Origin of the sequence: Xenorhabdus szentirmaii DSM 16338, from assembly GCF_002632585.1 — a bacterium.
In the GTDB taxonomy this organism is placed as follows: Bacteria; Pseudomonadota; Gammaproteobacteria; order Enterobacterales; family Enterobacteriaceae; genus Xenorhabdus; species Xenorhabdus szentirmaii.
In genome coordinates this window covers 56,130-113,800 of the sequence record NZ_NIBV01000001.1, presented here as the reverse complement: position 1 = coordinate 113,800, position 57,671 = coordinate 56,130, and the positions used below count along the sequence as shown (strand labels likewise).

The 57,671-nt window shown below is 42.8% G+C and carries 51 protein-coding genes and 1 other RNA gene (2 of these 52 cut by a window edge); 29 read left to right on the top strand and 23 right to left on the bottom strand.

All coding sequences use genetic code 11. The annotated features are described in order from the left end of the window. The 4 genes from cyoA to Xsze_RS00590 all read right to left on the bottom strand — a co-directional run. On the bottom strand, positions 1-541 hold the 5' portion of the coding sequence (cyoA, locus tag Xsze_RS00605; RefSeq protein ID WP_038238436.1) for a cytochrome o ubiquinol oxidase subunit II. It extends 425 nt beyond the left edge of the window; only the first 541 of its 966 coding nucleotides appear in the window; its start codon is at positions 539-541; its stop codon lies off the left edge, out of view. Between the two features lie 350 nt (positions 542-891). After that, complete coding sequence (locus Xsze_RS00600; protein WP_038238434.1) at positions 892-1,659, bottom strand: nucleoside-specific channel-forming Tsx family protein; 768 nt, start codon at positions 1,657-1,659, stop codon at positions 892-894. Positions 1,660-1,896: 237 nt separating this feature from the next. After that, positions 1,897-3,390, bottom strand: coding sequence for a muropeptide MFS transporter AmpG (ampG, locus tag Xsze_RS00595; RefSeq protein ID WP_038238432.1), 1,494 nt, complete (start codon positions 3,388-3,390; stop codon positions 1,897-1,899). A 62-nt stretch (positions 3,391-3,452) separates the two neighbouring features. Further along, positions 3,453-4,040, bottom strand: coding sequence for a lipoprotein (locus Xsze_RS00590; protein WP_038238430.1), 588 nt, complete (start codon positions 4,038-4,040; stop codon positions 3,453-3,455). A 241-nt stretch (positions 4,041-4,281) separates the two neighbouring features. Between Xsze_RS00590 and bolA the strand changes: the two genes are divergently transcribed. The 9 genes from bolA (at position 4,282) to Xsze_RS00545 (ending at position 14,899) form a co-directional block, all read left to right on the top strand. After that, positions 4,282-4,596, top strand: coding sequence for a transcriptional regulator BolA (gene bolA / locus Xsze_RS00585; protein WP_038238428.1), 315 nt, complete (start codon positions 4,282-4,284; stop codon positions 4,594-4,596). A 391-nt stretch (positions 4,597-4,987) separates the two neighbouring features. After that, positions 4,988-6,292 carry a trigger factor gene (tig, locus tag Xsze_RS00580; RefSeq protein ID WP_038238426.1) on the top strand — a complete coding sequence of 435 codons (1,305 nt, stop codon included), beginning with the start codon at positions 4,988-4,990 and terminating at the stop codon, positions 6,290-6,292. 261 nt (positions 6,293-6,553) lie between these two features. Beyond that, the gene (gene clpP, locus Xsze_RS00575; protein WP_038238424.1) at positions 6,554-7,177 is read left to right on the top strand and encodes an ATP-dependent Clp endopeptidase proteolytic subunit ClpP; all 624 of its coding nucleotides are present in this window, start codon (positions 6,554-6,556) and stop codon (positions 7,175-7,177) included. 142 nt (positions 7,178-7,319) lie between these two features. Beyond that, positions 7,320-8,591, top strand: coding sequence for an ATP-dependent protease ATP-binding subunit ClpX (clpX, locus tag Xsze_RS00570; protein WP_038238422.1), 1,272 nt, complete (start codon positions 7,320-7,322; stop codon positions 8,589-8,591). A 333-nt stretch (positions 8,592-8,924) separates the two neighbouring features. Beyond that, complete coding sequence (gene lon, locus Xsze_RS00565; RefSeq protein ID WP_038238420.1) at positions 8,925-11,279, top strand: endopeptidase La; 2,355 nt, start codon at positions 8,925-8,927, stop codon at positions 11,277-11,279. Between the two features lie 237 nt (positions 11,280-11,516). Beyond that, positions 11,517-11,792, top strand: a complete 276-nt coding sequence (gene hupB / locus Xsze_RS00560; protein WP_167331008.1) for a nucleoid-associated protein HU-beta — start codon at positions 11,517-11,519, stop codon at positions 11,790-11,792. Positions 11,793-11,966: 174 nt separating this feature from the next. Continuing rightward, positions 11,967-13,850, top strand: a complete 1,884-nt coding sequence (gene ppiD, locus Xsze_RS00555; protein WP_038238415.1) for a peptidylprolyl isomerase — start codon at positions 11,967-11,969, stop codon at positions 13,848-13,850. Between the two features lie 148 nt (positions 13,851-13,998). Further along, positions 13,999-14,358 (top strand): ComEA family DNA-binding protein, encoded by a 360-nt coding sequence (locus Xsze_RS00550; RefSeq protein WP_038238413.1) that lies wholly within the window; start codon positions 13,999-14,001, stop codon positions 14,356-14,358. Positions 14,359-14,503: 145 nt separating this feature from the next. After that, entirely contained in the window at positions 14,504-14,899 is a 396-nt protein-coding gene (locus Xsze_RS00545; protein ID WP_038238411.1) for an acyl-CoA thioesterase, read from the top strand. An 88-nt stretch (positions 14,900-14,987) separates the two neighbouring features. Here Xsze_RS00545 and queC read toward each other — a convergent pair whose 3' ends face one another. Next, positions 14,988-15,686, bottom strand: coding sequence for a 7-cyano-7-deazaguanine synthase QueC (gene queC, locus Xsze_RS00540; protein ID WP_038238409.1), 699 nt, complete (start codon positions 15,684-15,686; stop codon positions 14,988-14,990). Positions 15,687-15,718: 32 nt separating this feature from the next. Next, the gene (locus Xsze_RS00535; RefSeq protein ID WP_038238407.1) at positions 15,719-16,771 is read right to left on the bottom strand and encodes a PLP-dependent cysteine synthase family protein; all 1,053 of its coding nucleotides are present in this window, start codon (positions 16,769-16,771) and stop codon (positions 15,719-15,721) included. Positions 16,772-16,893: 122 nt separating this feature from the next. Here Xsze_RS00535 and Xsze_RS00530 point away from each other — a divergent pair, with 122 nt between their 5' ends. From Xsze_RS00530 to amtB, 5 genes are all read left to right on the top strand, one after another. Then, positions 16,894-17,364: an Lrp/AsnC family transcriptional regulator gene (locus tag Xsze_RS00530; protein ID WP_038238404.1), complete on the top strand. Its 471-nt coding sequence runs from the start codon at positions 16,894-16,896 to the stop codon at positions 17,362-17,364. Positions 17,365-17,428: 64 nt separating this feature from the next. Continuing rightward, complete coding sequence (locus tag Xsze_RS00525) at positions 17,429-19,177, top strand: SmdA family multidrug ABC transporter permease/ATP-binding protein (protein ID WP_038238401.1); 1,749 nt, start codon at positions 17,429-17,431, stop codon at positions 19,175-19,177. Next, on the top strand, positions 19,161-20,939 hold the full coding sequence (locus Xsze_RS00520; RefSeq protein ID WP_038238398.1) for a SmdB family multidrug efflux ABC transporter permease/ATP-binding protein: 1,779 nt from the start codon (positions 19,161-19,163) through the stop codon (positions 20,937-20,939). The genes Xsze_RS00525 and Xsze_RS00520 overlap by 17 nt, the downstream gene beginning before the upstream one ends. Before the next feature lie 154 nt (positions 20,940-21,093). Then, positions 21,094-21,432: a P-II family nitrogen regulator gene (gene glnK / locus Xsze_RS00515; protein ID WP_038238395.1), complete on the top strand. Its 339-nt coding sequence runs from the start codon at positions 21,094-21,096 to the stop codon at positions 21,430-21,432. 14 nt (positions 21,433-21,446) lie between these two features. After that, complete coding sequence (amtB, locus tag Xsze_RS00510; protein ID WP_038238392.1) at positions 21,447-22,727, top strand: ammonium transporter AmtB; 1,281 nt, start codon at positions 21,447-21,449, stop codon at positions 22,725-22,727. 143 nt (positions 22,728-22,870) lie between these two features. Here the strand turns inward: amtB and tesB are convergent, their stop codons facing one another. Continuing rightward, positions 22,871-23,725, bottom strand: coding sequence for an acyl-CoA thioesterase II (gene tesB / locus Xsze_RS00505; RefSeq protein ID WP_038238388.1), 855 nt, complete (start codon positions 23,723-23,725; stop codon positions 22,871-22,873). 573 nt (positions 23,726-24,298) lie between these two features. On the opposite strand from tesB, the gene ffs reads away from it, so the two are divergent. Further along, positions 24,299-24,395: signal recognition particle sRNA small type (gene ffs / locus Xsze_RS00500), an RNA gene on the top strand. 112 nt (positions 24,396-24,507) lie between these two features. Here ffs and Xsze_RS00495 read toward each other — a convergent pair. From Xsze_RS00495 to Xsze_RS00480, 4 genes are all read right to left on the bottom strand, one after another. Then, entirely contained in the window at positions 24,508-24,711 is a 204-nt protein-coding gene (locus Xsze_RS00495) for an HHA domain-containing protein (RefSeq protein ID WP_038238384.1), read from the bottom strand. A gap of 46 nt (positions 24,712-24,757) precedes the next feature. Then, entirely contained in the window at positions 24,758-25,126 is a 369-nt protein-coding gene (gene tomB, locus Xsze_RS00490; protein ID WP_038238380.1) for an Hha toxicity modulator TomB, read from the bottom strand. A 681-nt stretch (positions 25,127-25,807) separates the two neighbouring features. Beyond that, positions 25,808-28,957: an efflux RND transporter permease subunit gene (locus tag Xsze_RS00485; protein WP_038238377.1), complete on the bottom strand. Its 3,150-nt coding sequence runs from the start codon at positions 28,955-28,957 to the stop codon at positions 25,808-25,810. Positions 28,958-28,971: 14 nt separating this feature from the next. After that, positions 28,972-30,162: an efflux RND transporter periplasmic adaptor subunit gene (locus Xsze_RS00480; RefSeq protein ID WP_038238375.1), complete on the bottom strand. Its 1,191-nt coding sequence runs from the start codon at positions 30,160-30,162 to the stop codon at positions 28,972-28,974. Between the two features lie 140 nt (positions 30,163-30,302). Here Xsze_RS00480 and acrR point away from each other — a divergent pair, with 140 nt between their 5' ends. Further along, positions 30,303-30,944 carry a multidrug efflux transporter transcriptional repressor AcrR gene (gene acrR, locus Xsze_RS00475; protein ID WP_038238661.1) on the top strand — a complete coding sequence of 214 codons (642 nt, stop codon included), beginning with the start codon at positions 30,303-30,305 and terminating at the stop codon, positions 30,942-30,944. Between the two features lie 103 nt (positions 30,945-31,047). On the opposite strand, the gene rsmS is transcribed toward acrR, so the two are convergent. Together rsmS and priC are read right to left on the bottom strand one after the other, a co-directional pair. Further along, positions 31,048-31,215, bottom strand: coding sequence for a pleiotropic regulatory protein RsmS (rsmS, locus tag Xsze_RS00470; RefSeq protein WP_071991782.1), 168 nt, complete (start codon positions 31,213-31,215; stop codon positions 31,048-31,050). Between the two features lie 16 nt (positions 31,216-31,231). Continuing rightward, positions 31,232-31,774, bottom strand: a complete 543-nt coding sequence (gene priC, locus Xsze_RS00465; protein ID WP_038238373.1) for a primosomal replication protein PriC — start codon at positions 31,772-31,774, stop codon at positions 31,232-31,234. 204 nt (positions 31,775-31,978) lie between these two features. Here priC and apt point away from each other — a divergent pair, with 204 nt between their 5' ends. The 9 genes from apt to Xsze_RS00415 all read left to right on the top strand — a co-directional run bounded on the left by apt (position 31,979) and on the right by Xsze_RS00415 (position 42,384). Continuing rightward, a complete protein-coding gene (apt, locus tag Xsze_RS00460) occupies positions 31,979-32,530 on the top strand; it encodes an adenine phosphoribosyltransferase (RefSeq protein ID WP_038238371.1) in 552 nt (183 codons plus the stop codon). A 98-nt stretch (positions 32,531-32,628) separates the two neighbouring features. After that, positions 32,629-34,593: a DNA polymerase III subunit gamma/tau gene (gene dnaX / locus Xsze_RS00455; protein ID WP_038238369.1), complete on the top strand. Its 1,965-nt coding sequence runs from the start codon at positions 32,629-32,631 to the stop codon at positions 34,591-34,593. 49 nt (positions 34,594-34,642) lie between these two features. After that, complete coding sequence (locus Xsze_RS00450; RefSeq protein WP_038238367.1) at positions 34,643-34,972, top strand: YbaB/EbfC family nucleoid-associated protein; 330 nt, start codon at positions 34,643-34,645, stop codon at positions 34,970-34,972. Continuing rightward, positions 34,972-35,580 carry a recombination mediator RecR gene (gene recR, locus Xsze_RS00445; RefSeq protein WP_038238364.1) on the top strand — a complete coding sequence of 203 codons (609 nt, stop codon included), beginning with the start codon at positions 34,972-34,974 and terminating at the stop codon, positions 35,578-35,580. Before Xsze_RS00450 ends, recR begins: the two co-directional genes overlap by 1 nt. A gap of 232 nt (positions 35,581-35,812) precedes the next feature. Continuing rightward, complete coding sequence (gene htpG, locus Xsze_RS00440) at positions 35,813-37,702, top strand: molecular chaperone HtpG (RefSeq protein WP_038238361.1); 1,890 nt, start codon at positions 35,813-35,815, stop codon at positions 37,700-37,702. 169 nt (positions 37,703-37,871) lie between these two features. Then, on the top strand, positions 37,872-38,519 hold the full coding sequence (gene adk, locus Xsze_RS00430) for an adenylate kinase (RefSeq protein ID WP_038238359.1): 648 nt from the start codon (positions 37,872-37,874) through the stop codon (positions 38,517-38,519). Between the two features lie 190 nt (positions 38,520-38,709). After that, complete coding sequence (gene hemH, locus Xsze_RS00425; protein ID WP_038238357.1) at positions 38,710-39,675, top strand: ferrochelatase; 966 nt, start codon at positions 38,710-38,712, stop codon at positions 39,673-39,675. Between the two features lie 137 nt (positions 39,676-39,812). Next, positions 39,813-40,901 carry an LPS O-antigen length regulator Wzz(fepE) gene (wzz(fepE), locus tag Xsze_RS00420; protein WP_038238354.1) on the top strand — a complete coding sequence of 363 codons (1,089 nt, stop codon included), beginning with the start codon at positions 39,813-39,815 and terminating at the stop codon, positions 40,899-40,901. Positions 40,902-41,073: 172 nt separating this feature from the next. Continuing rightward, positions 41,074-42,384: an inosine/guanosine kinase gene (locus tag Xsze_RS00415; protein WP_038238352.1), complete on the top strand. Its 1,311-nt coding sequence runs from the start codon at positions 41,074-41,076 to the stop codon at positions 42,382-42,384. A gap of 52 nt (positions 42,385-42,436) precedes the next feature. Here the strand turns inward: Xsze_RS00415 and ybaL are convergent, their stop codons facing one another. Beyond that, the gene (ybaL, locus tag Xsze_RS00410) at positions 42,437-44,146 is read right to left on the bottom strand and encodes a YbaL family putative K(+) efflux transporter (RefSeq protein ID WP_038238350.1); all 1,710 of its coding nucleotides are present in this window, start codon (positions 44,144-44,146) and stop codon (positions 42,437-42,439) included. Between the two features lie 231 nt (positions 44,147-44,377). After that, positions 44,378-45,595 carry an MFS transporter gene (locus Xsze_RS00405; protein ID WP_038238348.1) on the bottom strand — a complete coding sequence of 406 codons (1,218 nt, stop codon included), beginning with the start codon at positions 45,593-45,595 and terminating at the stop codon, positions 44,378-44,380. Between the two features lie 250 nt (positions 45,596-45,845). Here Xsze_RS00405 and ushA point away from each other — a divergent pair, with 250 nt between their 5' ends. Beyond that, on the top strand, positions 45,846-47,504 hold the full coding sequence (gene ushA / locus Xsze_RS00400; RefSeq protein ID WP_038238346.1) for a bifunctional UDP-sugar hydrolase/5'-nucleotidase UshA: 1,659 nt from the start codon (positions 45,846-45,848) through the stop codon (positions 47,502-47,504). Between the two features lie 227 nt (positions 47,505-47,731). Here the strand turns inward: ushA and ybaK are convergent, their stop codons facing one another. Genes ybaK through copA form a run of 3 tightly spaced genes read right to left on the bottom strand, consistent with a single transcriptional unit; the run spans position 47,732 to position 51,914 of the window. Continuing rightward, positions 47,732-48,208 carry a Cys-tRNA(Pro)/Cys-tRNA(Cys) deacylase YbaK gene (ybaK, locus tag Xsze_RS00395; protein WP_038238344.1) on the bottom strand — a complete coding sequence of 159 codons (477 nt, stop codon included), beginning with the start codon at positions 48,206-48,208 and terminating at the stop codon, positions 47,732-47,734. A 36-nt stretch (positions 48,209-48,244) separates the two neighbouring features. Further along, positions 48,245-49,057: a TraB/GumN family protein gene (locus Xsze_RS00390; RefSeq protein ID WP_038238342.1), complete on the bottom strand. Its 813-nt coding sequence runs from the start codon at positions 49,055-49,057 to the stop codon at positions 48,245-48,247. 55 nt (positions 49,058-49,112) lie between these two features. Continuing rightward, entirely contained in the window at positions 49,113-51,914 is a 2,802-nt protein-coding gene (gene copA / locus Xsze_RS00385) for a copper-exporting P-type ATPase CopA (RefSeq protein ID WP_038238340.1), read from the bottom strand. A gap of 79 nt (positions 51,915-51,993) precedes the next feature. Between copA and cueR the strand changes: the two genes are divergently transcribed. Then, positions 51,994-52,401 carry a Cu(I)-responsive transcriptional regulator gene (gene cueR, locus Xsze_RS00380; protein ID WP_038238338.1) on the top strand — a complete coding sequence of 136 codons (408 nt, stop codon included), beginning with the start codon at positions 51,994-51,996 and terminating at the stop codon, positions 52,399-52,401. Here the strand turns inward: cueR and Xsze_RS00375 are convergent. The 5 genes from Xsze_RS00375 to tesA all read right to left on the bottom strand — a co-directional run bounded on the left by Xsze_RS00375 (position 52,395) and on the right by tesA (position 56,260). Beyond that, positions 52,395-52,850: an NfeD family protein gene (locus tag Xsze_RS00375; protein ID WP_038238336.1), complete on the bottom strand. Its 456-nt coding sequence runs from the start codon at positions 52,848-52,850 to the stop codon at positions 52,395-52,397. The two genes, cueR and Xsze_RS00375, sit on opposite strands and share 7 nt — an antisense overlap. A 2-nt stretch (positions 52,851-52,852) precedes the next feature. After that, positions 52,853-53,782, bottom strand: coding sequence for an SPFH domain-containing protein (locus Xsze_RS00370; protein ID WP_038238333.1), 930 nt, complete (start codon positions 53,780-53,782; stop codon positions 52,853-52,855). Positions 53,783-53,831: 49 nt separating this feature from the next. Beyond that, complete coding sequence (locus tag Xsze_RS00365; protein ID WP_038238331.1) at positions 53,832-54,710, bottom strand: co-chaperone YbbN; 879 nt, start codon at positions 54,708-54,710, stop codon at positions 53,832-53,834. Between the two features lie 75 nt (positions 54,711-54,785). Continuing rightward, positions 54,786-55,562 carry an SDR family oxidoreductase gene (locus Xsze_RS00360; protein ID WP_038238329.1) on the bottom strand — a complete coding sequence of 259 codons (777 nt, stop codon included), beginning with the start codon at positions 55,560-55,562 and terminating at the stop codon, positions 54,786-54,788. Positions 55,563-55,627: 65 nt separating this feature from the next. Continuing rightward, positions 55,628-56,260: a multifunctional acyl-CoA thioesterase I/protease I/lysophospholipase L1 gene (gene tesA, locus Xsze_RS00355; RefSeq protein WP_176553632.1), complete on the bottom strand. Its 633-nt coding sequence runs from the start codon at positions 56,258-56,260 to the stop codon at positions 55,628-55,630. Here tesA and ybbA point away from each other — a divergent pair. After that, positions 56,231-56,917: a putative ABC transporter ATP-binding protein YbbA gene (ybbA, locus tag Xsze_RS00350; RefSeq protein ID WP_038238325.1), complete on the top strand. Its 687-nt coding sequence runs from the start codon at positions 56,231-56,233 to the stop codon at positions 56,915-56,917. The genes tesA and ybbA overlap by 30 nt on opposite strands. Then, positions 56,914-57,671, top strand: the 5' end (the start) of a protein-coding gene (gene ybbP, locus Xsze_RS00345) for a putative ABC transporter permease subunit YbbP (protein ID WP_038238323.1). Its footprint extends 1,675 nt past the window's final position; 758 of the gene's 2,433 nt are visible here — the first part of the coding sequence; its start codon is at positions 56,914-56,916; its stop codon lies beyond the right edge, outside the window. Before ybbA ends, ybbP begins: the two co-directional genes overlap by 4 nt.

Sequence of the window (57,671 nt, the reverse complement as noted above, 5' to 3'; positions counted from 1 at the left end):
CACCTAACTGTGGGATGAAGAATGAGTTCATCACAGAGTCTGAAGTGATCTTGAAGTTAATTGGCACATCTTTAGGGAATACGACTTCATTGACGGTTGCAATACCCTGTTCCGGATAGATAAACAGCCATTTCCAATCAAGGGAAATCACTTCTATCGTGACCGGTTTTACATCACTGTCCAATGGCTTATATGGATCGAGTTCATGGGTCGTTTTCCATGTAATGCTCGCCAGGACGATGATAATCAGGATAGGCACAGTCCAGACCACAAGCTCAATTTTATTTGAGTGTGCCCAGTTCGGACGGTAAGTTGCAGATTTATTGGCTTCTCGGTAACGAACAGCAAAAATAATTGCCATTACGATAGCCGGAATAACAACGATCAGCATCAAGCCAAACGCAGTTAGTATCAGCGTTTTTTGCTCAGCGCCGATCGCCCCTTTGGGATTCATCAATACCATATCGCAACCACTTAGCATTAAAGTGGCTGCGAGTAGTGACGATAACCCAATAGTTTTTTTGTATTTCATAAGTCTCATTGAGCGACCCCAGATAACAAAAGCTTTATTGTCGTTTCATCAGTGCGGGCATTCTACGGTATGGTTACCGGAGTGTAAACAATTGTAATGGAAGCGGATAGCTTGTGGGCCTTTTATGCTAGAGGGATCACATGTGATATGAAATTTAACAAAACATTAATCTCATGCCATTATTTGTATAGAAAAAACAAAAAACGCAATTTTTTTAATATAACTGTTTATTTTTAAATGCTAAATCTTGATTAAAATCAAGGAAAATATTGCTGTGATAAGCTGTTTTTTAACAGGGAGAGTTATTCTTTATCAGTATTAATGGGCGGCCAGAGGCCACCCATTAACCAAATTAGTTATTAGAAGTTATATTTTATACTATAAACAATACCATCCTGTAGGAAATCTTCTCCCAATTTATTATTTGCGTAGCGGTATTGAATTCCTGTGGTAAAGGAAGGATGTATATTCCACCATAACGCAATTGCACCGTTGACGCCGTCACGCCCGCCGTTGCCATAACGTTTATTTCGGTTCAATTCGATTTCATTCCAGTTTGTTACGCTGAATTTTTGTTCCCAAAGGCTAAAGTCATATCCAGCGACCCAACCTACGACATAACCGTTATTTCCGGAGTAGAAAGTTTGGTCAACATAATGAAGGGCAACGAAAGGTTTGAACCACACATCAGCAATACTGGTGTTATAGCCCAATCCATAGAGTGTGTTGACTTCATGGAAGTTGCCACCATTAGCTTTACCTGGCAGTGAATAGGTTCCGTAAACATGACCATAAAGGTTGAAACCTGTCTCACCCAGATAGAAACGTCCTGTTGTTTTGAAGGTGTAACGTTGGTTATCACCAGGTTGTGCTGTTTTACTGTTAAATGGATTTTCTAAATCAGCGAAACCATATAGTTCCCCCCAACTGAACCCTGCACCACCTTCTAACTCCAGATAGGCAAAATCATCTTTATGGGACGTTTGTCCGGTTTTGTGGGTGGTGTGTTTGTTCCAGTCAAGGTAGTTCATGCTGACATTAGCAAAGCCCCACTGATATTCCGCACAAGCGGAAGCAGAAACTAAAGCAGTAGCAGCTGCTGTGAGTGTAAAAATATGTCTTTTCATAAATTCCCTTTATATGGCTTTAAGGTGATTAACGATATTTCGTATAGTTTGAAATAAAATGTGTTCGAATAATAATAGTTGTTAGTGTGAATATAAATAATCACACATTGGAAAAGATGTTTTTCAAGTCACATAATCCTGTTTTTTTATTTTTCTTGTGATATTTATCACTAAAAAACACACTAGAAGACTGAACTTTTCCAGTCCTCCGTGAATGTTTATTGTTTCGGACGCCGATTAATTTCGTTTTAATTCATGCAAAGCTAAATAATCAAGTAAGGCTCCCAGAAGAAAGCCAAGGATAGCAATGGCTATACTCAATAAAAAAATGGGGAATATAGCTTCCTGAAGATACTCAACTGGCATGAAATGACTTAATGGGATGAGTATCAGGCGACTCATTAAGTAAATTATGAAGGTGATAATGGCAATCAATAACATGCGTGAGACTAATGTGTAATGAGATTTAAAGCGTGTTTTGGGGGTAAAAGTCCCTTTTTTTTGCATGTCTTCGAGAGTATTGCGACAAATAAGTAGAAGTAAAAGGCCTGGTATACCTGCCGCTATGCTGATCAGATATAACTCTGGCCAGCCATATTTTTCGGCAATCCATCCGGCAGCCGGGCCGACATAAACCCGGCCAACTGATGACAGCGCAGTAAGGAGGGCAAATTGAGTGGCCGAAAAAGATTTATTACACAGGGCCATCAGTAGGGCAACAAACGCTGCCGTTCCCATGCCACCACAGATATTCTCCAGAAAAATAATCCCCCCCATCAGGTAAATATCTTTAGGGGTGACGGAAAGTAACCAATATCCAAAATTTGAAACGGTTTGCAGGATGCCAAATAACATTAATGCACGGAACAGGCTCCATTGACTCATCAGATAGCCACCGTATAAAGCCCCTACAATGGTCGCTGCCAGTCCCAATGTTTTATTGATCATACCGACTTCAGAGAGACTGAAGCCAACGCCGTTAAGCAGAAAAGTTGTACTCAGAGAAAGCGCAAAGGCATCTGATAGTTTATAAAATATAATTAACAGCAGAATAAGCCAGGCATTGTTACGACTGAAAAAATCAGAAAAAGGTTCAATGACAGCCTGACGCAGTGTTTTTGGTGGAGCACTGGCAATCTTGGGTTCTTTGGCAATGAGAGTGGCATGAACACAAAGCAACATGAACCCAGCCATAATCCAGTATACTTTTTGCCAGCCAATGTGATCCGCCATCCATAAGGCCAAACCGCCAGAAACAAGCATGGCCAAACGATAGCCCGTAACGGAAACCGCAGCGCCAGTTCCTCTTTCTTCCTGCCTCAGCAAATCCGTTTTATAGGCGTCAAAAATAATGTCCTGGGAGGCTGAAAAAAAGGTAACGGCAACAGCGAGCGCTGCAAGCCACCACAAATGCTGAGAAGGTTGAAGGAAACTCATTGCAAGGATACTCACAATAAGCAGAAGCTGGGTAATGAGGATCCAACCCCGGCGACGCCCTAAATATGGGGGCGCATAACTGTCCATGGTAGGGGCCCAAAAAAACTTAAAAACATAAGCCTGACCAACCAGTGTGAAAAACCCGATAGTTTTGATATCAATGTTTTCAGTATTCATCCATGCCTGTAACGTTCCCGCCGTCAGTGCCAGAGGCAGACCAGAAGAAAAGCCAAGTAATAGAAGAACATAATAACTGTGCAGTGAAGATAAATTAAAAAAACGAAAATTGGTCATGGGCCTCCCAAAAACTTTCTGCATGTTGTCATCATCAGGCAGAAAGTTTATTTACTATCCGGTTAGCGGACGTTTTGCTTGATAAAGGTATTGATTGATGCATCCTGAGCCATATCTGCGATGATATCGGATAAGACAGTATTTACTGCATCAGCTATTTTTGCATTTGTTGCACTCAGCGGTCCTTGGACATTGTAGCTTGTACGATAGTTTTTGGTTTGTTTGCTACCATCTTTCATATAAACAACAATTGATATTTCTGCTTTTGCAAAAATATCATGACGCAAGCTTCCTTCTTTCACATTAGCATGAAGCTGGTTCACAATGATTTGCAAATTGGCATCGGAAGGAGAACCAATCATATAGCCCCGGGCTACCATTTGCTTTTCCAGTACTTCTTGCAGTAAAAAACGTAAATCGCGGGAAGGAACTAAGGTGACTAAACGTGCATCACGATTAACCTGAGCCAAAGCTTGAGATTGGCGGTGGTCAACCCCACTAATGTTGATGGTGATTGCTTTCATTGTCGGATCGACGGGTGGCAAAGTCATTTTGGGCTGAATTGCCAATGTATTGCCTGAATCTGCACAACCGGATAAGACTGTTAGAAAGAAAAACGTCATCAATGGAATGAATATTTTTTTTAGCATGTTAAGTTTCTCAATTCAAGATTAGGGGTACCCGATATACTGATACCGGTATTATTAGCGGTTGTAATCATAACATCGCCATTGGTGGTGTCATATCCCTACTGATTGAAATATAGGGAAAAATACTTAAAGCAAATTCTGTTAAAGGGGTTTGATTCTCCTAGTGTTATAACTTACGAAAAATAAATACAGAATATATCATGCGGTCAATAAACAACCTTTGGTGGTTAAGGAGAATGAGATGGTTCGTCAGGAAATAGAAATAAAGTTACAGGCGGCATTTAAGCCTTCTCATCTGGAAGTGATCGATGAAAGTTATCGTCACAATGTGCCTGCGGGTTCTGAAAGCCATTTTAAAGTGATCATAATAAGTAATGACTTCGTTGAACAAAAAATGATTAGTCGCCACCGCTCAGTGTATGGTGTTTTGGCTAAGGAGTTGGAAGAAGGGGTGCATGCTTTGGCTCTCCATACTTATACAGAAAAGGAATGGGTAGGGCTGAAAGATAGTGTTTTAGCTTCACCGGCATGCCGCAACGGGAGTCATACAACGTAATTTTATGATGGTTTCAGACTGATTTACTAAGAGGGCTGTCCGGGGCTATTTTATGTATTGAGATCTAATAGTTGGATGTCAGCTTTTAGGCCGTATTTTTGTCGGTTCACCGGGTATCAGCAGCGCTGTGAAGTCGTCATCGAGTAACATTTATCACATAAGTTGACGAATTCCGCATGCTTTTGTCTGCAATTCTCGACTCATACTGTCTACGTCGCTATAATGCTGCGTCTAAATTTTTAGAATGGTTTCGGGACGCTTCTGATCACAGGGATTCTCGGTTTTTAAATGCGACCGCCCCGGTTCTTAAAGAGTACTGCAATCAGCTTATTTTAAGTATTGTGGTCATTCTGAAGTTGACCGAGCACTATGATTTTTTTGAGGTAACAAGATGCAAGTTTCTGTTGAAACCACTCAAGGCCTTGGGCGTCGTGTGTCAATCACCGTTCCTGCTGCCGATATCGAAAAAGCAGTTAGCAGTGAATTGGTTAATGTAGCAAAGAAAGTTCGTATTGACGGCTTCCGTAAAGGCAAAGTGCCAATGAAGATCGTTCAGCAGCGTTACGGCGCTTCTGTTCTTCAGGATGTTCTGGGTGATTTGATGCAACGCAATTTCATCAATGCGATCATTGAGCAGAAAATCAATCCGGCAGGCGCACCAAGCTATAAGCCAGAACAGTTTAAAGAAGGTGAAGACTTCACTTACGCAGTTGAGTTCGAAGTTTATCCGGAAATTGAACTGAAAGGTCTGGAAGAAATCGAAGTTGAAAAACCTGTTGTTGACGTGAAAGATTCAGACGTTGACACGATGCTGGATACACTGCGTAAACAGCAGGCAAACTGGAAAGAAACTGATGAAGCAGCAACAGCGGAAGATCGCGTAACTGTTGACTTCACTGGTTCTATTGATGGTGAAGAGTTCGAAGGCGGCAAATCAACTGATTTCGTTCTGGCAATGGGCCAGGGCCGCATGATCCCTGGTTTTGAAGAGGGTGTTGTTGGTCAAAAAGCCGGCGAAGAATTCACGATTGATGTGACTTTCCCAGAAGATTACCATGCAGAAAACCTGAAAGGTAAAGCGGCGAAGTTTGCTATCAACCTGAAGAAAGTTGAACAGCGTGAACTGCCAGAACTGACTGAAGAGTTCATCCAGCGTTTCGGCATTGCTGATGGTACTGTTGAAGGTCTGCGTGCCGAAGTTCGTAAGAACATGGAACGTGAGCTGAAAAATGCAGTTCGTAACCGTATCAAAACTCAGGTTCTTGATGGTCTGGTTAAAGCTAACGAAGTTGATGTTCCTGCGGCAGTTGTTGATGGTGAAATCGATGTACTTCGCCGTCAGGCAGCTCAGCGTTTTGGCGGCAATGAGAAACAAGCTCTGGAACTGCCACGTGAACTGTTCGAAGAGCAGGCTAAGCGTCGTGTTATCGTTGGCTTGCTGTTAGGTGAAGTTATCAGCAGCAATGAGCTGAAAGTTGACGAAGATCGCGTTAATGCGCTGATTGAAGAAATGGCTTCAGCTTACGAAGATCCAAAAGAAGTTGTTGAATACTATAGCAAAAACAAAGAGATGATGAACAACATTCGCAACATTGCTCTGGAAGAGCAGGCTGTTGAACTTGTTCTGAGCAAAGCAAAAGTTTCTGAAAAAGAGACTGGCTTCAATGATCTTATGAACCAAAATCAAATGGCATAAGTTTCATTTATTGATTGTTTGAGATGATGAAATCTCACTCTCAATAGAAGTGAACCCGCAGGCTATGCTTGCGGGTTTTTTGTTGTTCTTGAAAAAAACAGATTTAACCTCATATCCTTTCTTACTATTATGTAAGAGCTTACTACTTTTTAAAGGGGGAAAAGCCCCTTGTTAGTTAACTTTGGATCATGGTCATCATCGCTTATCTCAAGTAGAATCAGTTATGAATGGCACCAGCGTGAGTTCTATTAGGAGACGGAAATGTCATACAGTGGCAAGCAAGATCAATATGCACCTAACATGTCTTTGGTGCCGATGGTGGTTGAACAAACAGCGCGTGGAGAACGTGCATTTGATATTTACTCCCGCTTATTAAAAGATCGTATTATTTTTCTGACGGGCCAAGTTGAAGATCATATGGCGAACTTGATTGTCGCCCAAATGTTATTCTTGGAAGCAGAAAACCCAGAAAAAGATATTCATTTATATATCAACTCTCCGGGTGGGGTTATTACGGCTGGGATGTCTATTTATGACACAATGCAGTTTATCAAACCGGATGTGAGTACTATTTGTATGGGACAAGCCTGTTCAATGGGCTCATTCCTGCTGGCCGCTGGGGCAGAAGGCAAGCGTTTCTGCCTGCCAAACTCCAGGGTCATGATTCATCAGCCGTTAGGAGGTTTCCAGGGGCAGGCAACGGATATTCAAATCCATGCTCAGGAAATACTCAAGGTTAAAGCTCGTATGAACGAGTTGATGGCAAAACATACTGGGCAACCACTTGATAAGATTATTGAGGATACCGAGCGTGACCGCTTCTTATCAGCTGCGGAAGCCGTAGAATATGGGCTGGTTGATAGCATATTCACCCAGCGCAACTAATTATTGACAATTACTTTATTACTCCGATAAAACCCTGTTTAGGGCATTTATTGTGTTGATGTCTGATTGGGCGGAGTAATAACAGCGTTTTCCTGTTATGCCAGATATGCTGGGATAACAGCTCATAAAGTGAGGTTGACTGATGACAGATAAGCGCAAAGACGGTTCAGGAAAGCTGCTGTATTGCTCTTTCTGCGGGAAAAGCCAACATGAAGTGCGGAAATTAATAGCTGGCCCGTCAGTGTATATCTGCGATGAATGTGTCGATTTATGTAATGACATCATTCGCGAAGAAATTAAAGAGCTGCTACCACATCGTGAGCGCAGTACATTGCCTACTCCTCATGAAATTCGTCAACATCTGGATGATTATGTCATTGGTCAGGAAACGGCGAAAAAAGTGTTGGCGGTAGCAGTTTATAACCATTATAAAAGATTACGTAATGGTGATACCAACAACGGTGTGGAATTGGGCAAAAGCAATATTTTGCTAATTGGCCCGACAGGTAGCGGTAAAACTCTGCTTGCTGAAACACTGGCTCGTTATTTAGACGTACCATTTACTATGGCTGACGCCACAACATTGACTGAAGCCGGTTATGTTGGGGAAGACGTAGAAAATATTATCCAGAAACTGTTGCAGAAATGTGATTACGATGTGCAAAAAGCACAACGTGGTATTGTGTATATTGATGAAATAGATAAGATTTCTCGCAAATCTGACAATCCGTCAATTACTCGTGATGTTTCGGGTGAAGGTGTTCAACAGGCTCTGCTTAAACTGATTGAAGGCACCATTGCAGCCGTTCCTCCCCAAGGGGGCCGTAAACATCCACAGCAGGAATTTTTGCAAGTCGATACGTCTAAGATTCTGTTTATCTGTGGTGGTGCATTTGCTGGTCTGGACAAAGTTGTCAGTCAGCGTTTGAATGTCACTTCAGGCATTGGCTTTAGTGCTACGGTTAAGGGTGAATCGGAGAAGGCAACAGAAGGTGAATTACTGGCTCAAGTTGAACCAGAAGATTTGATCAAATTTGGTCTCATACCTGAATTCATTGGTCGTCTGCCTGTTGTAGCAACATTAACTGAGCTGAGTGAAGAAGCATTAATTCAGATTTTGCAAGAACCAAAGAATGCACTGACCAAACAGTATCAGGCCTTGTTTAATCTTGAAGGTGTTGAGCTGGAGTTCAGAAAAGAAGCTTTGACAGCTATCGCTAAAAAAGCAATGGCGCGTAAAACGGGTGCTCGTGGTCTTCGTTCGATTGTTGAAGGTGTCTTGCTGGATACGATGTATGACCTGCCATCAATGGAACACGTAGAGAAAGTTGTCGTTGATGAAACGGTTGTTGAAGAGAAATCCGCACCATTATTGATATATAGCAAACCGGATGCTCAAGTTTCTGGTGAGTGAAGAAAGTAGGGTAGGAAATACCGACTATCAATATGCGTCGAGAAAATAAATGAGGGATTCTCCCTCATTTTGTTTTTTGCCGTTATAGGCTATTGAATGTCTGATTCCTGTCCCCATATATTTTATATTCTGTGAAGTGAAACTCGTGAAAAAACGTGTTTCACGAGATTCCTAAAAACTGGCGAAAGCTGTACCCAATAGATTTCAAGCTGCATCAAAGTAACAAGTGAGTGAATCCCTAAAAGCATAACTAACTATGCCATTGGAAGGAATGAGCTCAGTCAACAAAGCTGCGATTTGAAAGTTGAAGGGTATAAACGAAGAGAGAGCTCTATGAATCCTGAGCGTTCTGAACGCATAGAAATCCCTGTATTGCCTTTGCGCGATGTAGTGGTTTACCCACATATGGTGATCCCTCTGTTTGTTGGGCGTGAGAAGTCGATTCATTGCCTGGAAGCAGCAATGGACCATGACAAAAAAGTCATGTTGGTAGCGCAAAAAGAAGCATCCACTGATGAACCGGGAGTCAATGATCTTTTCTCCGTAGGTACAGTAGCTTCTGTTTTACAGATGTTAAAATTGCCGGATGGCACAGTAAAAGTTTTAGTTGAAGGTATGCAGCGTGCTCGCATTACTACCTTGACAGATAACGGTGAGTATTTTTATGCGCAGGTTGAATGCCTTGAATCCCCTGATATTGATGAGCGTGAGCAAGAAGTTCTGGTAAGAACCGCCATCAATCAGTTTGAGGGTTATGTCAAACTGAACAAAAAGATCCCTCCGGAGGTATTGACGTCGTTGCACAGCATCGACGACGTAGCAAAACTGGCAGATACCATTGCCGCGCACATGCCTTTAAAAATCAACGATAAACAGACAGTGTTAGAAATGTCTGATGTTGTTGAACGCATTGAATATCTGATTGCAATGATGGAATCAGAAATTGATTTGCTACAGGTAGAAAAGCGTATTCGCAATCGCGTTAAAAAACAGATGGAAAAAAGCCAGCGTGAGTACTACCTGAATGAGCAAATGAAAGCGATTCAAAAAGAATTGGGTGAGATGGATGATGCGCCTGATGAATATGAAACGCTGAAACGCAAAATTGAAGACGCAAAAATGCCTAAAGAGGCACGCGAAAAAGCAGAAGCTGAATTGCAGAAATTAAAAATGATGTCTCCGATGTCAGCTGAAGCGACAGTCGTTCGTAGCTATATTGACTGGATGGTACAAGTTCCTTGGGTCGCGCGTAGCAAGGTAAAAAAAGATTTGGTCAAGGCTCAGGAAATACTGGATATAGACCATTATGGATTGGAGCGTGTCAAGGATCGTATTCTGGAATATCTTGCAGTACAAAGCCGTGTCAGCAAAATCAAGGGGCCGATACTTTGTCTGGTAGGGCCGCCGGGTGTGGGTAAAACCTCATTGGGCCGTTCGATTGCACGTGCAACTGGCCGAAAATATGTACGCATGGCGTTGGGCGGCGTACGCGATGAAGCTGAGATTCGTGGACATCGCCGTACTTATATCGGTTCAATGCCGGGCAAATTGATCCAGAAAATGTCCAAAATTGGGGTTAAGAACCCGCTGTTCCTGTTGGATGAAATTGATAAAATGTCATCTGACATGCGTGGTGATCCTGCTTCTGCTTTACTGGAAGTACTTGATCCTGAACAAAACGTAGCATTCAACGATCACTACCTCGAAGTAGATTACGATCTGTCTGATGTTATGTTTGTGGCAACATCTAACTCCATGAATATTCCCGCGCCTTTGCTGGATCGTATGGAGGTTATTCGTCTGTCGGGCTATACCGAAGATGAAAAACTGAATATCGCCAAACGCCACCTGTTGCCAAAACAGATCGAACGTAATGCCCTGAAAAAAGGCGAATTGACCATAGATGACGGCGCAATTATCGGCATTATCCGTTATTACACCCGAGAAGCGGGTGTTCGTAGTCTAGAGCGTGAAATCTCTAAATTGTGCCGCAAAGCCGTCAAAGCGTTGTTGATGGATAAAACGATTAAGCACATCGAAATTAATGCTGACAATCTGAAAGATTATCTTGGTGTGCAGCGTGTGGATTATGGTCGCGCTGATACCGAAAACCGTGTTGGTCAGGTGACGGGCCTTGCGTGGACAGAAGTGGGTGGTGATCTACTCACCATTGAAACAGCCAGTGTACCAGGTAAGGGCAAATTGACTTATACCGGTTCATTGGGCGAAGTGATGCAGGAATCGATCCAAGCGGCACTAACTGTTGTACGCGCTCGTGCAGGTAAATTGGCAATCAACTCTGATTTTCATGAAAAGCGGGATATTCACGTTCACGTGCCTGAAGGGGCGACACCAAAAGATGGCCCGAGCGCAGGCATTGCAATGTGCACAGCATTAGTTTCCTGCCTGACCGGAAATCCGGTTCGTGCAGATGTTGCTATGACAGGCGAAATAACCTTGCGTGGTTTGGTCCTGCCAATTGGTGGCTTGAAAGAAAAACTGCTGGCGGCACATCGCGGTGGAATTAAAACAGTCATTATTCCAGATGAAAATAAACGTGATTTGGAAGAAATCCCTCAAAATATCATCCAAGATTTAGAGATCCATCCTGTTAAACGCATAGAAGATGTTTTGTCTATTGCTTTGCAGGATCCGGCATTTGGGGCAGAAGCAATCTCACTCAGGTAGTACAAAAATAGTGAGCTGAATCAAAAACTGTGTCTAAAGTTTAGGTTGGTAAGTAAATTCAGACTTGCCAACCTTTTTTGTGACATTAAGTTAGCTTAATCTAATTATCTGATTAAATATTTTGCTGTTCCATGATTTCTTGCTAATACTGGAAAGGATTGATATGACGGTATAACGGTCGTGTTATCCGTTAAAATCAGTTTTTGTTACGAGTAAAACTAAATGGGGATGATAAGAGTGAATAAGTCACAACTAATCGACGAAATTGCTGCTAATGCTAACCTTTCCAAGGCAGCTGCTGGGCGTGTAGTAGATGCATTCATTTCTTCTGTATCTGGTGCATTGAAAAACGGTGATGATGTTGCTTTGGTGGGTTTTGGTACTTTTACTGTACGTGAGCGTGCTGCACGTACAGGGCGTAACCCCCAGACAGGCAAAGAAATCAAAATCGCAGCGGCAAAAGTACCTGCTTTCCGGGCTGGAAAGGGGCTAAAAGACGCAGTGAATAGTTAATGAATAAAAATTTTGCCTTTCAGTTTAGCGATGACAGGAAACTTCAACTGACTAGTCTGGATTGATAGGTTAGAATATAAGCGCATCAAGCATTGATGCGCTTTTTTTTTCTTAACGGTTGAATTAGCGTAATATGACAGTTTCTTTTTCACTAAAGCGGAGTTTTACGCCTTTATGATGGACAACCTACGCACGGCGGCAAACGGTCCTGTGCTTAAAATTGTGTTGGCTCTAATTATCCTGACCTTTTTGCTGACAGGTGTAACAGGCTACCTGTCAAGCAATAATGGCAGTTATGCTGCCAAAGTGAATGGTCAAACCATTAGTCGCTCTCAACTGGAACAGGCGTTTCAACAAGAACAGAACGCACTGCGGAAGAGATTGGGGGATCAATTCTCAACTTTGTTAAGTAATGAGCAAAATATGCGGCAGATCCGGCATGACGCATTGGAAAGCCTTATTATTGCCACCTTGGCTGAACAATATGCGCACCAGTTGGGATTATCTGCCAGTGATGAGCAAATTGCTCAAATTATACGTAACGACCAGAATTTCCAGACTGACGGTAAGTTTGACAACAGTAAATATCAGGGTTATTTGAGTGATCTTGCCAGTATGAATATCAGTGCAGATAGTTTTGCTGAACAGATCCGCCAGAATTTAATTAACCAACAATTAAATCAAATATTGTTAGGTTCAGAAATTGCTTTGCCGACAGAAATCAAACAGAAAGTCGCGCTTCTTTCTCAAGAAAGAACAGTTCGTTATGCGGCACTTAAATTGAAGTCGATAGAAGCCCTGCAAAAAGTCACTGATGCAGAATTGAAAGACTACTATGATGCGAATAGTAAACGCTTTATTGCACCAGAAAAGGTTAAAGTCAGCTACCTGAAGATGGATGCTGAGGATGAACTGAAAAATGTTACCGTATCAGATAGCGATATTGAAAAGTATTATAAAAATAACCTTTCTAAATATACGGTTGAAATTGGAAGTAAAAAATACAGTTTTATTCAATTGTCCTCAGAGTCCGAAGCTAAAGCTGTGTTGGATGAATTAAAGAAAGGGGCTGATTTCAGTCAACTGGCATCAGAAAAGTCGACAGATAAATATTCTGCTTCAAAGGGAGGAGATCTTGGGTGGATGGAGGAGAATTCTCAGCCCGGGGAACTTAAATCCGCTAATTTGACGCAGAAAGGACAACTTTCTGGTGTTGTTAAATTAGTTAATGGGTATGGGATTTTTCATCTGGATGATATTAAACCTCAGGTGATCAAGCCATTGGCAGAAGTCCGGTCAGAAATAGAAAAAATCGTTAAGCAGGAAAAAGCAATTGATGCATTTTATGCATTAACCCGAAAAGTGAGTAGTGCTGCTGCTGATGATAATGAATCTTTGGCTGAGGTAGAAAAAGCGGCGGGTTACAAAGCCATAACCACGGATTGGTTTGATCGCGGCCATGTTCCTGCGGATATTAACTTCAATGAGGTTATTCAGGCTATTTTCTTTGGCAACTTGATTGATGATAAGGGGCCTACAGGAATTAATTCTGACATCCTTTCTGTTAAGGATCACAAAGCCTTTATCGTACATGTGGATGCTGTTGAACCTGAAAAGGTTAAGCCATTTGAGCAAGTTAAAAATGAGATTGCAGAATTGCTCAAACATCAGAAAGCAGAAAAGCAGCTTCAGCTTGAAAGCGAAAAACTGTTGGCTGAGTTAAAAGAGGGCAAAGGTGAGCAGGCATTGAAAGCCGCTGGGGTTCAGTTTGCTCAACCGACAGTGATAAAGCGTACAGAACAAACTGATCAGGTTATTGGCGCGGCATTTAATCTGCCTCATCCTAAGGAAGGGCAAGTTGAATACGGCTTAGCAAAAGATGAGTCCGGTAACGCTGTTCTCATTCAACTGGATAAAGTCACTCCAGGCTCTATTACAGATGAGCAAATTAAACAATATATGCCAATTTACCAAAACCAAATTGGTGGCACTATGTTTGATGCGTTGCTGAATAATTTACGTGAAAGTGCTGATATTAAGTACGGTCAAATTGAATAAAATTGCGAAGCCACCCGCAATTGTTTTTGTAAAATAGTAATTGTAAAAGGCCACTTTCGTGGCCTTTCGCATATTTGATTTTTGCCGGTTGTCCAAAAATATTGTTATGGCAATCTCTTCTTCACCAACAAAACACGGAGAGGTTTACATGAAGTATTTAAGGATATTATTCAATTCACTCATTATGGTTTTATGTATCAATATGTCATTGTCTTATGCAAACACAGCGAACGAATTAGCTGATAAGACAGTAAAGCAACCAGTGACCCAACAGAAAAGCAGTACTGAAAGCAATGCCGTAAAAGAAGGGAAAGGCATTATCAATATTAATACTGCAAGTACTGAAGAGTTAGTGAAAGAACTTAATGGAGTCGGAATAAAAAAAGCACAGGCTATTGTTGAATATCGTGAAAAATACGGTCCTTTCACGGCCGTCGAACAATTACAAGAGGTTCAGGGTATCGGGCCTATTTTCATAGAAAAAAACAGGGATAAATTAACTCACTAAACGCCAAGCCCTCTTGTGAAAATAAAATCTTTTTATCAAGAGGGTTGTGATACCGATCAAGAATAGTTCATTTAATACTATTGTAATAAAATTGTTTTGCTATTGTTATTTTCTGTCTGGTCGGATGAGATAACGGAAAATAAAAATGAGTACAATCATCAAAATTAGGGGCTATCATATTGATCTTTTTCAGCATGTGAATAATGCCCGTTACCTGGAGTTTCTGGAAGCAGCTCGCTGGGACTTACTCACGGCAGATGATACGTTGGAGTGGTTAAATAGTAAGGCAATTGGTTTTGTTGTTGTAAATATCAATATCAATTATCGTCATCCTGCGGTATTGGCAGATGAATTGGAAGTGAAATCTTCCTTAAAGGAAATTCGTAACAAAAGCGGGACTTTCTTTCAGGAAATTACACGTAGAAGTGATAATAAAATTATTGCTGATGCGGTAACGACATTCGCTTGCGTTGATTTGAAAACGCAAAAAGCCCTTGTTTTGGAAGGTGAGTTAAAAGAGAGAATGGAAGCGTATAAGTAAGTTGTTCTAATTGATACCGCCACATGAGAGGTTCATAGAACCTCTCACAGATTAGCGATAGTTTGGCAAAATAGGTCGACCACTAAAATTAATTAAGCTGGGTTTTAGCTTTCATATCAGCCATAGTGGTTTGTTTGTTGTTTAAATAATGGCTTAATCCTTTAGCTCGGAGATGGCAAGCTGCACATTCGCCACAGCCATCACCTTGAATGCCATTGTAGCAAGTGAGAGTTTGATTGCGGATATAATCCAGCTTTTGATAATAATCAGCAAGAGCCCAAGTTTCTGCTTTATCTAACCACATTAGAGGCGTTTCGAAACGGATATCACGGGCGACGCCCAGATTAACGGCTTTGTTGAGTGCTTTAACAAATTCGTCTCGGCAATCCGGGTAACCTGAAAAATCAGTTTCACAAACGCCAGTAATCACGGCTTCAGCTTCAACCTGATAGGCATAAATTGCTGCAAGAGTTAAAAATAAAATATTACGGCCAGGTACAAAAGTATTTGGGAGGCCACTTTTTTCACTTGCAGTAAAGTCTGGAATGGGAATGTTATCTCTTGTCAGGCTGCTGATGGCAAGCTCATTCAATAAAGTGACATCAAGTACTTTGTGGGCAGCGGCACCTAATTCTTTACTGATACGGCAAGCAATGTCAATTTCAGCATGATGACGCTGACCATAGTCAAAAGTAACACAGTGAACTTCGTCATATTGACGGAGCGCTTGAATTAAACAGGTGGTGGAGTCTTGCCCACCACTGAAAACAACAACAGCTCGTTTCATGATACTTACCTCTGTAAATTGAAGGAAGTATGTTACTCATAACCGGTTAGCTTGGGTAGTTGCGTTAAATATTGTGTGATATCACCTATATTATTGCGAACCCATTCTGGATTGTAATAAGTGTCGAGATAGCGTTCTCCGCTATCACAGAGCAATGTCACTATTGCGCCTTGTTGGTTATTGTCATGCATTTTTTGGGCAAGTTGCAGTGCACCCCATACGTTAGTGCCTGTTGATGCGCCTGTTTTTCTGCCAATTAATTTTTCAAGCCAATAAATAGTTGCAATAGAAGCGGGATCGGGGACTTGGATCATGTCATTAATAACACTGGGAATAAAAGAAGGTTCTGCGCGCGGGCGACCGATTCCTTCAATTTTGCTGCCATTATTACTGAGAAGATCACAGCGATTTTGACGATAACAGTCGTAGAAAACAGAGTTTTCTGGATCAACAACAACAAGAGAAGTGTCATAACCTTGATAGCGGATATAGCGCCCCAGTGTCGCTGATGTGCCACCGGTTCCAGCTCCCATAACAATGTAAGCTGGCTCAGGGAAAGGCTCCAATTGCATTTGACGGAAAATGCTTTCTGCAATGTTATTGCTTCCTCGCCAGTCAGTGGCTCGTTCGGCATAAGTAAATTGATCCATATAATGACCATTTAGTTCTTTTGCCAGACGCTCGGATTCTTGGTAAATCAGGGCAGAATGTTCCACAAAATGGCATTTACCACCGTAGAACTCAATTTCCTGAACTTTGCGTTTAGCGGTGCAGAAAGGCATTACTGCAATAAAAGGCAGATCAAGCAAACGAGCGAAATAAGCTTCTGAAACAGCAGTACTGCCGGATGAAGCTTCAATGATAGTCGTTCCTTCCTTGATCCAACCATTGATGATTGCATAAAGAAATAGAGAGCGTGCAAGCCTATGCTTCAGGCTACCTGTGGGATGAGTACTTTCATCTTTGAGGTAGATGCTAATATCTGAAAACATAGGAAGATTAAGGCGAATCAGATGGGTGTCTGCACTGCGTTGATAATCAGCTTGGATTGTTTTTATTGCTTTCTTAGCCCATAAAGAGGACATAAATTGACCCTGAATAATAATACCGTACTGGTATATAGATTACTCTTATATTGGGAGAAATAGGTTGTTATTTTTCTTAATTTATTCTCTATATTTAGGAAATATTTCTATAGGATTGAAATATGCTAGACAAAATAGACCGTAAACTACTGGAGTTACTTCAACAGGATTGTAGTTTATCTTTAAATGCGTTGGCTGAAGCTGTCAATTTGACTTCGACACCTTGCTGGAAACGACTTAAACGACTTGAAGACGACGGATATATCACTGGGAAAGTTGCTTTACTGAATGGAGCAAAACTTGGGCTTGGCTTGACTGTGATTGTGATGATTAAAACGCAGCAACATAGCAGTGAATGGTATGAACAATTTGTCACTTTTATCAAAGAAATGCCGGAAGTTTTGACGTTCTACCGAATGGCTGGGGAATATGATTATCTAATGCATGTAGAAGTTATTGATATGAAAAGCTATGATCGGTTTTACAAACGTATGGTCAATGGGATTTCTGGTTTGATTGATGTAACCTCCAACTTCGCAATGGAAAAAATAAAATATACAACAGCACTACCGATACCGGCTTCTGGAGTTTAATATTCCCTTTGGTTTGTAAGTGCTAACTTTTTAATTGTTTACGTTTTACTCTGGGAATAAGCGCGTGAGATTATTTTCACAATTAAGCTGGTATTTTATTAGTGAATGGCGGCGTTATTTGGGCGCGGTTATTTTTCTTGTCATTATTGCAATATTGCAACTCATTCCACCTTATTTGGTTGGGATTATTGTAGATGGTATCAGTGCAAAAACGATGTCATCTCACCAATTATTAATGTGGATTGGCGTCATGTTACTTATTGCTCTGGCAATCTATGGGCTGCGATATGTTTGGCGTGTATGGTTATTTGGCGCATCTTACCGGCTGGCAGTTAAATTGCGAAGTGAGTTTTACCAGAGGCTAAGTAGTCAGAATCCTGAATTTTATCTGCGCCACAGAACAGGTGACCTTATGGCCCACGCAACAAACGATGTTGATCGGGTCGTATTTGCGGCAGGTGAGGGAGTACTAACTTTAATTGACTCCCTAGTTATGGGGTGCGCTGTTTTGGTTGTCATGAGTGTGCAAATTAGCTGGCAATTAACACTGCTATCCTTATTGCCCATGCCTTTTATGGCATTGGCGATTAAGCATTATGGAAACCAACTTCACCATCGTTTTAAATCTGCACAAGGGGCATTCTCTGCCTTGAATAACCATGCTCAAGAGAGTTTGACCAGTATTCGCATGATAAAAGCATTTGGGCTTGAAGATCTGCAATCCAATCAATTTGAAGAAGCTGCGGTTGATGCCGGGCGTAAAAATATGCATGTTGCACGTATGGATGCCCGCTTTGATCCCACTATTTTCATTACCATTGGTATCTCAAATCTCTTGGCTGTGGGAGGTGGGAGTTGGATGGTTGTGAATGGAAGTATCACTCTGGGTGAATTGACCAGTTTTGTGATGTATCTGGGATTGATGATCTGGCCAATGTTAGCATTGGCATGGATGTTCAATATTGTTGAAAGGGGCAGTGCTGCATATGCCCGTATTCGCAGTTTGCTACAAGAACCTCTTGTTATCATTGATGGGGAAAACGTTTTATCTCCAGAGCGTGGATTATTACAAGCACAGATTAAGACTTTTATCTATCCACAAAATGACAAACCTGTTTTGCAAGATGTCTATTTTCAATTGGAATCCGGGCAATTATTAGGAATTTGTGGGCCGACCGGATCAGGAAAAAGCACTTTGCTGGCGTTATTGCAACGTCAGTTTGATGTCACTGACGGAGAGGTTCTTTTTCAATCGCAAAATATTTCAACGCTGAGAATAAATGAGTGGCGTTCACGGTTAGCCATCGTTAATCAGACTCCTTTTCTGTTTTCGGATACCATTGCCAGCAATATTGCATTAGGGCGACCAGATGCAACTCAAGCACAAATAGAGGAAGTTGCACGTTTAGCAAATGTGCATGATGATATTTTGCGGTTGCCTCAAGGTTATCAGACAGAGGTTGGCGAACGGGGAGTCATGCTTTCTGGCGGGCAAAAACAGCGTATTTCGATCGCCAGGGCCTTATTATTGGATACAGAGATTTTGATTCTTGATGATGCGCTTTCTGCTGTTGATGGGCATACAGAACACCAAATCATGAAAAACCTTAGTCAATGGAGGGAACATCGTACCGTTATTATTAGTGCTCATCGGTTGTCTGCATTAACAGAAGCGAATCATGTCCTGGTGATGCAAAATGGTACGGTTTCCCAGCAGGGACAGCATAAACAACTTATTGCACAATCTGGTTGGTACGCAGATATGTATCATTACCAACAACTAGAGGCTGCGCTGGATGGGGAAAATGACTAATACTCATAAAAGTAATTTATGGCCATCGTTAAAGCGCTTACTCTCTTATAGTAAAAATTACCGCAAGCCAATGGTCATTGCTGTGCTGATGTTATGGGTTGCGGCATTGGCGGAGGTCAGCGGCCCGCTGCTTGTCAGCTATTTTATTGACAATATGGTCGCGACAGGAAATTTACCATTGGGCATCGTTAGCGGGCTTGCGGTTGCATTTCTGGTGCTACAGCTGCTTTCTGCGGCCTTACATTATTATCAGACACTGTTTTTCAATCAGGCCTCTGTAGGGGTTGTACAGCAACTTCGTACTGATGTGATGAATTCGGCGCTGCGTCAGCCCTTAAGCGCGTTTGACAATCAACCTGTAGGACAACTGATATCCCGAGTCACAAATGATACTGAAGTGATTAAGGATTTGTTTGTAAACGTGATCCCAACGGTTTTCCGTAGTGTTGCACTGATAGGCGCAATGTTAATAGCCATGTTTATTCTCGATTGGCGCATGGCATCTATTTCGATTGTGATGTTTCCCGCAGTCTTGCTGGTTATGTTTCTTTATCAGCGCCTTAGTATCCCAATTGTTAGGCGGGTTCGTGGGTATTTGGCGGATATTAATGATGGTTTTAATGAAGTTATCAATGGTATGACCGTCATTCAGCAATTTCGTCAGCAAGCTCGCTTTGGTGAAAAAATGCTGGCGACTAATCGGGCTCATTACCAAGCTCGTATGCAGGCATTGCGATTGGATGGCATCTTATTGAGACCATTGTTGAGTTTTTTTTCCGCTGCTATTTTATGTGGTCTGCTTTTGTTATTTGGTTTTAAAGGAACGGAAGTTATTGGGGTTGGTGTACTGTATGCTTTTATCAATTATCTTGGCAGATTGAATGAACCATTAATTGAGCTAACCGCACAGCAATCCTTGTTACAGCAAGCCGTGGTTTCAGGTGAGCGGGTTTTTGAATTGATGGATAGTCCTCAGCAGCAATATGGTGATGATAATCAAGCATTGAAGAATGGCTCAATTGATATTGAAAACCTTAATTTCGCCTATCGGAATGATAAGCTTGTATTACGTGATATTAACCTGAATGTACCTACCCATGGTTTTTTGGCTTTGGTCGGGCATACAGGGAGCGGGAAAAGTACTCTGGCTAATTTAATTATGGGTTACTATCCGTGGCAAAATGGCGAAATCTATCTTGATGGGCGTCCAGTATCTTCGCTTTCTCATGCTGTATTACGCAGTGGGGTGGCAATGGTTCAGCAAGATCCGGTGATTCTGGCAGCCTCATTTCTCGATAACATTACGTTAGGGCGGGATATTAGTGAAGAAAAAGTCTGGGAAGTGTTGGAGCTGGTTCAATTAACTGAATTTGTCCAACATTTACCTGATGGTTTAAATTCTGTTTTGGGAGAGCAGGGTAATACGCTGTCGGCAGGTCAAAAACAACTGTTGGCTATGGCCAGAGTGTTGGTGCAAACACCGCAAATCCTTATCTTAGATGAAGCAACAGCAAATATTGATTCAGGAACGGAGCAATCAGTACAGAAAGCATTAAGAATGATCCGTCAGCAGACAACGCTGGTGGTTATTGCTCATCGTCTTTCCACCATTGTTGAAGCAGATTCTATATTAGTGCTGCATCGTGGTGCAATTGTTGAACAAGGGCGGCATCAACAGCTATTGACAGAGCGTGGGCGCTATTATCAGATGTACCAACTCCAACAAGTTGGAGAAACTTTGAATGAATCTATGCACATTTAGTGTGCATATCGGGGAGTGACATGTTCAACTCCCCTTTTTCTATCCTGCCTTAAAAAATACTCCTCAATAATAAATTGATTTCATAAAACTTTTACAGTTTGGCATTTCCCTTGCATTTATTTTCACAGAAACACAGCTGAAAAATGGGGACACTATGAAATTAATCACGATTATTATCAAACCATTTAAATTGGAGGAAGTGCGGGAGGCACTTGCTGACATAGGCATACAAGGCATGACTGTCACAGAAGTGAAGGGATTTGGGCGACAAAAAGGCCACTCTGAACTTTATCGGGGAGCTGAATACAATGTTAATTTTTTACCCAAAGTTAAGGTTGATATTGCAACCAATGATGAAAGGGTTGAAGAAATTATTCATGTTGTTCAACAGACTGCATTCACCGGCAAAATGGGAGATGGGAAGATTTTTGTCTTTGAATTGCAACAGGCTGTCCGGATCAGGACAGGTGAAGAGAATGATTCAGCACTGTAAATAAGGAAATAAAAATGAAGAAACTATTTTTATCCATAATTGGGAGTGTCATCAGTTTGCCCTCATTCGCATTTGCTGCGGAAAAAACCGCTGATAAAGCTGATACGGTATTTATGTTTATCAATACGGTACTTGTTCTGTTTATGACAATACCCGGTATTGCTTTGTTTTATGGTGGATTATTGCGTCGTAAAAATGTTTTGTCATTAATGTCACAGGTTTTTGTTAGTTTTTCTCTCGTCTGTGTACTTTGGATTGTTTACGGTTACAGCATGACTTTTGATGCAGGAAACCCATTTTGGGGAGGTTTGGGCCATGTCATGCTGAAAGGTATATCGATAACTGACCTAAACGGCAGTTTCTATCAGTTGATTTATGTTGTTTTCCAAGGTGCATTTGCATGTATTACCGTGGCCTTAGTTGTTGGGGCATTGTGTGAAAGAATTCGTTTTTCAGCTTTGTTAATTTTTAGCGTGTTATGGCTGACAATATCTTATATCCCTATGGCACATATGATATGGGGAGGCGGTTTTCTTGCTCAGGATGGTGCGTTGGATTTTGCTGGTGGAACTGTCGTTCATATTAATGCGGCGGTAGCAGGATTGATTGGCGCTTATTTGCTCGGGAAACGTTCAGGGTTTGGGCGAGAAGCATTTAAACCTCATAACTTGCCAATGACTTTCATTGGTACAGCAATTCTCTATATTGGGTGGTTTGGTTTTAATGTTGGCTCTGCGGGGGCCGTGAATGCCATCTCAGCGTTGGCACTGTTAAACACCGTAGTTGCAACAGCAGGAGCGGTATTATCATGGATTTTTGCTGAGTGGATATTCCGCCAGAAACCTTCTCTTTTGGGGGCATGCTCCGGATGTATTTCAGGCTTGGTGGTCATTACTCCGGCTGCGGCAACGGTTGGCACCGGTGGTGCATTGATTATGGGGGGTATTGCCGGAATTGCGGGGTTATGGGGAGTTGTTATATTAAAACGTTGGCTACGTGTCGATGATGTTTGTGATGTTTTTGGTGTACATGGCGTATGCGGTATCATTGGTTGTTTGTTGACGGGGATTTTTACTTCGTCTGTGCTCGGTGGCGTTGGATTTCCTGAAGGAATGACGATGTTGAAGCAATTTGGGATTCAGGCTATTAGTGTATTGGTTTGCATTGTCTGGTCATCGCTTGCTGCTTATATTTCGTTTAAGGTGGCTGATAAATTGGTTGGTCTGCGTATGAGCGTTGAATCTGAAAGGGAAGGTTTAGATATTACTTCACACGGTGAAAGTGCTTACAATTAATGGGAGTATTTTGTTGAAAAGTGGAATGTATTGAGAAATGGCATGCTGTGTCATAGTCATAAAATCAGTCCGTAATAACAGGAACAAGTTAAACAAAAATAGCTATTGCTGTTATTACGGTGATATATCGGCACAGTTGTTGATTACAATTTACGGATCACGCCTTCCTGAGTCGTTGATGCGATAAGTATACCTTCACGATTATAAATATGCCCACGGACAAAACCACGCGCCCCTGATGCGGATGGGCTCTCAATTGAATAGAGTAGCCAATCATCCATATTGAAAGGGCGGTGATACCACATTGAATGATCGATTGTGGCTATTTGCATGTTTTTTGCCATGAATTCGATATCATAGGGCTGTAACGATGTAGGCAAAAAATTGAAATCTGAAGCATAACCCAGCAAACAATGATGGATGTACGGGTGATCCGGCATTTTCCCATTACTACGGAACCAAACATAGCGAACAGGATCATGGGGTGCATGATTTGGCAGGCTATGTGGTTTAATCAGTTTCATTTCCAATGGTAGTGCCGAAAAAGGTCTTTTTAATTTAGTGGAGAGTGAGTCTGCCATTTTTCGTGCAATGTTTTCTTGAGAGTCTAACTCTTCAGGAAATGGAACTATAGGCATCGTATTTTGGTGTTCAAAGCCTTCTTCAAGGCCTTGAAACGAGGCTGTCATATAGAAAATAGGATGTCCATGCTGTATGGCACTGACACGGCGAGCGCTAAAGCTTTTCCCATCTCGCAATATTTCAACATCGTAAACAATGGGCTTATGACTGTCTCCTGGGCGTAGAAAATAGCTATGGAAAGAATGGATCATTCGCTCATCTGCAACAGTTTGTTTGGCTGCATATAGCGCTTGGCCTATTACTTGTCCACCGAAGACTTGCGGGAATCCTAAATCTTCACTTTGTCCCCGATAAATCCCTTCTTCTATTTTTTCTAAGTGCATCAAGTTAATTAAATTTTCTAATGCCTGGCTCATAATGTATCTTTGCTTTTTTGAAAGTGGTTACAAATTTATAAATAAACGAATTAAGATAATAAACTTTGTTTTATAAGGGAATAAAGAGATTGAAATTTAAATGAGTCTAAACTTGTTTTTTATAACATAACTAAATTATCACTATTAATTTCATCAATACTTATCAAATAATGCTGATGATATTGATTTAAATGTTTATTTGTTGATTTATATGAAATAGTTAATTTTTCCAACACACTATCGAAAACACTAATTTAAGTTGGGAGGGAAGAGTAGCATTATTTTTCCAGCAGATACAAACATCAATGGGATGCGTTATTGAGTATTTGTATATGCTGTCGCATGCTTTTTATGTTACTTAATTATTATTGTTGTATGTATTTAACTGGCTATGGCCGGTTGTTATAACGGCTTTTAGCCGTGGCGGGTTGGCTTTTTGAAGTCAGGTTTGCGTTTTTTTTGAACATTGAGAACAAGAAAACAGCACTCAAATAGCATGGCCTTGCTATTTCGAGAGGTATGAAAGATAATGTCTACCGCTTTGAAGTTCGAAGCTAATATCAATGAGGGCTCTGTTGGTTCTCCCGCAATGCTAACTTGTTAACTTGGTCAGGTCTGGAAAGAAGCAGCCATAGCAAGGGATGTGTGTGCCGGGATGTCGCTGGCAGAGCCCTCACCAGTTTCCAATCTCACTATCAATTCCCCTTCTGCTCCGAGTGATCTTGTGCAGTTAGCCGATAATCACTACCGGCTCTGGCTAATTTCTATCTGATCACTGGAGGTTAGCGAACGAATTTCCAAACGGATGATGGAATTTTATCATACAGTTTATTCATGGTGAGCTCAGCTAAACGATGGTCAGCCGCAGAGTAGAACAATTCAAGCTCGTCATCTGAAAGCTCGTATTTATTTTTTTCAATTACACGTTCCAGTGTTTCAATAGAAGTGCATTTTCTCAAACGCATCAGATAGTCAATTTTAGTCATGGTCGCCTTATCTTGTTTGGTATAAAAATAGTTAGAAATATATTTATCAGGTTTTACTTAAAGAAACATTCAAATCATGTGACAGAATGTTAGCTAAATGTTCGTTTGTTCTTTGCCATTGTGTAAGTTCAGGAAAGCTTATCTTATCATTTCCAAATAAATTATATGTTTCATCCAGATAGTCATCAATTAAGGTGCTGAGATCATAGTTATCTGTGTATTTTATTTTAAAGTTCCAGACAAAAGCAGTAATGTGTTCAATCAATTCGTTTAATTTTAAGCTTTTTTCTGAAGTCAGATCATGGCTCCAATGATTATCAGTACGATTCAGGACCGAAAGTGCCTCATGAATTAATTTTTCACATAAGTATTTTAATTCAGCAATATCACGTCTTCTTGGTGAATATTCATCCATAATCACCCCCATAAACAACGCTTGGTTTATTTGAGTTTAGGCTTATACATGCTAATTATTATAGTCATTCTTTCAGAATATAGCCTATCAAAACATGATTATTATTTATTAATATTAAACATTATTTTGGCATTTTCCAGCTGGATTTAAAAACAATTAATTTACTTTCGCGTCTGGTAAAGCATATTTTTCCGCTAAAAGCGCGGGCCTGACAAAAGTTTAACACTATGCCCTATTAACATTATGCCCTATCTGCTGTCTGTGTGAAGGTGGTAGTATCTACATATGTCTTTAAATATGTTGAATCATACTAATACAGCAGGCGCTGTAGCAATAGCATAAAAGCCATTATAGGCGATTATATTACGACTTTCAAAATCAATATAGCGATATTATTACATATGTCACCATCGAGATGGAACACTTTTTATGATTAAAAATGTTATTGGGAGAAGGGCATGGAAATTTACCCGCTTATCTTCTATTTATTATAAAAAATATTTATTATAAAAAACAGAAAGATGTCACATTTTAAATGTAAGCTCTCTTTCATAAGTATATATTTTAATTGAATTATGCTTCAACATTAGTGCTGATATTATAGGCTGAATAATTTATTGTTTGAAGTGATTCCTATCCATTTAAAAAGGCCACTCAAGTGGCCTTTTTAGTGTGATTGAATTAGTGAGGCATTGAAATGTGTTTTGTCTCCTCATTTTTCTTCGTGAATCGACGCTTGATAACCACAAAGAATATTGGAACAAAATAGATTGCCAACGATGTTGCAGCAACCATTCCACCTAGTACTCCGGCCCCCACAGCGTTTTGAGCCCCTGAGCCTGCACCATTACTCAGTACTAAAGGCATCACTCCAAGCATAAAGGCTAAAGATGTCATCAGAATTGGACGTAAGCGCATTTTGACTGCATTCAAAGTGGCTTCTATCAAACCTTTACCTTCTTTTTCCATCAGGTCTTTTGAAAATTCGACAATAAGGATTGCGTTTTTCGCCGATAAACCAATTGTTGTCAGTAACCCAACCTTGAAGTAAATGTCGTTGCTCAGCCCTTGAATTGAGGTTGCCAGCAATGCACCAATAATGCCCAGTGGTACAACCAACATCACTGAAAACGGTATTGACCAGCTTTCATATAACGCAGCAAGGCAAAGGAATACGACTATCAGTGACAGCGCATACAAAGCCGGCGCCTGATTACCAGATAAACGTTCTTGGTAAGACATTCCCGTCCACTCATAGCCTATACCTTTCGGTAAGTCTAATGTGAGTTTCTCCATTAAATCCATTGCTTCACCGGTGCTTCTTCCTGGTGCAGCCTGACCCACAATATCCACGGATGGCAGGCCGTTATACCGTTCCAGGTTGGGGGAGCCATAAGCCCATGGTTCTTTAGATGAATCTAAAAATGCAGAGAATGGAACCATTTGACCAATATAGTTTCGGAGGTACAGATTACTGATGTCTTTTGGCAACATGCGGTAAGGTGCATCAGCCTGAACATAAACTTTTTTAACGCGGCCGCGATCAATAAAGTCATTCACATAATTTCCACCAAACATCGTATTTAATGTCGAATAGATGTTGTTAGTGGAAACGCCAAGAGCTTCAGCTTTTTCTTGATCAATATGGATCTTGTATTGAGGTGTGTCATTTTGTCCGTTAGTGCGGACATTGCTGAGGATATCTGGATGTTGCTGAGCCAATTCCAGCATCTTTTTGCGGGCATTTAGCAGCGCTTCATGCCCAAGGTTTCCTTTGTCAATCAACCGGAAATCAAAACCAGTGGCAGATCCCAATTCAAGAATGGCAGGAAGATTGAACGCGTAAGCAAGCCCTTCCTTGATTTGGAAGAAGTTCTTATTTGCGCGATCAATGATGGCTGAAACGTGCTCTTGTTTATCCTTACGATGTTCCCAGTCTTTTAAGCTGACAAAAACCAGCCCCATATTTTGCCCACGACCCCCAAAACCAAAGCCGTTGACGGTAAACACAGAATTAATGACTTTTTCTTCTTGAGAATGGAAATAGTCATCGATTTTATTCAAAACTTTTTGTGTTTGTTCCTGAGTCGAACTGGGGGGTAATTGCACCATAGCCAATAATACCCCTTGATCTTCTTCGGGTAAGAAAGAAGAAGGCAGGCGGGTAAACATAAAGGCCATTCCGGCAACCAAAACAACATAAATCAGCAAGTAACGTCCTGTGCCACGCAGCATCCGGGCCACACTATCAGTATAGTGATGCGTGCTTTTTTCGAATAAACGGTTAAACCAGCCAAAGAAACCGGTTTGAATACCATGACTGCCCTTGGTAACAGGTTTTAGCATGGTAGCGCAGAGTGCAGGGGTCAGGATTAAAGCAACAAATACAGATAATACCATCGCCGAAACGATAGTGATTGAGAACTGGCGGTAAATTGCACCCGTTGATCCACCGAAGAATGCCATTGGGACAAAAACGGCGGAAAGCACCAGTGCGATACCAACCAGAGCACTCTGAATTTGCCCCATTGATTTTTTGGTGGCTTCTTTGGGGGATAACCCCTCTTCCTGCATAACGCGTTCAACGTTCTCCACGACGACGATGGCATCGTCCACCAGCAGGCCAATGGCGAGTACCATGGCAAACATGGTCAATGTATTGATGGAGTAGCCAAATGCGGCCAGAACGGCAAATGTACCCAGCAATACAATAGGAACGGCAATCGTTGGGATTAACGTTGCCCGGAAGTTTTGCAAGAACAGGTACATGACGACAAACACTAACAAGATAGCTTCTGCCAGTGTCTTAACAACCTCAAAAATAGAAATCTTGACGAATGGGGTTGTATCGTATGGATATACTACCTTTAAGCCTGGTGGAAAATAGGCTTGCATCTGACCCAATGCATTTTTAACTGCTTTTGATGTATCCAGAGCATTGGCACCGGCAGCCAGTTTAATGCCTATCCCGGAAGCCGGCTTGCCATTATACCGGGCAACTATGCTATAGTCCTCAGCGCCTAGCTCAACGGTAGCGACGTCTCCCAGACGGATATGCGAACCATTAGGGTTGACCCGCAGTAAAATATCACTGAACTCTTTAACAGAATTCAGGCGGGTTTGGGCAATGATTGATATGTTTAAACGTTGTCCGGGAACGGGTGGCGTTCCCCCCAATTGTCCAGCGGCAACCTGATTGTTTTGCGCTTTAATGGCAGTGATAACATCCTGAGTAGAGAGTTTGTAGTTAAGCAATTTATCAGGATTGAGCCAAATGCGCATCGCATACTGGGTACCAAACAGCTGAGCTTCACCGACCCCTGTGACACGACTCAGTGAATCTTTGACACTAGCTCCAACATAGTCGGCAATATCATCCTGACTCATGGAACCATCTTCAGAAATAAACCCGGCAACCATTAAAAATGAGCTGGTTACTTTCTCAACACGAATGCCTTGTTGTTGCACCTCCTGAGGTAACAGAGGCATGGTTTGTTGCAGTTTGTTTTGTACCTGAACCTGAGCGATATCGGGATCTGTATTCGCTTCAAAGGTCAGTGTGATGGTCATACTGCCCGCAGCATCACTGCTGGAAGACATATACATCAGATTATCGATACCATTCATATTCTGTTCAATAATCTGAGTGACTGTATTCTGCACCGTTGCTGCGTCAGCGCCCGGATAAGTCGCGGAAATAGAAATAGAGGGAGGAGCAATTGCAGGATATTGCTCCACAGGTAATTTCATTATTGCCAATAGACCAGCAAGCATGGTGACAATAGCAATTACCCATGCAAATATTGGCCTTTCGATAAAAAACTTAGGCATGAATCACTGACTCCTTATTGAGGCTTTTTTTCGGTCTCAGTTTGATTAGCCGCGGGTTTGGCATTCAGATCTTGTTCCTTTGGATTAACGGTCATTCCTGGCGCTATTATTTGCAGGCGATTGACAATGACTTTATCTCCAGCACTTACCCCGTCTGTTACCAACCACTTATTGCCGATTGCCTGAGCGGCATTAATATTGCGTAATTCTACTCGGTTATCTTTATCAACAATCATGGTGGTTGCCTGGCCTCGAGCTGTTCTGGCTACGGCTTCTTGAGGAATTAAAATGGCATTTTTGCGTACACCTTCTTCCAATTTTGTGCGGACAAACATCCCCGGAAGCAACTCTTCATTCGGATTTGGGAACACAGCACGCATCGTGATAGAACTGGTTGTTTCATCAACAGTGACATCTGAAAACTCAAGATATCCTTCCTTGCTGTATTCTTTGCCTGTATCAGTAATCAGGCGAATCTTTGTTTTTTGGTTTTCTTTTTTAATGGTTCCTTTGGCAATTTCATCTTTAAGTTTCAGGTAATCATCACTTGATTGGGTAATATCAACATAGATAGGATCCAATTGCTGAACTGTTGTTAGAGCAGTGCCTTGGCCCGCTGAAACCAGCGCACCTTCAGTGACGGTAGATTTGCCTGCACGACCAGAAATAGGAGATGTGACTTTGGTATATGCCAAATTGATTCTGGCACTTTCCAACGCAGCATGAGCAGATTGCACATCAGCATTTGCTTGTGCATAGTCAGAATTCGCTTTATCAAATTCTTGTTTACTCACGTATTGTGTACCCAGCAATGATTTATAACGTTCAACAGTTAAATGTGACACTTTCTCATTAGCTTGGGCTCTGGTCAGATTTGCTTTGGCTTTACTATATTCTGCCTGATAGGTAGCCGGATCTATTTGGTATAACGATTCTCCGGCAACAATATCGCTCCCTTCTTTATAGTTACGTTTCAGAATAATACCACTAACCTGAGGACGAACTTCTGCAACACGATAAGCTGTTGTACGGCCCGGCAATTCCGTGATGACAGTTAAAGGCTCTGCTTTCAGGGTGACAACACTCACATCAAGTATAGAGATACTGGATTGTGTTTCTTGATTTTCCTTGCATCCTGAAAGGATGAAGCTGCCTGAAAGTACCAGTAATGTAGCCAGAGGCAGAATTCCCCTGTTCTTTAGCATAAATAACCTCAATTTTTCAATGTAGGCGCTTTGTCTAACGCGTGAAACTATTACTTCATTGATTAGGGGTGCTATGATACAAACATGCATGAATGTATGTAAATTGGCCCCCAGTAAAAAACAACGTTTATGGCGAAGAAATGGCACGAAAAACTAAACAGCAAGCACAAAAAACTCGTCACCAAATTATTGAAGCTGCGATAAAGGTATTTTCTGAGCGTGGTGTTTCTGCCACTTCATTATCTGATATTGCAATTGAAGCAGGCGTAACACGTGGCGCAATTTACTGGCACTTTAAAAATAAAATGGATTTGCTTTCCATTGTTTGCCAAATGCCAGAAAGAAAAGCAGACGAGCTAGAGAAAGAGTATCAGGCAAAATACCCGAATAATCCACTCCTTACATTGAGATCTTTAATGATCTCCATGTTAAGAATGATGATAGATGACCCACAGCTTCGGAACTTGATAGAAATTTTTTTCCACAAATGTGAGTTTGTTGGAGAGGTTTCCTCATTGTCTGAAGAAATGAGGGAAGCATGTATTTCTGATTACAAGAAGATTGAAAAAATATTGTCAGATTGCATCCGGGAAGGGGAATTACCTTACGATCTTGATCTTAGGCGTTCAGCCATAATGCTGAGGGCATTGATGACGGGAATATTGGAAAATTGGTCATTCTCGCCGGACAGTTTTAATATTCAAGAGCAGGCTGTGCCTTTAGTGGATTCTTTTATTGATACCCTTAAACATAGCCAGTATTTGCGTAATAAAAAAGAATAAATAGACTTTTAATATTAGTATAGTGATATGGTTTGGCATTCTTATCGCCATTCTCAATGGGGCAGAGCATGGCGATGAATTCATGAATACTCCCCATCCACTCTCACTTGTCTTTAGTACCTTTATTTTGTTTTTCTAATTTCTGTTGTAAATCTTGTTTGACAATGTCGAGTGCAGCCAGTGCTGTATCGGGAGAAATATCATTACATTCAAGCAAATAAATAAGATCCACCGCCAGTTGAACCTCAGGTGGTGCTTGTTCGAGAGTCATGTTGTTCTCCTTATGGTTAATCTGAGTGTTCTTGCTTTTCTATCGATTTCTCGATGCGCATCAATGCCTGGCGGCAACGGGTTAGCCTTCCTGCCAGAGCAGCAATTTCTTTTTGCAGTTTATACTTATCGGCTTGTGTAATCTGCTTATTTAACTGTAATTCTCGGTCATCGACCATTGCTATCAAACGTCGCTCATAATCCTGATGCTCAGCCAGGCGTTGATAAAGATCCCTTTCCTGCGAGTGGCGTTCAAATTTATCTTCCTGCTTTCGCAATGTCTGAGTCGCTATTTCACGTTTTAGGCCTTCTATCTGTATCACTAAACGTTCAGCGAGAAATTTCACCGGTTCAGCGCGGTTATCGGCTACACAGCTTTTCAGCTGTTTCATATTTTGCTTGATTTCTAACAGGTATCCACCAAGTTTGTTGCTGTGATGGTGAAATAGTGACTGATCAAAACGGGCAGCGGAAAACGGGATATCGGACAACGAGGCAAGCTCTTTTTCCAGCATGTTGATCTGTTTTTCAAGTGCGCCTAATAAATTTTGTATACCCATCAGCGTCTCGTTATCATGGATAGTTCGTTAAGTGAAGTTTGTGTTTCAGCGCGACTTTGTTGAGGTCGTTTCATTTATGAAATAGATGCGGAACTTGCGCTAACTCAATAAAATATAGACTGTAACTTGTCTTACAGTTGCTTTTTTCCAGTAGTTTGAATAGATTTTACTGTTTTCGTTTTTATAACTTGGCTGGCACCGATTATGACCGCTAACGCACAACAACTGCAATTAATTAAAGACAGCATTGAAACAATCCCTGATTATCCAAAAGAAGGGATACTTTTTCGTGACATTACCACATTGCTGGATAATCCTGCGGCCTATCAAGCTACGATAGATCTTTTGGTATCTCATTATCAGGGTATGGGGATTACCAAAATTGTAGGGACTGAGGCCCGTGGTTTTTTATTTGGCGCTCCTGTTGCATTGCGTCTGGAAGTTGGCTTTGTTCCTGTTCGCAAAAAAGGCAAATTGCCGCGTGAGACAATCAGCGAAACTTACGATCTGGAATATGGTACGGACACACTGGAAATCCATAAAAGCAGCATCAATGATGGAGATAAGGTGCTTGTTATTGATGATTTGCTCGCAACAGGCGGTACTGTTGACGCAACAGTAAAGCTTATCCGCCGTCTGGGAGGGGAAGTTTCAGAAGCGGCTTTCATTATTGGATTACCGGATTTGGGTGGCGTTGAACGATTGAAGAAACAAGGTGTTGATAGCTACACGATCATCGAATTCCCAGGTCATTGATTGATCCTGATTTTTTCATTATTGGCATATCAGCCTCGCCGTTCATAGTGAGGCTGTGCTAGCATGTTAGACAGTCATGTTCAATTTTCTTGGTATTCATGAGCTATCAGGTACTCGCCCGTAAGTGGCGCCCACAAATATTTTCTGATGTTGTTGGTCAACAACATGTATTGACCGCGTTGGCTAATGGTCTTGAACACCAACGCCTTCATCACGCTTACCTTTTCTCCGGCACTCGTGGGGTAGGTAAGACTACAATCGCGCGTTTGCTGGCAAAAGGGCTGAATTGCGAAACAGGTATAACAAAGACGCCATGCGGTCAGTGTGCGAATTGCCTTGAAATTGAGCAGGGGCGATTTGTCGATCTGATTGAGATTGATGCGGCTTCTCGGACTAAAGTAGAAGATACCCGTGAATTATTGGACAACGTCCAGTATGCCCCCGCCCGGGGCCGCTTTAAGGTATACCTTATTGACGAGGTGCATATGCTTTCTCGTCATAGTTTCAATGCCCTGTTAAAGACACTGGAAGAACCACCGGGGCATGTGAAATTTCTTTTGGCAACGACAGATCCGCAGAAACTTCCGGTGACTATCCTTTCACGCTGCTTGCAATTTCATTTGAAAGCGCTTGATGTGAACCAAATTAGTGGTCAACTGGAACATGTTCTTAATGCTGAACAAATAGAGAATGATCTTCGCTCCCGTCAATTGTTGGCCCGGGCAGCGGATGGCAGTATGCGTGATGCATTGAGCCTGGCCGATCAGGCTATTGCCCTTGGTGGCGGGAAGCTGACATCAGAGATAGTCAATCAGATGTTGGGAACATTGGATGATGAGCAACCGTTGGCGATGATAGAGGCGCTGGTTCGCGCCGATGGTCAACGAATCATGGCTTTGGTTGAGCAAGCGGCATTCCGTGGCGTAGATTGGGAAAATCTTTTAGTAGAGACACTATCATTATTGCATCGTATTGCGATGCTTCAGTTACTGCCCCAGCAAATGGAAAGTGATCCGTCCTCAATAGATGGGCGATTGCGCTTATTGGCCCGCTCGATTTCCCCGACTGATTTACAGTTTTATTATCAGGCATTATTGGTTGGGCGCAAAGATTTGCCTTATGCGCCAGAGCGCCGGATGGGCGTTGAAATGGCACTGCTGCGAGCCTTGGCATTCCATCCTAAAACGGTCATTGAGGATACGCCTTTACCCACTGTAGATGTTCCTGCATCTCCGATGGGGACACCTTCTGTGTCAGAGCCTCCGGCCCAACCGGACTCCAATGCCGGGGGGCGGGGACGTGTTGAACCGAGAACATCTCAAGCGATGGATGCTGCACCTACTGCCGACAGCCCAACGGCAAAATTATTGCAGGCAAGAAACTCACTGACACGCCAAGGGAATACACCATCAAAAAAGCCTGAGCCGGCAGAGTCTGTGAAGGCGAAGCCGGCCAGTTCGGCATTGGATCGATTGTTAGCGGTATCTGAACAACGGCCTCAATCTTATATTCCGAAAGCACGGGAGCCGGAACCCGTGAAGAAAGAGGCTTATCGCTGGCGAGCAGTGAATAATGTAGAAGAAAAAAAACAACAGCCGGTGACAACGCCAAAATCGATAAAAGCGGCACTTGAGCATGAAAAGACGGCTGAATTAATAGAAAAACTTGCGATTGAATCGAAACAAAGAGATCCATGGGCTGCGGAAATTGATCAGTTGAGCATCCCTAAATTGGTTCAGCAAGTCGCTTTGAATGCATTTAGAGAGCAGATTGATGAAAATAGATTCTGCCTGCATTTACGCTCAAAGCAGCATCATTTAAATTCTGCATCGGCCCAGAAAGCTTTAAATGAGGCGTTAAATGAATTGCATGGAAAACCCATTGAACTCAATATTATTGAAGATGATAATCCTGCGATGAAAACGCCTCTTGAGTGGCGACAAGCCATTTATGAAGAAAAATTGACACAAGCACGTCAATCCATTATTTCGGATAAAACGATTCAAACACTTCAGCAGTTATTCGATGCGGAATTGGATGAAGAAAGTATCCGGCCTGTTTAACCGCCATTGCGTATTTTTATGTCGTGGCTATGAGTGAAGAGAGAGCATTATGTTTGGTAAAGGTGGTTTGGGCAATTTGATGAAACAGGCCCAGCAGATGCAAGAAAAAATGCAGAAAATGCAGGAAGAAATTGCAAATCTGGAAGTGACGGGTGAATCGGGTGCAGGTCTGGTGAAAATCACGATTAATGGTGCGCATAACTGTCGTCGTGTTGAAATCGACCCAAGCCTGATGGAAGATGACAAAGAAATGCTGGAAGACTTGATCGCTGCGGCGTTCAACGATGCAGCACGTCGCATTGAAGAAACTCAGAAAGAGAAAATGGCTGGCGTTTCCAGTGGAATGCAATTACCGCCTGGCTTTAAGATGCCATTCTAATGCAAACGAGTCCTCTTCTTGAATCGCTGATGGAAGCGCTGCGCTGTTTGCCGGGTGTAGGGCCGAAATCTGCTCAGCGGATGGCATTTCACTTATTGCAGCGGGATCGTAGTGGTGGAATGCGTTTGGCGCAGGTGCTGACGCGGGCCATGTCTGAAATTGGTCATTGTCAGGATTGCCGGACATTTACTGAGCAGGACCAATGCACAATTTGTATTAATCCTCGTCGTCATCAAAATGGGCAAATTTGTGTGGTGGAAAGTCCTGCGGATATTCATGCAATTGAGCAAACAGGCCAGTTTGCCGGGCGTTATTTCGTCCTGATGGGGCATTTATCGCCGCTGGATGGCATTGGGCCAATGGATATTGGTTTGGATCGATTAGAAGAACGATTATCTTCTGAAACATTGTCAGAAATTATTCTGGCAACGAACCCGACTGTTGAAGGAGAGGCAACGGCAAACTATATTGCAGAAATGTGTTCGCAATATGGTGTTACAGCGAGCCGAATTGCTCATGGCGTCCCTGTCGGTGGTGAGCTTGAAATGGTTGATGGCACGACGCTGTCTCACTCGTTGGCTGGTCGTCACAGAATTACTGACTTATAGTTAGTCCGACCGCAATTATTTCTGCTCGTAATTATTCCTGACGACTACGGGAAACATTCATGGATGGTGCTGCGGAGCATGTCGCCATCCATCATCGATTTAATCCCACTCAAACTAATTTTATATTCTTCTTGTTTTTCTAACTTGAAACTTACCTGACTTATCCCCATTTGTTTATCATCGTATGATTTTACATATCTGAACTGGATTTAGATTGAGGTAATAAATGAGCATGAAAGGTCAGGAAACCCGTGGATTTCAGTCTGAAGTCAAACAGCTGCTGCAATTGATGATCCACTCTCTCTATTCCAACAAAGAAATTTTTCTTCGTGAATTGATTTCAAACGCTTCTGATGCTGCTGACAAATTGCGTTTTCGCGCATTATCAGCGCCTGAGCTGTATGAAAATAATGGTGAATTACGCGTTCGCCTGGCGGTTGACCAAGAACAAAAAACTATCACAATCAGTGATAATGGCATTGGTATGTCCCGTGATGAAGTCATCGATAATCTGGGAACGATCGCCAAATCTGGTACTAAAGCATTTCTTGAATCCATTGGTTCTGATCAGGCTAAAGATAGCCAACTGATCGGTCAGTTTGGTGTGGGTTTTTATTCTGCATTTATTGTTGCAGATAAAGTTACCGTGCGTACCCGTGCAGCCGGAGTTGCAACCGATCAGGGCGTGTTCTGGGAATCCACAGGTGAAGGTGATTACACCATTGCTGATATTGAAAAAGCAGAGCGCGGTACAGAAATCACGCTTCACTTGCGTGATGAAGAAAGCGAATTCCTCAATGATTGGCGTCTGCGTTCTATCATTGGCAAATACTCTGATCACATTGCTTTGCCAGTTGAAATTGAAACTCAGACCAAAAATGAAGAAGACGATTCTATTACCGTTTCTTGGGAAAAGATCAATAAAGCCCAAGCGTTGTGGACGCGTGGTAAAGCAGAAATCAGTGATGAAGAATATCAGGAGTTCTATAAGCATATCTCCCATGATTTCGCTGACGCTTTGACCTGGAGCCACAACCGCGTTGAAGGCAAACAGGAATACACCAGCCTGTTGTATATTCCTTCCCAGGCACCGTGGGATATGTGGAATCGTGAGCATAAACATGGTTTGAAATTGTATGTTCAGCGTGTATTCATCATGGATGAAGCTGAGCAGTTCATGCCTAATTATCTGCGTTTTGTGCGTGGTCTGATAGACTCCAACGATCTGCCGCTGAACGTTTCCCGTGAGATTTTGCAAGACAGCACAATTACTCGTAATTTGCGCAGTGCACTGTCTAAACGTGTGTTGCAGATGCTGGATAAGCTGGCAAAAGACGATGCGGAGAAATACCAGACCTTCTGGCAGCAATTCGGCTTGGTCATGAAAGAAGGTCCAGCCGAAGATGGCACAAATAAAGACGCTATCGCTAAGTTATTGCGCTTTGCTACGACTCACGAAGACAGTTCAGCTCAGACGGTTTCTTTGGCTGATTATATTGGCCGCATGGCTGAAGGTCAGGAGAAGATTTACTACATTACCGCAGACAGCTATGCAGCGGCGAAGAATAGCCCGCACTTGGAATTATTCCGCAAGAAAGGTATCGAAGTCTTGCTGTTGTCTGATCGTATCGATGAATGGATGATGAGTTACCTGACTGAGTTTGAAGGTAAATCTTTCCAGTCTGTCAGCAAGTCTGATGAATCCCTCGACAAACTGGCAGATGAAAATAAGGCTGAGCAAGAAGAAGCTGATAAAAAACTGGAGCCATTTGTTGAGCGAGTGAAAACGCTGCTGGGTGAGCGCGTGAAAGAAGTTAAACTGACTCACCGTCTGACAGATACGCCAGCGATTGTAACGACAGACAGCAACGCAATGAGTACTCAAATGGCTAAACTGTTTGCAGCAGCTGGTCAATCAGCACCAGAAGTCAGCTATAACTTTGAACTGAATCCGGAGCATACCCTGGTTAAAACGGCTGCGGATATTGAGGACGATACACAATTTGCGGATTGGGTTGAGCTGTTGCTGGATCAAGCATTATTTGCTGAACGCGGTACATTGGATGATCCAAACCAATTCATTCGCCGCATGAATCAGTTATTGCTCGCTAATCAAGCATAATTTTGTTGAAAGAATGATAAAAACCACGCTTCAGCAAAGAATGGAGCGTGGTTTATTTTTTTCATGACACGAAAACGTTTACCTGTTTTCTTGAGCCATACCTATTCAGATGGTATGGTGGCTCGTTTTCTTTAAAATACGAAAAGCAAATAGCAAGGGGATTTACGCAATGCGTATTATTCTGCTGGGCGCACCAGGCGCCGGTAAGGGGACTCAGGCGCAATTTATCATGGAGAAATATGGGGTCCCTCAGATTTCTACAGGTGACATGTTGCGGGCCGCGGTAAAAGCGGGCACAGAGTTGGGTTTAAAAGCAAAAGAATTGATGGATAACGGCAAGCTGGTGACTGATGAATTGGTCATTGCCTTGGTTAAAGAGCGTATCAAGCAGGATGATTGCCGCAATGGCTTCTTGTTGGATGGGTTTCCACGTACCATTCCACAAGCTGATGCTATGAAAGAAGCGGGCATCGACGTTGACTTTGTTCTGGAATTTGATGTTCCTGATGAAATTATTGTTGAGCGCATCATTGGCCGTCGTGTACATGCTCCATCCGGACGTGTTTATCACATCAAATTTAATCCGCCACAAGTGGAAAATAAAGATGATGTTACCGGTGAAGAACTGACTATCCGTAAAGACGATCAGGAAGACACCGTCCGCAAGCGTTTGGTTGAATACCATTCACAAACCGCGCCTTTGGTTACTTATTATCAGGCAGAAGCTCAAGCGGGCAATACTCAATACTTCAAACTCGACGGTACACGTCAGGTATCTGAAGTGAGTGCAGAGCTGGCCAGCATTTTGGGTGAATGAGTTTATTTATCCAAAAGAGCAAAAACAGGCGGTGTATGCCGCCTGATTTTTTACAGATATTCCTTTAACCTACCAGAAAACGCCCCTCTTACCGCTGGATGACGCCAGTTGTATTGAAACTTAAAATCTATTGGTTATATCATTCATGCTTTATACTAGTTTGTTAGACAATTAAGTGGAGCATTGAGGAATGAGTTGCAAGAAGTATGGTGTCCTGCTGGTAAATCTTGGCACACCCGATGCACCAACACCTGAGGCAATAAAACGTTATCTGGCAAAATTTTTGAGTGACAGACGGGTCGTTGATCTCCCCTCATTTATCTGGAAACCTATACTGTATGGTCTGATCCTTCCATTCCGTTCTTCTCGTGTAGCCAAGCTATATCAGGAAATTTGGACAGAAGAGGGTTCCCCTTTGCTGGTGTATGGTCGTCGTCAGCAGAAATTATTGGAAGAACGGTTGGTGGATATCCCGGTTGAATTGGGAATGACTTATGGCTCGCCTTCCCTGTCTCAAACCATTAATAATTTGTTGCAGCGCGACCTTGATGATTTGATTATACTGCCACTTTATCCTCAATACTCCAGCACAACTACGGCGGCTGTATTTGATATTATCAGTAAAATCTTGCAGGGATACCGTACTATCCCAAGTCTGCACTTTATTCGGAGCTATGCAGCGGATCCTGCCTATATCGCAGCACTAAAAGAAACAATAGAGCAGAGCTTTGCAAAACATGGTCAGCCAGATCGTCTCATTATTTCTTATCATGGTATTCCTGAACGTTTGGTGCAAAGGGGCGATATTTATTCGCAGGATTGCCAGACAACGACTAGGCTATTGATTCAGGAATTAGATTATCCGGCAGATAAGATTATGATGACATATCAATCTCGTTTTGGCCGCTTACCGTGGCTGTCACCTTATACTGATAAGACCATGGAAGCATTGCCTGGTCAGGGGGTGGAACATGTTCAAGTGGTGTGCCCGGGTTTTTCAGCGGACTGTTTGGAAACGTTGGAAGAAATTGATCAGCAAAATAAAAAGATTTTCTTAGATGCTGGGGGGAAAAAGTTTGAATATATTCCTGCTCTCAATGATCATGCATCTCAGATATTGTTACTAGGAAAACTAATAACCGATGTTATTACATAACTTGTGGATGTTTGTTATGGTATTTGGCACAGTAAGTGATACATATTAATCATTTTTCAATAAGATATCGTTTGTATTGTGTCAGCAACGTAAGCGTTTTCAAATCAATAAGAAACAGCTATTTGGATATAGAGATAATGAGTAATAAAGCAACCCAACATCCTGATTTATATAAAGAGTATTCAAGCCATTATCCTCCTGAGCAGGAAGATGAGATTGATCTGTTCGAATTATTTTCGGTACTTTTCCAATCAAAATATCTGATCATTGCGATATCGTTTGCCTTTGCAATCATAGGGTTTGGTATTGCGTCATTTTTGCCACAGAAATGGAGCAGTACGGCTGTTATTGTTCAGCCAAGAGCAGTAGGATTCCAGCCACTGCAAAAAGTATTAACGGATCTTCAGGTTCTGAATATTGAGTCTGGGATCAGCCAAAAGCTTTTGTACGAAAGATTTTTGGGGGATTATGATTCTCGGGTACTGCGTGAAGAGTATGTGGTCAATACCGATTATTTCAAGGCTCTGGTTGCTAAAAATAAAGTTAATACAGAGCAGGAAAGACGAAAACTTATTGAACAAATCATCAATAGCATCTCAATCCCCAAGAAAAAAAATAACGATGACGAGAATATAAGCACACTTTCTTTTAGTGCCGATAATGCGCAGGATGCCTATAACCTGCTAGCGGGCTATATCAAATTTGTTTCTTCAGTTGTTCAAGAGGAAGTCACAAATGAACTGAATGAAACTGTTCAGCAGAAACTGGAATACTCACAGAAAATGTATTCTATTGATTTGGCAAGAATCGAAAACACACGCAGTGTCAATATTGAAAGATTGAAGAATGCTATCTCGATTGCGCACTCTGCTGGAATTGAAAAGCCCGGAATACTGATCAAAGATGACCCTGATTATTCCATTGGATTGGGTGCTGATGCATTGAAACGTAAGCTTCAAGTGATTGAAGAAGATACAGATCCAACTAAAACAAATTTCGATATGGCTAATCGGTTGCTGTATATGGAACGTTTGGGGAAAGTGAAAATTGATACGATAGATTTCACCCCATTCAAATATATGCAAAAACCCTATGAACCGACATCAAAGGATTCACCTAAACGGTTGTTGATCTTGGTTGGTGCTGGTTTTATCGGATTCATTTTATCCATTATGTTTGTTCTGCTGCGCCATATGGTTCGTACCCGCCAGAAAAAAGAAGCTTAGTCTTTTTGGTGATTGAGCGTGCTTTATAAATAATGTCTTTTGACAGCCAATGTCATCAGTAGCATTGGCTGTCGTCCCTTCTACACCTACGTTTTTTGTTCTGTCATAGTATTGTGTTACACCATATTATGCTAATATGCCGCATATTTTGGCTCTATAGCATCAATTAACTATGAAATTCCCTGGTAAGCGTAAATCTAAACATTATTTTCCTGTCAGTTTAAGAGACCCCCTACTTCAACCCATCAAAGAGATGATGGACACTGAAAATAACCGAGCCTACATTGTCGGCATTGATCAAACACTGGTCGATATTGAAGCTAAAGTCGATGAAAGTTTTATCCAGCGTTACAATTTGAGCCAGGGACATTCGCTAGTTATCGAAGATGATGTAGCTGAGGCACTTTACAAGGAATTGACAGATAATAACCTGATCAGCCATGAGTTCGCGGGTGGCACGATTGGCAACACATTGCATAACTACTCTGTTCTGGCAGATGATAAATCTGTTCTGCTTGGTGCGATGTGTAACAACATTCAAATCGGAAGCTATGCCTATTGTTATCTTTGCAATACATCCAGTCGCATGGATCTGAACCATCTTCAGGGAGTTGATGGTCCAATCGGCCGTTGTTTTACTTTAGTGACGGAGAATGGCGAAAGAACGTTTGCCATCAGCCCTGGTTTAATGAATCAACTCCGTCCGGAAAGTATTCCGGAACACATTATTGCTGAAGCGTCGGCTTTGGTCATCACTGCTTATTTAGTGCGGTGTAAATCGGGTGAACCGATGCCGGAAGCGACAATGAAAGCTATCGAATATGCGAAGAAGCATAGTGTGCCTGTTGTCCTGACGCTGGGAACAAAATATGTCATTGCTGATGATCCACAATGGTGGCGTGATTTTCTGGCTGAAAATGTTTCTGTTGTTGCCATGAATGAAGATGAAGCTTATGAGCTGACAGGCCTTAGCGATCCACTTTTAGCGGCTGATATGGCACTGAATTGGGTGGATTTGGTGTTGTGTACTGCGGGTCCAGCCGGATTATACATGGCAGGCTATACTGAAGAGAATTACAAACGTCAGACTTCACATCCCCTGTTGCCTGGTGCGATTGCTGAGTTTAACCGTTATGAATTTAGCCGGGCGATACGCAAAGCAGATTGCCAGAATCCGATGCGGGTTTATTCTCACATTGAACCGTATATGGGTGGCCCTGAAAAAATCATGAATACCAATGGTGCCGGGGATGGCGCATTATCTGCATTACTGCATGATATTACTGCCAATAGTTATCACCGCATGAATGTACCTAACTCCAGCAAGCACATACAGCCTTATTTGACTTATTCTTCGTTGGCCCAAGTCTGTAAATATGCAAACCGGGTGAGTTATCAGGTGTTGAGCCAACATGCTCCACGTTTGATGAAAGGGTTGCCGGAAAAAGAAGACAGCCTGGAAGAGTCTTACTGGGAACGCTAAAGCTAAAAAATTGGAATATCCCCATGATTGGGGATATTCCTTGAATGACGGATTATAATGGTGTTGTTGATGGCAATGATGAAGGGGGATTGATCGAACAAGCCGCAGCATCACTTTCAGGAAATGCATCTGCCATTGCTTTTGCTATTTCGTGTTCACCAATAATAATGTGGTTAGCGCCACGTTCTGTAATATAAGTCACTTCGTCATCATAATTGGCTCGTACAATAATATTGATATCTGGCCGAATTTCTCTGCAACTGGCAACAATTTCACCCGCCTCATAGCCATTGGGGATTGTCAAGAATAACGTGCAGGCACAATCGAGCCGCGCCAGCGCCATAATATCTTTATTGGCGGCATTACCCATCACAGCACTGATCCCCATTTCGCCCAATTCTTCAAACTGAGCCCGGGTATCTTCAATGACAACAACCGGAAAGTCTCTTTTTTGTAAATGTTGGCAAAGCAGGCGGCCAACGCGGCCATAACCGACCACAATGGCATGACCACAGATGTTGACAGGGATTTGAGTTTCTTCTTCCAATGTTTCTTCGATTAATTGTTCTTCCATGGTTTCTGTTTTTTCGAGATAACGATCCAGTAGACTGAAGAGAATCGGGTTCAACATGATGGAAATAATGGCACCGGCCAAGACAAGATTGCGGGCATCTCCGTCCAGTAATCCCAGCGCAACCCCAAGCCCGGCGAGAATAAAAGCAAACTCACCGATTTGGGCAAGGCTGACAGAAATCGTCAAAGCTGTGCGTCGTGAGTGACCAAACATTTTGACCAGTAACATGGCAGCCAGTGATTTGCCAATGATAATGATGGCAAGAGTGCCCAAAATCGCGAGTGGCTGTTGGATCAAGACCATTGGGTCAAACAGCATACCAACAGAGACAAAGAAAAGAACAGCAAAAGCATCCCTTAACGGTAAAGTATCCTGTGCGGCCCTGTGGCTTAATTCTGATTCATTCAACACCATGCCGGCAAAAAATGCGCCAAGGGCGAATGAGGCATCAAACCATGTTACAGCTCCGTAGGCCACGCCTAATGCGATGGCGAGAACGGCGAGCGTAAATAACTCACGGGAACCTGTACTGGCAGTTTTTGCCAGCAACCAAGGAATGATCCGGCGACCGATGAAAATCATCAACAAAATAAAGGCAACAACTTTACCGATAGTGAGGGCTAACTTAAGCAGCAATTGCCCGATATCAGTATGCTGGTTGTCCAAAATACCCGCAGCAGCGGGGAGTAAAACTAATGCGAGAACCATTGCCAAATCTTCAACGATCAGCCACCCAATGGCAATTTGTCCTCTTTGGCTATCGATGAGCTGTCGTTCCTCCAATGCCCGGAGCAGTACCACTGTACTGGCAGTCGATAAACACAGGCCAAAAACGATACCGCTGAATAATCCCCAGCCAAGTAGTGTTGATAAACCTACGCCCAATAAAGTTGCAACGGCAATTTGTGCAATGGCACCTGGAATAGCAATAGATTTAACGGCTAGTAAATCTTTGAGTGAAAAATGCAGACCGACACCGAACATCAGTAAGATCACGCCAATTTCTGAAAGCTCCGGGGCCAGGGAAGTATCAGCAACAAAACCGGGGGTAAAAGGCCCTGCTAATACACCTGCTACAAGATAGCCAACAAGGGGTGAGATTTTCAGGCGCTGTGCTAGCATGCCAAGAAGATAGGCGAGAACAAAACCGCCAACAATGGTCGTGATAAGAGGTGTCGAATGCTCCATCAAGGCTCCTTCTGGGTAGAGAAAATCAATGAATGGGTGAGGTAACAATATGTTTTGTCAGGTTTACAAAACATAGTTGTTAAAAAAATACATAATATGATGAAAATGAAGCTGAATTATATAAACATCATTTTAATGTAATTTTATATAGGTTTTATTATTATTTACGCTTGTTTACAAAGGTAATGGTTGTCTTTGTTGTTTTTTCTATTATTTGATTTTATTGGTTTTTTATTGTTTATTCTCTAGTTTTGGTAGAAGTATTGTGAAAACACCAAGAAGTGGCAAGAAAGAGCATATTTTATAAACCAGCTCAATGCTGGTTTGATCAGCGACATAACCAAGGGTAGCCGCGCCGATCCCTCCCATGCCAAACGCTAAGCCAAAAAATAAACCTGCGATCATGCCTGTTTTACCAGGAACCAGTTCTTGTGCGTAGACCAAAATAGCTGAAAATGCAGAAGCTAATATAACGCCAATGATGATCGTCAATATACCTGTCCAGAATAGGGATGCATAAGGCAATAATAAAGTAAAAGGAGTAATACCGAGAATTGAACCCCATATCACATATTTGCGGCCGATTCTGTCTCCCAGAGGGCCTCCGATCAGGGTGCCCGCTGCCACAGAAAATAAAAACACAAATAAATGAATCTGAGCGCTTTGTACGGAAAGGCCAAATTTTTGGATCAAATAAAAAGTATAATAACTACTGATGCTGGTGAGATAAAAGTATTTTGAAAAAATGAGTATCAATAGAACGGCAAAAGAACGGATAATTATTTTTCTGGGCAGAGTTGGCAAAGAAGCATGAGCCGGAGATTTGCGGGTGATGGTTTTGTGTTGCAGCTTATACCATTGACTGATTTGTAACAGGATCACCATTGCCAGTAATGCTGCGAGAGCAAACCAACCCACATTTCCTTTGCCATAGGGTGCGATGAAAATGGCCGCCAACAGTGGGCCTAAAGAGCTGCCTAAATTACCGCCGACCTGAAATAAAGATTGTGCTAAACCATGACGCCCGCCAGAAGCCATTCTTGCAACGCGTGACGACTCCGGATGAAAAACAGATGAGCCGGTTCCCACGAGTGCAGCAGCCATTAATATGACCAAAAAGCTTTCAGCGTAGGCCAGAAGAAGCAATCCCGATAACGTAAATCCCATGCCAATAGGTAATGAGTATGGTTGTGGGTGTTTATCCGTATATAGGCCTATCAGGGGTTGCAGTAAGGAGGCGGTTATCTGATAGGTTAGGGTTATCATTCCAACTTGAATGAAACTTAAGGAAAAGTCAAATTGCAGCAGTGGGTATATTGCAAGGATCAGCGATTGAATCATATCATTCAGCAGATGGGACAGACTGATAGCACCGAGCACTGAAAAAAGAGTTTTACGGGATTTAGCTGATGATTCTGGCTGAAGAAGTCTTCTGTTTTGGTTGCTCATATTGATTTGCCTGTTGATATATTCAGTGGGATCGTGGGCCGTCGTGCTGTTTTTTTGTTTTATTTCTAACAGATAAATATATCTTGGATCATCCAGAAAACTTTTATGAATATCGAATTAATTTGATAATTATCCCAAAAAAATGAAAGAAGACATTATTTAGTAACACAAATATGCGATCCTGATCAGAGAAATTCTCAGTTCAAAGCCATAAATGCCTCGTAAGAATTTAAAACACATGGAGAAACCCATGAACTTTTCGTTTAAAGCGCCAGTATGTATCCTTGCTGCTTCCCTGTCCTTGGCTCCATTAATTGCCACTGCCTGGGAAAAAGATAAAACCTATGACATCACCATCCTGCACACTAACGATCATCATGGTCATTTTTGGCATAACGATTATGGTGAGTATGGGTTAGCCGCCCAAAAAACAGTCGTGGACTCTATTCGTCAGGAAGTGGCCAAGAAAGGTGGAAGCGTATTGTTATTGTCAGGGGGAGACATTAACACAGGCGTACCAGAATCGGATATGCAAGATGCAGAACCTGATTTTAAGGGAATGAATCTGGTGGGTTATGATGCAATGACATTGGGAAATCATGAGTTTGATAAGCCTTTGAATGTATTGTACCAGCAACAAAAATGGGCAAATTTTCCGTTTTTATCTGCCAATATTTATCAAACCAGCACGAATAAACGTTTATTTAAACCCTATGTCATATTTGATAAGCAAGGCATCAAAATTGCTGTTTTGGGACTGACGACCGATGACACGGCCAAAATAGGCAATCCCGCCAATTTTCCGGATGTGGAATTCCGTGTTCCTGCGGAAGAAGCCAAAAAAGTGATTGAAGAGCTGAAAAAGAATGAAAAACCGGATGTAATAATTGCGGCAACACATATGGGGCATTATGACGATGGTCATCATGGCAGTAATGCTCCGGGTGATGTTGAGATGGCACGTAGCTTACCGCCGGGTTATTTGGACATGATTGTTGGGGGGCACTCACAAGATCCAGTCTGTATGTCAGCAGAGAAGAAGAATTATAAACAAGTGGATTATGTGCCGGGAACACCTTGTTCACCCGATCGCCAAAATGGCACGTGGATTGTACAGGCGCACGAATGGGGAAAATATGTTGGTCGTGCTGACTTTCAATTCCGCAATGGTGAATTCAAATTGGTTCGTTACCAATTGATTCCGATTAACTTAAAGAAAAAAGTAACAAAAGCAGATGGTACTACGGAGCGTACTTATTATACACATGAAATTAAGCAGAACCCTGAAGCACTCAGTTTATTGACGCCTTATCAGGAGAAAGGCAGCCAAAAGTTGAATGTCAAAGTCGGTTCAGTTGATCACAAGCTGGAAGGTGATCGCAGTAAGGTCCGTTTTGTTCAAACCAATATGGCTCACCTTGTACTGGCCGCTCAGATGGAGCGAACAAATGCTGATTTTGCTGTAATGAGCGGCGGTGGAATTCGTGACTCCATTGAGCCGGGAGATATCACTTACAAAGATGTGCTGAAGGTTCATCCATTTGCTAACCAGCTGGTTTATGTTGATTTCAAAGGTAGCGAAGTTTTACCGTATTTGACGGCTGTTGCAAATATGGAAAAAGACTCCGGAGCTTATGGGCAATTTTATAATGTCAGCTTCGAAATCGATGGCAAAAATATCAGGAATGTAAAAATTGGTGGCAAACCGTTAGATCCGAATAAAACGTATCGTATGGCAACCCTGAATTTCAACGCCATTGGGGGAGATGGTTACCCACGTATTGATCATCTTCCGGGGTATGTTAATACAGGTTTCGTCGATGCTGAAGTGTTGAAAGGGTATATTGAAAAACACTCGCCGTTGAAAGTGTCTGATTATGAGCCGAAGGGTGAAATTGTATATAAGTGATCACTTTTTCCTAGTAGATTGTCGTTTTTCACATTGCCGCTGTGTTGGCTGACCTTGAAAACTATTGGGTATAACAATGGCCCATTCATAATATAAAAAATCATAAAAAGACCATCTGGAATACAGGTGGTCTTTTGTTATCACTCATATGAGAATGCCGCTACATTAAGTGCGTCATACCACTAAAACAAAACCGGCCCTGTACTTATTGTACAAATCCAAGATCTTTAAATCCTGGCAATATCAGCGAAGGAACAATTAAGTAATTGGCATAAATCCGTGGGAGATAATTCGATATCCAAGCCACGTTTACCACCAGAAATAAAGAGTGTTGATAACGTTTGGGCCTGACTGTCTATTACAGTAGGAAGACGTTTTTTCTGTCCCAGAGGGCTGATGCCGCCGACCAAATAACCAGTAATTTTTTGTGCTAATTGAGGATCAGCCATATCCGCTTTTTTGGCTTTGAAGACCTTGGCGATTTTTTTCAAATCGAGTTGTCCGGAGACGGGGGTGACAGCAACGGCAAGGTTTTTGGGATCGCCGTTTAATGAGACTAACAGCGTCTTAAATACCTGTCTGGCATCTAACCCCAGTTTCTTGACGACTTCATCACCAAAGTTATGTTCATTGGCATCGTGTTCATAAGGATGGAGCGTGAAATCAATTTTTTGCTTTTCCAGCAAGAGAATCGCAGGTGTCATATCTTTTCCTGTCAATGGAGAGCTTTTAACATGCAATCATGCCTGTGATTTTGCCAGCATCTGCCGTAAATTGTTATCGCCGTGAAGATGTAGAGCGCCTACGGCAACGAGATATTTTCCTGCTGGCAAATGGCGCAATTTTTCACTCCATTGCTGATTACGTTCAATCATCAATGTTTGGTAAATTTCTTCGCAGAATGTCATTGGCAATATCTGCTGTTGTTGCTCATTGTTGTAATTCATCCACCAGCTGATCATTGTCTGTAAGGCACGGGCATTCGCATGCCAATGAGCAAGTGTATCTTCCAATAGAGCAAGCCCGCCATTTGGCAGGTTAGCCAGCAAATTAACCTGCGTATCCGCACCTTCTAATTCAATGATGGGTTTATTGAGGGCTTTTGCACTATTCAGTAACTGATAGTCAATGCCATATTGAGGGCGCAGCCCCAGACTCTGGGCTTGAGACGCCTGTAATATCAAGGCGACCTGCCAGGATGGCAACGGCTCCAATAACGAAACAGGATGCTGGATCTCCCGGCAATAATGCAGTAAGCAGTCAAAATATTCAGGAGATAAACGTTGTGATAGAGCAACCTGTTCTGGAAATTCTTCTTTGAAAGGGGAACCGGCTTGTGCGATATCGGCTTCAACAATAAGAGCGTCTGCTTGCTCCAGTTGTTCCAACAATACGTCAGAAAGCGGGAACATGTTCCTTGTTCCCATATGAATACTGCCAACAATATGCAATTGCTTGTTTTGTTGCAAATGAACGTCAAACGCAGGGTAAGGGTAGTGCTGTTGAGTGTTAAGTCCCAATACATTGCTGAAATATGTCATCAATTTTCCCATATCCCTTACCCCAAAAGTTGGCATTCATGTTTACCAACATAATTTGTTTAATTAATTACGATTCAGGCTTAAAGCGCAATAACCTGTTGGCATTGCTGACAACAGTAATGGAAGACAATGCCATTGCCGCACCAGCAACAACAGGATCCAGTAATGCTCCTGTAAAAGGATATAAGATACCGGCTGCAATCGGAATGCCTAATGTATTATAGACAAATGCACCAAACAGATTCTGCTTCATATTACGCAGTGTACCTTTCGATAATTCAACAGCATCTGCTACTCCTTGTAGGCTGTGGCGCATCAGAGTGATGGATGCCGTTTCAATCGCTATATCACTTCCACTTCCCATTGCGATGCCGACATCAGCTTGCGCCAATGCGGGAGCATCATTAATGCCATCACCGATCATTGCCACTTTATGCCCTTTTGACTGGAGCGATTGGATGGCTGCGGCTTTGCCATCAGGTAAAACACCTGCAATCACTTGATCAATACCGGCTTCTTTGGCGATGGCATTGGCAGTTACTGGATTGTCACCCGTTAACATAACTAAATGATAGCCTTGATGATGCAAGCGTTGTAGGGCAAAAACCGTATCTTGGCGCAGGGGATCGCGAATAGAAAACAGGGCGGCGATTTTTCCATCTGCGGCGAGGATAACAGGAGTGATGCCTTTTTCCGCTTGTGCTGCTACCAATGAGGTTAATTCTGTCGTTTTAACCTGATGTTGTTCAAGTAAATTTTGATTGCCCAAGAGTACCGTATTATCCCCAATCTCACCTCGTATACCGAGCCCGGGCAGTGTTCTGAATTGCTGCATTTCTGGCAATTGCAGTCCTTCGGCTTTCATCAGAATGGCTTTTGCCAGAGGATGGTTTGAACCATTTTCAAGTGCGCCCGCCCAGACTAAGACTTGTTCTTCGGTGAAACCATTAAAGGTGTGGATGTCGGTGACTTGAGGCATTCCTTCGGTCAACGTCCCTGTTTTGTCAAAAACAATGGTATCGAGTTGACTGGCTTGTTGCAGGGCATCAGCATCTCGAACCAATACCCCTAATTCTGCTGCCCGACCCACGCCTGAAATAATTGACATGGGTGTTGCCAGCCCAAGTGCACAAGGACAGGCAATAATCAGTACGGTAGTCGTAATGACCAGAGCGTACATAATTTGTGGCGCAGGGCCAATAAAATACCAGACAGCACCAGAAATGACGGCAATAGCGACAACAACAGGGACAAAAATTGATGATATTTTATCTACCAGCTGGCCGATTTCAGGTTTGCTGCTTTGTGCCTGACGGACTAATTTGATGATGCGCGCCAGCGTTGTTTGGCTGCCGACCGCGTTGGCTTTAAACAATACCGTTCCGTCTTGCACAACAGTACCCGCATGAACAGCATCTCCGACTGATTTCTGTTGGGGGATGGGTTCACCTGTCAGCATGGCTTCATCCAGCCAGACCGTTCCCTGAATAATTTCACCGTCAACCGGAACGCGATCTCCTGTTGTCAGTCGCAATACCATATTGGGTTTGACATCATTTAACGGGAGTGACTTTTCACCTTCTGCGGTCATGACCCGGGCTGTGGGGGGAGTCAGATCCAATAACCGTTCAAGTGCCTTGGAAGATCGCTGGCGAGCGCGTTGCTCCAGGGCGTGCCCGAGGTTGATTAAGCCAATGATCATGGCGCTGGCTTCGTAATAAAGATGGCGGGCCTGGGATGGAAAAGCATCCGGCCATATATTAACACTGATGGAATAGAGCCATGCTGCGCCGGTCCCTAACGCGATAAGTGTATCCATCGTTGCACTGCCATTTTTCAGGCTTTGCCACGCATTGCGGTAAAAATGCCCGCCAGCGAATATCATGACAATCAGTGTAACCAGGCCAATCGTCAGCCAGATCATGTGGTTTTCAGGCGTGAGAGTCATGTTATCGCCCATCATGCCCCAAATCATGACAGGAATGCCAACCACTAAGGCAAAGGCGGATTGCCAGCGAAAACGGCGCATATTGGCTTGGGCAACTTGTTGCTGGCGTTCACGACGCTCGGTTTCATCCTGAATGATTTCCGCACCATAGCCTGCCTTGATAACCGCTTCAACCAATGCATCTGGTGATGGATTGCCTGTCACCAAAGCACTTCTTTCCGCAAGGTTGACTCTGGCATGCTCCACGCCATCAACAGATTGCAGAGCTTTTTGCACCTTGCTGACACAGCTGGCGCAGGTCATTCCATCCAATAAAAGTTGAACACTGTCATCAATAACGTCATTTTTGGTATGTACAGCCTGTGTTGATGCTACGGAAGGTGTTTTTATCTGGGCGGAGAGCTCCGGAGATACTTTTACTGAAGAGGCGGTTTCTGAAGAAAACGTGGTTGCCGCTGCCAAAGCTCCCGGTATTTGCGGGGAAGATATTGTCAGCGGCTCAGCCTTTGGGGAGCCATTCCTATCAGCTAACTCGGCATGATATCCCGCTTGTACGACAGCGTTAATTAAAGTATGGCTGTCTGCGGTGCCATAGATTTTTGCAGCTTGAGTATTGACCTCAGCGGCAATGACACCTTCCACGGCTTCTAATGCGGCTTGTGTTTTACCTGCACATTTCATGCAGCTCAGGCCTGACAGTTGTAATTCAATATCGGGCTTTCCGGCGACAGTGGCTTGATAGCCGGCATCAACAATAGTTGTGATTAACATATCAGCTGAAACATCGCCGGTAACTTTGGCATAATTCAGACTGACATTGATCTGTTCAACACCGGATATATTTTCCAGTGCTTTTTTAACTCTGCCAACACAATGCATACAAGTTAAACCTTGCAGTGCAAGAATGGTAGTTGTGGACATGACAATATCTCCTGATACAGAGTGGTATACTTATCACTAAGGCTAAACCTTCCTGCAAGGGGAAGGTCAAGGGGGAATAATGAACATCAGTGAAATTGCCCACAAAACCGGTTTAACCAGCAAGGCCATCCGGTTTTATGAAGAAAAAGATCTGATTACTGCACCAAAGCGGGGAGATAACGGTTACCGTTATTACCAGCAAAAACATGTTGATGAACTGATGCTTCTGCGTCAGGCGAAAGAAGTGGGGTTTACGCTGGAAGAATGTCGGGAATTATTGCGATTATTTCGCAATCCCAGTCGCCAGAGTGCTGATGTGAAAGCGGCAACTTTGCAAAAAGTAGCCGAAATAGAAAAAACAATGACAGAATTACAAAAGATAAAGGACAGATTACTGGTACTGGCAGCCGAATGCCCGGGAGATGACGGGGCGGATTGCCCCATCATTGAGCATTTATCGGGTTGTTGCGTGCATCATGGTCAGTGATGAACAGGTTTCACTTTCAAAGTGATCCCATCGACAGCGATAACTTCAACCTCAGTATTCGCGGTCAGTTCCCGATCACATTGGACGCGCCAACTGCCATCAGCAAGTCTGATTCGTCCATAACCATTTTCGGTATCTGTGATTAAATGGGCACGAAGTCCGATTAACTGGTGATCTTTCTGATTGAGGGTCTTATCACTTTCCTGAAGCGGGCGGTGGCGCAGCCAGCTGCGCCATGCAAGAACAGAAACCAGTGTTAGAATAGCAAACAGAACACCTTGCAGTTCCCAGCCCATACCAGGAAAAACCCATGTGATCAGGGAAACAACGATAGCTGCTGTTCCTGTCCACAAAAGGTATCCCCCTGTTCCCAGCAATTCTGCAATCAGAAGCAGGCCACCAAAACAGAGCCAGAACCAAACTGGCTGAGCGGCGATCTGTTCAATCATGGTTATTTATCCTGTTTGCTTTTCTTACTTTCGCCAATTAATTCAGCAATACCACCGATAGCGCCCATCAAATTGCTGGCTTCCAGTGGCATCATAATGACTTTACTGTTGTTCGCTGTCCCAATGTTGGTAAGAGCATCCGTATATTTTTGGGCAACGAAGTAATTAATGGCCTGCATATCACCATCAGCAATGGCGTCAGAAACCATTTTAGTTGCACGTGCTTCCGCTTCTGCGGCACGTTCACGGGCTTCTGCCTGAAGGAATGCTGACTGACGTTCACCCTCTGCTTTCAGGATTTGTGATTGTTTCTCCCCTTCGGCTTTCAGGATAGCGGCCTGACGGATACCTTCCGCTTCAAGGATATCGGCGCGTTTTGTACGTTCTGCCTTCATCTGCGCATTCATTGCAGAGATCAATTCTTTCGGCGGACGAACGTCACGGATCTCAATACGCGTGATTTTGACACCCCACGGGTTAGTTGCCTCATCGACAATTGTCAGCAGGCGGCTGTTGATGGAATCGCGCTGAGACAACATTTCATCCAGTTCCATTGAACCCAGTACGGTACGGAAGTTAGTCATGGTCAGGTTAATGATGGACAATTGCAGGTTACTGACTTCATAGGCAGCCCGCACAGGATCAACAACCTGAATGAAGCAGACGGCATCAATGGTGACGTTGGCGTTATCGCGTGAAATCACTTCTTGTGACGGAATATCCAACACCTGTTCCATCATATTAATTTTGCGGCCGATACGATCAACAAACGGCACAATGATATGCAGGCCCGGCGTTAATGTACGGGTATAACGGCCAAAGCGTTCAACAGTCCATTGATAGCCTTGTGGAACGGTCTTTACACAGGTAAAAACGATAACGACCGCAATGATAATGAGGACTGGTACTGCACCAAAAGAGAGTAAATCCATAACAATTCCCTTATTCACTAATTATGGAGAATAGATAAATGTTTCTTACTTAATAGAGTAATGAGTATACATGACGACGATATTTAGAAGCTAGCGCATCACCGCTTCCCAATGCTGATAAAATATCCATCATTGTCTTTTTCACAGCACCATCAGCAGCGGCAAGATCTTTTTTCAGAAAACCAAACAGTAATTCCAGCGCCTCTTCATTGCGGCCTACTTCATGTAATTTTGAAGCAAGTTGAATAGCCAGCTCTGCATTTTCTGGTTGAGTTGCCAACGCTTGTTGAAGTTGTCGAATCTCAGGAGAATCAGCAGCTTCTTTCTGAGATTTTATGTACTCAAGCAGCTCATTATAATGCTCATCCTGTGCGTCTAATGGGACGGTATCCAGTAGTTTTTGTGCGTCGTCAAGGTGATTGAGAGAAATACTGATTTGAGCCAGCAACAAAGTCATCTCTGTATCTTGCGGCTCCTCCTGATGAAGTTCTTTCAGTAACAGCAATGCATCTTGATTTTTGCCTTCTGCAAGCAGAGCATTCACTTTTTCCAAGGGTGATATTTCTTCTTTGGTCAGAAGTTGGGCAAAAATGTTTCTGATGGATTCATCCGTCTGGATGCCTTCAAAGCCTTGCACCGGACGAGCTTCTTTCACAAACAATACCGTTGGTAAAGTACGGACGCCAAAGTGTGCAGCGAGGTGAGAAAACAGGTCACAATTGACTTTGGCCAGAGTAAATTGGCCCTCATATTCATGAACAATCTTATCAAGAGTTGATTCTAATTCATGGCAATGCAGATCTTGTGGAGACCAAAAGTAGAACACGACAAGTTGAGTGAGTGAAAGCTGAACAACTTGAGAAATATTGGATTCATCAATATTTGTGATATTGGTGTTATTACTGTTTGTATTCACTGTAAGTTCCATGGGCGTTTCTCTTTGGTTTGTTAATAAAGTGTCGCATGAATAAATAAGACTCACGGGCGTGTATTTCAATGCTCATTAACTTAGCTTGTGAACAATTTTGTCGAGCCATCTTTCTGGCAAGATACGGCGCATGATCTTTGCTGCGTAAGTCAATAAGGTAACAGAATAACGTAACTTAGGGTTGGGACTTTCCAGAGCATGAATTAATTTAGCGACCACATCTTCAGGCATGAGTGTCAAACGGCGTGCCAGACCAGGGTTTTCAACAGGATGATCCTTCTGGGTTTGATTCACGTTTTCTGTGAAACGTGTCTTGATTGGGCCGGGTTCAATCAGGCTGACTTTAATACCCGTTTTTGCCAGTTCCGCCCGTAAGGCATCAGACCATGCTTCAAGGGCATATTTGCTGGCTGCATATGCTCCCCGGTTTGGTGTAGAAATTAACCCCATCACAGAACTGGTCTGGACTATTCTCCCTGCGCCATAAGCGTGTATGGCGGGTAACAACAGATTGGTGAGTTGATGGGCGCCGAAAAAATTGGTGGAAAATTGCTTTTCCATTTGTTCGCGGGAAACACTTTCCAATGGTCCGTAAACTGCAAATCCGCCATTATTAAATAGCCCGAACAAACGCCCGCTGGTGACTTCGATGACTCTCTTTGCTGCGCGTTCAACACTGTCCTTATCATCTAAATCCAACTCAATAGGTTCAAAACCCAATTCACGCATATGTTCCAAATCGGCTGATTTGCGACAAGCAGCGAGGACATGGTAACCACGTTGATGAAGTGTTTTGGCTGCGGCTAATCCAATGCCGCTGGAACATCCGGTAATAAGAACCGATTTTTGCATAACTTTACCTGCTTAATCACATCAATTATGGTAATAAATGATTTACTATTAATAAAAATTATTACTTAAGAAGGGTTGATGTAACCAGACAATTGATTGGACATCCAATCAGCAATAAAAGGTTGTGCTGATTGATTCGGGTGTATCCCGTCATCTTGCATCCACTCTGGTTTGATAACAACGTGTTCCATGAAAAATGGCAATAAAGGAATTTGGTTGTGTTCTGACAACATAGGATAGATTTTTGCAAAGGCGTCGGTATAGCGCTTGCCGTAATTGGGGGAAATCCTAATTTGCATTAATAACGGTTGTGCACCAGCTTGTTTAATCAGGTCAATATTCCGTTGTAAATCTTGCGCTATGTTTTGGGGGGGAAAACCCCGTAATCCGTCATTTGCACCAAGCTCCAGTAGAACCCATTTGGGATTGTGCAGCTTCAATAATTCAGGCAAGCGCTCAAGTCCTTGTGAAGCGGTGTTACCACTGATACTGCCGTTGACAATCACTGTTTTTTTACCGGTTTTTTGCCATTGCCTTGCCATCAGAGCAGGCCATGATTGCTCAACGGGCAGGCGATATCCGGCACTGAGGCTGTCTCCCAATATCAGCAGTGTATCTGCCGCCGCTGCTCTGGCACTAAATAGCACTGATAATAAAAGGAAAAATACATGGCTGTAGAAAGTATTCTTGAAGTTCATCATCTCACTAAACATGTTGGTCAAGGGGAACAGATAATTAATATATTGCAAGGTGTTGAGCTGATTGTCGAGCCAGCACAGACAATTGCCTTGATTGGTGAATCAGGGTCAGGAAAATCAACGCTTCTTGGCGTTATTGCGGGATTGGATGATGGCAACGGTGGGGAAGTGCATTTGCTGGGGCAGAATCTCACTCAGATGAATGAGGAGCAGAGGGCACAACTGCGGGCAGAGAGCGTGGGTTTTGTTTTCCAGTCATTTATGTTGATACCGACACTGAACGCATTGGAAAATGTTCAGCTTCCGGCGCTGTTGCGTGGTGAATCGGAAAGCCAAAGCCGCCAGCAAGCCATAGAATTGCTCGAACAACTGGGATTGGGCAAGCGTCTCAAACATATGCCTGCCCAGCTTTCAGGGGGGGAGCAGCAGCGGGTTGCTTTGGCCCGTGCATTTTGTACACGGCCAAAAATTCTGTTTGCAGATGAACCGACTGGGAACCTTGATCGACAGACGGGAGATCGTATTGCTGACTTACTGTTTTCCCTTAATCACGATTACGGCACTACCTTGATTTTAGTCACACATGACAGCCAACTTGCAGCCCGATGCCAACGCCGTTTACATCTGGTAGATGGAAAATTGCGGGAGGAAGCATGATTTGGCGTTGGTTTTTGCGGGAGTGGCGTACTCCCTCGCTGCTGATTGTCTGGTTATCCTTAACCTTGGCTGTGGCTTGCGTATTGGCATTGGGGCGTATTAGTGATCGTATTGACCAGAGTGTGCATTACCAAAGCCGTGATTTTCTGGCGGGTGATCTGGTTTTAAGGGCTTCGTATCCCGTTGATGAAATTTGGTTAAAACAGGCTCATGAAAAAGGGTTGGTATTAAGTCGCCAGATCTCATTTTCAACCATGACTTATGCGGGAGATATTCCGCAATTGGCGGATGTGAAAGCCGCGGATGATCGTTATCCGTTGTACGGAGAACTGGAAACCAATCCGAAAGGGTTAAAACCGGAAAAAGGTACTGTGCTGGTGGCTCCCCGCCTGCTGACATTGCTGGGGGTTAACGTTGGCGATGACCTTGAGGTGGGTGATACCATGTTGAGAATTCGCGGGGAATTACTGCAAGAGCCTGATAGCGGTTTCAGCCCATTCCAAATCTCTCCCCGAATTTTAATTAATATTGATGATGCTGAAGCGACAGGGGCGATCCAGCCCGGAAGCCGGTTAACCTATCGCTATATGTTCTCGGGATCACCGGTGGAAATCCAATCCTTTCAGCAGTTGATTGAACCACAATTAAAAGCCGACCAGCGTTGGCTCACCCTGAAACAGGATAATGGTGTATTGGCACAATCCATTGAACGGGCACAGCAATTTTTACTATTGTCATCTTTGTTGACACTCTT

Coding starts and splice junctions, on each gene's coding strand:
- Xsze_RS00600 (WP_038238434.1), bottom strand. CDS start 1,659: ATGAAAAGACATATTTTTACACTCACAGCAGCTGCTACTGCTTTAGTT.
- ampG (WP_038238432.1), bottom strand. CDS start 3,390: ATGACCAATTTTCGTTTTTTTAATTTATCTTCACTGCACAGTTATTAT.
- Xsze_RS00590 (WP_038238430.1), bottom strand. CDS start 4,040: ATGCTAAAAAAAATATTCATTCCATTGATGACGTTTTTCTTTCTAACA.
- bolA (WP_038238428.1), top strand. CDS start 4,282: ATGGTTCGTCAGGAAATAGAAATAAAGTTACAGGCGGCATTTAAGCCT.
- tig (WP_038238426.1), top strand. CDS start 4,988: ATGCAAGTTTCTGTTGAAACCACTCAAGGCCTTGGGCGTCGTGTGTCA.
- clpP (WP_038238424.1), top strand. CDS start 6,554: ATGTCATACAGTGGCAAGCAAGATCAATATGCACCTAACATGTCTTTG.
- clpX (WP_038238422.1), top strand. CDS start 7,320: ATGACAGATAAGCGCAAAGACGGTTCAGGAAAGCTGCTGTATTGCTCT.
- lon (WP_038238420.1), top strand. CDS start 8,925: ATGAATCCTGAGCGTTCTGAACGCATAGAAATCCCTGTATTGCCTTTG.
- ppiD (WP_038238415.1), top strand. CDS start 11,967: ATGATGGACAACCTACGCACGGCGGCAAACGGTCCTGTGCTTAAAATT.
- Xsze_RS00550 (WP_038238413.1), top strand. CDS start 13,999: ATGAAGTATTTAAGGATATTATTCAATTCACTCATTATGGTTTTATGT.
- Xsze_RS00545 (WP_038238411.1), top strand. CDS start 14,504: ATGAGTACAATCATCAAAATTAGGGGCTATCATATTGATCTTTTTCAG.
- queC (WP_038238409.1), bottom strand. CDS start 15,686: ATGAAACGAGCTGTTGTTGTTTTCAGTGGTGGGCAAGACTCCACCACC.
- Xsze_RS00535 (WP_038238407.1), bottom strand. CDS start 16,771: ATGTCCTCTTTATGGGCTAAGAAAGCAATAAAAACAATCCAAGCTGAT.
- Xsze_RS00530 (WP_038238404.1), top strand. CDS start 16,894: ATGCTAGACAAAATAGACCGTAAACTACTGGAGTTACTTCAACAGGAT.
- Xsze_RS00520 (WP_038238398.1), top strand. CDS start 19,161: ATGGGGAAAATGACTAATACTCATAAAAGTAATTTATGGCCATCGTTA.
- glnK (WP_038238395.1), top strand. CDS start 21,094: ATGAAATTAATCACGATTATTATCAAACCATTTAAATTGGAGGAAGTG.
- amtB (WP_038238392.1), top strand. CDS start 21,447: ATGAAGAAACTATTTTTATCCATAATTGGGAGTGTCATCAGTTTGCCC.
- tesB (WP_038238388.1), bottom strand. CDS start 23,725: ATGAGCCAGGCATTAGAAAATTTAATTAACTTGATGCACTTAGAAAAA.
- Xsze_RS00495 (WP_038238384.1), bottom strand. CDS start 24,711: ATGACTAAAATTGACTATCTGATGCGTTTGAGAAAATGCACTTCTATT.
- tomB (WP_038238380.1), bottom strand. CDS start 25,126: ATGGATGAATATTCACCAAGAAGACGTGATATTGCTGAATTAAAATAC.
- Xsze_RS00485 (WP_038238377.1), bottom strand. CDS start 28,957: ATGCCTAAGTTTTTTATCGAAAGGCCAATATTTGCATGGGTAATTGCT.
- Xsze_RS00480 (WP_038238375.1), bottom strand. CDS start 30,162: ATGCTAAAGAACAGGGGAATTCTGCCTCTGGCTACATTACTGGTACTT.
- acrR (WP_038238661.1), top strand. CDS start 30,303: ATGGCACGAAAAACTAAACAGCAAGCACAAAAAACTCGTCACCAAATT.
- rsmS (WP_071991782.1), bottom strand. CDS start 31,215: ATGACTCTCGAACAAGCACCACCTGAGGTTCAACTGGCGGTGGATCTT.
- priC (WP_038238373.1), bottom strand. CDS start 31,774: ATGGGTATACAAAATTTATTAGGCGCACTTGAAAAACAGATCAACATG.
- apt (WP_038238371.1), top strand. CDS start 31,979: ATGACCGCTAACGCACAACAACTGCAATTAATTAAAGACAGCATTGAA.
- dnaX (WP_038238369.1), top strand. CDS start 32,629: ATGAGCTATCAGGTACTCGCCCGTAAGTGGCGCCCACAAATATTTTCT.
- Xsze_RS00450 (WP_038238367.1), top strand. CDS start 34,643: ATGTTTGGTAAAGGTGGTTTGGGCAATTTGATGAAACAGGCCCAGCAG.
- recR (WP_038238364.1), top strand. CDS start 34,972: ATGCAAACGAGTCCTCTTCTTGAATCGCTGATGGAAGCGCTGCGCTGT.
- htpG (WP_038238361.1), top strand. CDS start 35,813: ATGAAAGGTCAGGAAACCCGTGGATTTCAGTCTGAAGTCAAACAGCTG.
- adk (WP_038238359.1), top strand. CDS start 37,872: ATGCGTATTATTCTGCTGGGCGCACCAGGCGCCGGTAAGGGGACTCAG.
- hemH (WP_038238357.1), top strand. CDS start 38,710: ATGAGTTGCAAGAAGTATGGTGTCCTGCTGGTAAATCTTGGCACACCC.
- Xsze_RS00415 (WP_038238352.1), top strand. CDS start 41,074: ATGAAATTCCCTGGTAAGCGTAAATCTAAACATTATTTTCCTGTCAGT.
- ybaL (WP_038238350.1), bottom strand. CDS start 44,146: ATGGAGCATTCGACACCTCTTATCACGACCATTGTTGGCGGTTTTGTT.
- Xsze_RS00405 (WP_038238348.1), bottom strand. CDS start 45,595: ATGAGCAACCAAAACAGAAGACTTCTTCAGCCAGAATCATCAGCTAAA.
- ushA (WP_038238346.1), top strand. CDS start 45,846: ATGAACTTTTCGTTTAAAGCGCCAGTATGTATCCTTGCTGCTTCCCTG.
- ybaK (WP_038238344.1), bottom strand. CDS start 48,208: ATGACACCTGCGATTCTCTTGCTGGAAAAGCAAAAAATTGATTTCACG.
- Xsze_RS00390 (WP_038238342.1), bottom strand. CDS start 49,057: ATGGGAAAATTGATGACATATTTCAGCAATGTATTGGGACTTAACACT.
- copA (WP_038238340.1), bottom strand. CDS start 51,914: ATGTCCACAACTACCATTCTTGCACTGCAAGGTTTAACTTGTATGCAT.
- cueR (WP_038238338.1), top strand. CDS start 51,994: ATGAACATCAGTGAAATTGCCCACAAAACCGGTTTAACCAGCAAGGCC.
- Xsze_RS00375 (WP_038238336.1), bottom strand. CDS start 52,850: ATGATTGAACAGATCGCCGCTCAGCCAGTTTGGTTCTGGCTCTGTTTT.
- Xsze_RS00370 (WP_038238333.1), bottom strand. CDS start 53,782: ATGGATTTACTCTCTTTTGGTGCAGTACCAGTCCTCATTATCATTGCG.
- Xsze_RS00365 (WP_038238331.1), bottom strand. CDS start 54,710: ATGGAACTTACAGTGAATACAAACAGTAATAACACCAATATCACAAAT.
- Xsze_RS00360 (WP_038238329.1), bottom strand. CDS start 55,562: ATGCAAAAATCGGTTCTTATTACCGGATGTTCCAGCGGCATTGGATTA.
- ybbA (WP_038238325.1), top strand. CDS start 56,231: ATGGCTGTAGAAAGTATTCTTGAAGTTCATCATCTCACTAAACATGTT.
- tesA (WP_176553632.1), bottom strand. CDS start 56,260: ATGAACTTCAAGAATACTTTCTACAGCCATGTATTTTTCCTTTTATTA.